This window comes from Nocardia sp. NPDC050713 (assembly GCF_040654315.1).
Lineage (GTDB): Bacteria > Actinomycetota > Actinomycetes > Mycobacteriales > Mycobacteriaceae > Nocardia.
In genome coordinates, this window is record NZ_JBFAHS010000017.1 from 56,748 (window position 1) to 114,418 (window position 57,671).

Sequence of the window (57,671 nt, forward strand, 5' to 3'; positions counted from 1 at the left end):
CGGCTGGACACCGCTCTCCGACATGGCTGCTCAGCCGAGGACCGTCGAAACGCGGGCAAGCGCAGCGAGGTATTGCCCGCAGCGCGAACCATGTTCCGCGTGCTGGGTGAGCACCAGCACCGCGCGCTCGCGGTCCATGGCGATCGAAGGACTGGCGCAGTCACAGTATTCGATCTCCCACTGCGCCAACCGGTTCATCAGCGACGACATATTCGGCCTCCCCTGCGACGGTTGGAGCACACCGGCGCCGGACCGGCCGCCCGAGCCCTACGACCTCCGGTGCGGCCGGTTCACGTATCCGAGACGAGGTAAGGAATCGCCTGCGGTCCGACGCCGGGTGCATTCATAGAATCGCCTCCCGTTCACAAGCGAACTACCAACAGATTTGGCACTCTTTGTTCAGCGGGGAGACACAGAATGGAACCGTGAGCGTGATGACCCAAGATTCAGCGAGCATTGGTGAGCGCGTCCGCGCAACTCGCAAACTCAAGGGGTGGACCCAGGGCCGCCTGGCGCGCGAGGCCAGCGTGTCGATCAGTCTCGTGCGCGCGGTGGAACAGGGGAGGTCGCCCGCGTCACCCGCCTTCGTGGCCGCGACCGCTCGAGCCCTTGGAGAGGGTGTCGCCGATCTCCTGGACCAGCCTTACCCGCGGACAAGCCGGGACGAGCAGAACGTCCACGCTGGAATAACCCACGTCCGACGCGAACTCGCCACCTACCGCATTCCGCCCGAGGACGTTCCGCCACGGCCGATCCAGGATCTGGCCGCGGAAGTCGCGCGGGCGTCGCAGCTCAGACATTCGGTGAAGCTCGGAGATCTGAGTGGTTTACTGCCGGGTCTCCTGCACGACCTGCGTGTTGCGTGGTACTCGACGGATGGTCCCGAACAGGAGCGGATCTTCGGCCTGCTCGCCGAGGCGTACGCAGCGACTTCACAGGTGGCCTACAAGCTCGGCTATATCGACCTCGCCTCGCTGGCTGTCGACCGGTACGAATGGGCAGCAGCACAATCCGGTGACCAACTGGCCGTGCTCGCGGGCGACTATCAGCGCGCTGGCGAGATGATCGGTACTGCCGACTGGAGTGGCGCGGAGCGGTTCCTCGAGTCGAGTCGCCGTCGCATCGAGAGCGACCTGCATCGCGAAGACCCCGCGACGCTGGCGATGTGGGGGAACCTGCACCTCAAGAGCGGCCTCGCCGCCGCGCGTGCCGGACGCCGCGACACCGCGGACGCGCACCTCGCCGAAGCGGCGGAGACAGCCGAGCGCCTCGGCCAGGATCGCGACGACTATCGACTGTGCTTCGGCCCCACCAACGTGGATATCTGGCGCGTCGGTCTGGCCGTCGAGATGATGGACGGCACCGAAGCCGTGAAGCGGTCGAAAGCGGTGAAGTTGCCGGAAGGGACACCGCGGGAGCGGGTTGGCCACCACTACATCGATCTGGCACGAGGGTTCCTGCTGCACGGAGACCGGCAAGGTGCGTTCAGCGCATTGCAGGTGGCGAAGCGAACCGCGCCTACGCAGACCCGGTACCACCCGATGGTGCACGAGACGATCCGCATGCTCGCTCGCCAAGAGGCGCGCGCGTCGGAAACCGTGCGCGGGTTCGCCGCCTGGTGCGGTATCACCAGTCTCGATTGACCGCCCAACAACCGACGTGCCGCACTGGACCGACGCGGACTCGTATCGCAGTCCTGGTGCGCGGCGGCCGATCGCGGCCCGCCCTTCGACAACGCTTCGCGTTGCTGCGAGCACTGCGCGAATCTCACGAAGGTTCGGAAGCACCTGTCCGGCTGACGATCAGCACCGTCTTGCCTTGCGCGTGACCTTCGGCGACGTGCGCGATCGCGGCGGGGGCTTCGCGCAGCGGGAACTCGCGTTCGATCGCCGGGCGCAGCTTGCCGTTCTCCACGAGTTCGGTCAGGTAGTCGAGGTCGGCGCGCCGCGGCTTCATCAGCAGCGGCCGTAAGGTCTGGCGGACGAAAAGGTTTGCCACCACGACCTTTCCGATCCAGAGCACCGGGCCGAGCCAGTCGCCACCTGGGGCTCCGGCCGAAGATACGAAGACTCCCTCGGGCGCGAGCACTTTGCGGTAGTCGGAGAGGCGGCGGTTGCCCGCGAGATCGAGCAGGACGTCGTAGCGTTCGCCATCCTCGACGAAATCGGCGCGGGTGTAGTCGATTACCCGATCGGCACCGAGTGCGCGCACGAACTCGACGTGGCGCGTACTGCACACCGCGGTCACCCGCGCACCCATCGCCTTGGCGATCTGCACCGCGGAACTGCCCACACCGCCGGACGCCCCGTTGATCAACACCGATTGCCCGGCGCGCAACCCGCCGACATCGCGCAGCCCCTGTAGGGCGGTCATGCCCGAATCCGGCACGGCGGCAGCCTGTTCGAAGCCGAGACCAGCGGGCATCGGCGCGAGCGTCGCCTCGTCGACGCAGACGTACTCGGCGAAGGCCCCGAAACCGGTTGCGCCGTAGACGAGATCACCGGCCCGGAACGACGTGACCGCGGACCCGATCGCGACGACCTCGCCCGCCAGATCGTGCCCGATCACCGGATCCTTCGGTTTGCGCACACCGAAACCCATCAGCCGGATCAGGTACGGCCTGCCGGTGAGCAGGTGCACATCACCCGACGCGACGGCGGCCGCCCGGACCCGAACCAGAACCTCGTGGGCGGCGGGAGTCGGCCTGGACACCTCCTCGACGCGCAGCACGTCGCTGGAACCGTAGCGCGGCGCGACGACCGCCGTCATGACGTCTCGCTCGGAGGCCGAGATCGACATTTGCGGATACCACCTTTACTTACACCGTAAGTTCGTTGGCTCGAACGCTACGCTTACGGCGTAAGTCCGTCAAGGAGTGCTGATGCCCAAACCCGCCGACCGCGCCCGGCTCACCCGCGAACTCGTGCTGCGCACCGCCATCCGCCTCGCCGACGAGCAGGGGCTCGACGCGCTGTCGATGCGCAAGCTGGCCCAGGCCCTCGGCGTGGAGGCGATGTCGCTGTACAACCACGTCGCGAACAAGGACGACCTGCTCGACGGGATCGTGGATCTGGTGGTCGCCGAGATGGCGGTGCCGGAAATCGGCGGGGACTGGAAGGCGGCGCTGCGCACCCGCGCCGTCTCCGCGCACGAGGCGCTACGCCGCCACCCCTGGGCGACCGGACTGATCGGCTCACGCGTGAACGTCGGACCGGCAATGCTGCGCTACATCGACGCCACGCTCGGCTGCCTACGCTCCGCGGGCTTCACCTACCAACAGGCGGACCGCGCCTGGAACGCCATGGACGGGTACATCTACGGATTCACCCTGCGCGAGTCGACCTTTCCACTCGACCCGTCCGAATACATCGCCGCGGCAACCCATTTCCTTCCACGCATCCCGAAAACGACACACCCCCACATGAACGCGCTCACCCACCTCGTCATCGACGGCGAGCACGACGGCATCGCGGACTTCGAGTTCGGCCTCGACCTGATCCTCGACGGGCTAGAGCGCCTGCTCGACGAGTAGCCCGTCAGTCGGTGCGGGCGGTGGCGGACGGGTTGGTGGCGTCGCGGATGATCCGCAACGCAGTGGTCAGGCCGTCGAGCTGGTCCGGTGTGAGTAGTCCGGTGAACCAGCGCTGTACTGCGTCGAGGTAGTCCGGCAGCACCTGTTCGAGTCGGCGCGCTCCGGCGTCGGTCAGCACCGCGTGGGCGCTGCGGCGGTCGGCCGGGTCGAGGACGCGCTCGACCAATCCCGCCGAGGCCAGCCGATCGACGAGGCGGGTGACGCCGCTGGTCGACAGCGAGGTCTGCGTCGCGAGGTCCGTCATGCGCAGCCGCCGCCGCGGGGACCGGCTCAATCGCAGTAGGGCGTTCATGTCCAAGCCGGAGAGGCCGTTCGCCTTCCAGGTCGGCTCCATCTTGGCGACCAGGCCCTCGTGCGCCTCGTACATCAGGCCCATCGCGGTGAGACGCGGATCGTCGAAGAGGTCCATGATGCGAACCTACCGCACATTGTTGACGCGCGGATAGTTGACATGAGGAATATGTCGGAGTAGATCTATGCATACGCAATATTCCTCACGTCAAACACTTGGAGGGCTCATGTCACCGCAAACCACCTGGATCGCAGGCTTCCGTTCGGCCGTGATCAGCCCCTACGAGCAGATCAAGCTCACCGAACCGCACGAGTTCGCCGATCAGACGCTGCGCCAGGTACTGCACCTCGCGGGCGGCGGCGAACAGATCCGCGTTCATCTGACCAACCGCTACGGGCAGACGCCGCTCGTCGTCGGCGCGGCCAGGGTCGCACTGCGCAAAACCGCCGACCAGATCGTCCCGGAGACCGACCGCGCACTTCGCTTCGACGGCGCGGAGCGAGTGACCGTACCCGCGGGCGGCGAGCTGATCAGCGATCCGATCGACCTCGCGGTCGATGCGGGCGACGACCTGCTGCTGAGCCTCTACCTCCCCGAACCGACAGGGCTCGCCAGTTTTTCGCACATGCCCGCCGAAATCGCCTACGTCGCAACGGGTGACCACGCCGGCAGTATCGAAATGCCTGAGTCGCAGGTGATCCCCGCTAGGTTCTTCGTGACCGGCGTCGATGTCCTCGCATCGGCCGAGACCGAAATCGCGGTCGCTTTCGGTGATTCCTGGTTCGAGGGCTTCGGCAGCACGATCGGCGCCAATCGCCGCTCGGTGGACGCGCTCAACGACCGTCTGTCACGCGGCTGGGTGGTGAACCAGGGCATCGGCGGAAACCGCCTGCTCACCGCGGAGATCGGGGAACGCGGCATGGACCGGTTCGAGCGCGACGCCCGCGACGTCCCCGGCGTGCGCCACGTCCTGGTCCACTTCGGCATCAACGATCTGATCCTCGGCGGCCTGGGCGATCAGCCACCCGCCACCGCAGCGGAACTCATCGAGGGCTTCACCGAACTGGCCCGCCGCGCGCACGCCGCCGGGCTCACCATCCACGTCGGCACCATCGGCCCGTACGCCGGCTGCGTCTACGAAGGCCCGACCGTCTTCGAGACCCTGGACACCCGGCGCGAGGTGAACGAATGGCTGCGCGGGACGGACATTTTCGACTCGGTGTTCGACGTGGACCGCGCCGTCGCCGATCCGGAGCGACCGGACTACATTCGGCCCGAGTTCGACAGCGGTGACGGCATGCACCTCAACGACGCGGGCGCGCGGGCGATGGCCGAGGCCGTCGACCTCACTGCCGTATTCGGGTGATGACCACGGCGGCAACGGGATTCAGCGCGGCGCCAAACCGCGCAGCACGATCTCGACGCCGCCGTAGAACTCGTCGTCGATGGACATCGTCCGCGCCTGTCCCGCGGTCTGCACCAGCAGCGGGAATTCATCGGTGGACAGCGCGGCGATGGTCGCGGTGCCCGGGCCCGCGATCGAGGCGTAGTGCTCGCTCTGCAGGAAGCCGAGCAGAAAGCCGACCACCGTGCGCTGCGCGATCACCCGCTCGGAACCGGTGAAGCCCGCGTCGGTGAGCACGGTCAGCATGGCCTCCATCCAGTGCAGCGACGCCGCCGAGGACTGGCGGTGCCGCAGGATCAGCGGGACCGCGGCGGGATGGTCCGCGACGGCGGCGCGCATCCGCGTCAGCAGGACCGTCGCCCTGGCTCGCCAATCGGGACCCTCCGGCGGCGCGGTCTCCATGGCGCTCAGCACCCGATCCACCACCAGGACCTCCAGCTGATCCCGATCGGCGACATAGCGATACAGGCCCATGGTGGCGATGCGCAGTTCCTTCGCGATCGCCCGCATGGTCAGTCCGTCGAGCCCGTCGCGGTCGATGACGGCGAGGGCGGCGGTCCCGAGATCGTCGGTGGTCAGCGAACGAGGACGTGGCATGGGTTGACAGCGTACAAGGTACGCGCATACTGGTCGTAGGCGTACGTCGTACACCTACAAAGGAGAGACCATGTCATTGCCGACTTCCATCGCCGCCCGAAACTTGCGGACCGTCACCGGCGTCGAGGTGCCGGTCCCGGATCCCGATTGCCTCGTCCACCTGCAATTCCGCCGCTTCGCGGGCTGTCCCGTGTGCAACATGCACCTGCGTTCGATCGTGGTCCGCCAGCACGAGATCACCGCCGCGAACATCCGCGAGGTGATCGTCTTCCACTCGCACGCGGACGAACTGCGCAAGTACACCGACGAACTGCCCCTCGACGTGATCGCCGACCCGGATCGGGTGCTGTACCGCGAGTTCGGCGTCGAATCGTCGCCGCGCGCGCTGCTCGATCCGCGCGGCTGGCCCGCCATCGCCCGCGCCGTCGCGCACGACCTGCGCGCCGCATCGCGCCGCGACCGCCCCGCTCCCCCGTCCCGGCCCGACGGCGGCCCGCTCGGCCTGCCCGCGGATTTCCTCATCGCCCCCGACGGCCGCGTCCTGGCTTCCAAGCACGGCACGCACGTCTACGACCAGTGGTCGGTCGACGAACTGCTGGCGCTGGCGCCCTCGAGGCAGCTTCGATGAGCCCGCTCATCCGGCCGCGTGCGCCGGGCGCCACACGGCGAGATCCGGTCCCGGCCCGGTCTCCTCGGCCCCGACTCGCCGGAGCGGGCGCGCTGCTGTCCGGCGGACTGCTCGCTGGCGCGTTCGGATACGGAGCGGTCAACGTGCTCTACGCCTTTCGTGAGGTTCCGCTCGATGTCCGCTTCACCTTCCACACCGCGCTGATGCAGGTCAACGGATTCGTCATGCAGTCGCTGATGGGGCTGACCATCGTGAGCTGCGCGGTGCTCGCCGTGCGCGCTTCCGGCAGGCAGCGATGGACTGCCGGAGCCGCTGCGGCGCTGGCCTTCTCGTCCTTCTTGATCACGCGCTTCGGCAATGTGCCGATCAACCAGCACATCAAGCGCTGGGCGATCGAGGGGCCACCCGCCGACTACGCCGAGATGCTCGGCCGTTGGGAGGCATTCCATTTCGCCCGCACCGGCTGCGCGCTGCTGGCCTTCGCGCTGATCGTCCTGCTCACCATCCCGCATTTCACCGAGAAGGGAACACGCCCATGATGACCATCGAATTGTTCGTCTCCCCAGGCGTTCTCGATGCCGAGCGGAAACAGGCGCTCGCCGAACGCATCCTGCACGCGCTGACCACCGAGGAAAGCGCGCCGGACGCGGTACTGGACAAGGCCCGCGAACTCACCCACGTGCTCGTCCGGGAGCCGGAAGTGTGGGCCACCGGCGGCCCCGCCGCACCGCGCTACCTCGTCCGCCTCACCGTCCCCGGTGCGTGGAGCAACAACCCGCAATTCGCCGACCACGTCGTGCCGATGATCACCGGGGCGATCGCCGCGACCGAGCCCGACCCGGATCGCCTCACCCGCGAACCGCACTGCGTCGTCCAAATCGTCGGCCTACGCGAACGCGGCCTCGCCACCCTCGGCCGCACCCTCACCAGCACCGAACTCACCGAACTGCTGACCGACGACTACCGCAACTCCGGCGAAACCCGCGAAGCGCCGGAAGGTTTCGTCATCGACCCGGTCTGCGGCATGACCGTCGAACTGGCCACCGCCGACCTGACCCTGACCCACAACGGCACCGGCTACGCCTTCTGCGCCCCCGCCTGCCGCAAACTCTTCGCCGAAGAACACGCCATCTCCGCATGACCCCCAACCGCCTCGACGGCCGCCGCCGAAGAACCGGCGGCGGGCCTCGGCTCGGTTCGTGGGCGCAGGCCTCGGATTCGCGAGCGCTGCCGTCTCGTCGCAGCGCCGCCCGCCGAGATCCCGCACCCGAAGAGCAACCCTTCGGGTTCGAATTCCTTGGTGCGCTTCACTTTACGTGCAACCAATCTATTGCGACCGATTGGTCAAATATGCGAGACTGCGAGCCGCAACAGCAACTACAGAATTGAACAAAGGATTCACCATGTCGTTCACCAAGCTGCTCGGCGCAGGCGTCGCCGCACTGGCTTTCGGCGCAGTCCTCACCGCAGGTCCGGCGCTCGCGGAGCCGATCACCCCCGCCCCGGTGGTCGCGCCCGGCGAGCCCGCCCCCGGCGGAGTGTCGTCGGGCAGCGCCGTCCTCGACCCGATCCTGCGCCTCCTGCGCTGCGGCTCCGCCTACAGCTGCGCCTAGGATCCCGGCACGTAGACCGGTCGACGGCACGGGCGGGATCGGGCCCGTCCGTGCCACGCGGCGCTCATAACGTGGCGCCCCAACCGGACCCAGGAGCTGCCGTGCTCGACCGCACCGCCCTCCGTGAGATCGGATTCACGGCAAGAGCGCGGCGGGATCGAGGGTGAATTCGAAAGGCGTTCGCACGGTGATCTTCTCACCGGCGGGGATCCGATGCGTCGGCTCGTAGCTGCGATCGCCGCCGAGGGAGTGGACGAACGCCACCGGCAACGACTCGCCCGGCAGTTGTCCTTTGAAAGCGTTCAGCTCGAAGCGCCAATAGTTCGGAATGCCCGCCTCGGCGTACAGGACCGGCTTCACCATGCGGTCCTGCAACGTGGTCGATTTGGAGACCACTTCGACGGCGAGCTGAACCTGCTCGACGGGAATCCCCCGACCGTCCCAGTCGATCGGGCCGGTGACCACGATCAAATCAGGGATGGGCTCGTCCTCGCCGACCAGGACCCCAACGCCGGGCAGCACCTCGAAGCCGTCCGGCTTGGCATCCTCGAGCGCACGATCGAGCCGCTTGATCAACCGCTGATCGCGCAGCCTCGGAGGCGCGCTTACAACGAGCTGACCGTTCAGTACCTCATACCGAAGCCCGTTCTCAGGCATGCGGTCGAGATCGGCAACCGTCCAACCGTCGGAGCCCCGACCCGGCATCGCCATGAATCACCTCCACCCCGCCGGTAAACCCCTCCGTAGAAATCGACGTTTCCCAGTCCAGCACAGATGAGACGGACGTTGTCATCCCGCACCGTCGGCCGGGGCTCCCGGGTGCAACGAACGAAGGCCGCCACCGATCCCTCGGCGGCGGCCTTCGTGGTCGAACAACCTACTCCGCGACGATGATTTGGATTTCCTCGTCGGCGGCGTCGGTGGGTTCGCCCGGGATGACGAACCAGTGGGTGACTTCGCCGTCGGCGAGGTCGTCGGCGAGGTCGTCGGCCGTGGGGAGCACGGAGAGTGCGCCCGCGGTGGCCGTGGCGAGGAACTCCCAGAGGGCGGCGCGGCCCGCGGCGGCGGTGGTGAACGTCGTCGACTCGTAGTCGATGTCGTTCTCGTCGCGAATCCGCTCGCCCAGGTCGAGCGCCACGGTCTGGCTCAGCGCGACCGGCGCGCCGTCGACCAGCTCCACGAAGGCCGGGTGCTCCTCGCCGAGCGGGCGGACCCGATCGGCGTAGGACACCGGATGCCCTGCGGCCGCGGCCAGTTCGGTCTGGACCTGCGGATCGCTCGGCACCAGCCAGTTCACCGCGTCCGCGCCGTCCGGCGCCGAGCCGATACCGAAACCGGCTCCGGCCGCGGCGATCTCGTCCGCGCCGAGGCCCGAGGCGAACAGACAGGCGGCGCCCGCCTTCTGCACGGCCCAGCCGGCGACCACCGCGTCGACACCGCGCGGCAGCGCCACCGCGACGACGTCGCCCGGACCAGCGCCCCGAGCGATCAGCACCCGGGCCAGCTGCGAGGAACGCCGATCCAGCACGTGGTAGGCGATCTCGTCGCCGTCGGCGAGCAGCGCGGGCGCCTGCGGATCCGCCTCGACGACCTCGGCGAGCACCTTGGCCACGGTCCGCGCGCCGACCCGGTTCGCGGACTCCGGCGCCGCGGCCGCCGAAGCGACGTGGGACTCGGCGAGCAGCCGGGCCCGTTCCTCGCTGTCCAGGATGTCGATGTCGCCGACCAGCCCCGACGGATCGCCGAGCAGCGACTCCAGCACCCGGACCAACCGGGTGGACAGCGTCTGCACCTCCTCGGCGGTGAACCGGCTGAGCAGGTATTCGAAGCTGATCTCCAGGATCGACTCGGCCGCCACCTTCAGCGACAGCGGGTAGTGCGTCGTGTTGCTGACGTCCACCCCGGTCACCGACATGCCGTCGATCGAGCTAGCCGCCGCGATCGCCTCGCGGTCGATCGGATAGGACTCGAACACGTACAGCGTGTCGAACTGCGACCCGGCGCCCGCGGCCCGCTGGATGTCGGCGAGGCCGACGTAGTGGTGATCCAGCAGATCCGCCTGCTCGCGCTGCAACTGCCGCAGCTGCTCCTCGATGGTGGCGCGATCATCGATGCGCACCCGGACGGGCAGCGTGTTGATGAACAGGCCGACCATCGATTCGACGCCGGGCAGCTCCGCGGGCCTGCCCGACACCGTGGCGCCGAAGGCCACGTCCGAGCGACCGGTGAGCCTGCCGAGCAGGATGCCCCAGGCCGCCGACACCAGGGTGTTCACCGTGATGCCGAGCTCCGCGCAGTGCTTGGTGAGCCTGCGGGTGCGGTCGGCGTCCAGGTGGGTCACCAGTTCGCCGGTCCGGTAGTCCTCGGCCGAACGCGCCTGGGGGGCGAGCTCGGTCGGATCGTCGAGACCGTCGAACGCGCGCGACCAGGTCCGCAGCGAGGCGTCCAGGTCGCGGCCCGCCAGCCACTCCAGGAACGTCCGGTAGGACGCGACCTCCGGCAGCGCCGAGGCGTCGCCGTGCAGTGCGTACAGCACGAGCAGGTCCTGCATCAGCAGCGGCATCGACCAGCCGTCCAGCAGCACGTGGTGGGTGCTGATGACGAGGTGCCAGTGGTCGGCGGCGGTGCGGTACAGGCTGTAGCGCACCAGCGGCGGCGCGGCCATGTCGAACCGCTGCGCCAGGTCCTCGGCCAGCCGCTTCCGCAGTTCCGCGTCCCGCTCGCCCTCGGGCGCCCCGGTGAGATCCACTGTGCGCCAAGGCACCTCGACCCGGTCCATCGCGATCTGCACGGACTGCCCTGCGGCGTCGGTGACGAACGCGGTGCGCAGGTTCGGGTAGCGGTCCAGCAGCGCCTGCGCCGAGGCGCGCAGCCGCTCGGTGTCCACCTCGCCGGTGAGCTCGATGACGGCCTGCATGTTGTAGACGTCCACGGTGGTCGTGGTCATCTGCGCGTGGAAGAGCAGGCCGGACTGCAGCGGCGTGAGCGGCCAGACCTCGGTGAGGCCGGGATAGGTCCGCTCCCACAGCTCGATGTCGGCCTGGTCGACCCGCACCAGTGGCATGTCGGACGGCGTGTGGCCGCCCGCGCCGGGCCGACGCACGTGCGCGGCCAGCGCGGTCAGCGCGGACACCCAGAGCTCACCGAGTTCGCCGACGCGCTCGGCCGTGAGCAGGCCGGTCGGGAAGGCGAACGACGCCACCAGCTCCGGACCGCCCGCACCGTCGAGCACCATCGCGTCGATGTCGAGCGCCGCGTCCGCGGGCCGGTCGTCGTCGGCGACGGTGGTGATCTCGGCGGGCAGCGAACCCAGGAAGCGGAAGCCGACCTGCGCGGCGTCGGCCAGTCCGAGCAGATCGTGGCCGCGTCCGTGATCGGGCACGGCGAGCAGCTGCTCCTTGACCGATTTCACGATGCGGCCCAAGGCGTTTCCGCCAGCGAAGGCCTCGTCGAGGTCGGCGCCGTCGAGGTCGATCCGCACCGGGTGGGCGAGGTCGAACCAGCCGAGCGTGCGCGCCAGCTCCGCGCCACGGGCGGCGCGTGCGGCGCGGCCGTCGCCCGCGTGGCGGATCAGCGCGGCGGCGCCGTGCTGTTCGCCGCGCCAGCGCACCAGCGCCATGGCCAGCGCCGCGAGCAGGCCGTCGGCCGCAGCGCCGTGGTAGCGGGCGGGCACCGTGCTCAATACCGCCTCGGTGACCTCGGCGGGCACGGTGACCCGCACCCGGTCCACGGTGGCCGCGGTGTCGGTCGCCGGGTCGAGCGCCCGCGCGCCGACCAGCGGCTCGGTGGTCGCCGAGATCTCCTGCCAGAAAGCCAGTTCCGACTCGTGCGCGGCGGCGTCGTCGGCGGCCACACTGTGCGCCCAGCGCCGCAGCGTGGTGCCGGTGGCGGGCAGCTCGAGCGGCGCGTCGACGCCGAGCTGCTCGGCCGCGGTGGTCAGCTCGCCGAGCAGGACCCGCCAGGACCGCGCGTCCACCGTGAAACGGTGTGCCACGACCAGCAATTCGTCGGGGCGGTTGTCGGCGAAGGTGAACAGCACGAACTGCGCCATCACACCCTGGGCCGGATCGAGTCGATCGACCGCCGCGGCGCGTTCGGCCGCGAGCAGGTCGGCCAGATCGACGTTCTTCTCGACCCGGACCTCGCTGACCAGCGGCTCCACCTCGACGCGATCGACGGCCTCGAACACCCAGCCGTCGCCGTCGGCGCGCAGCTTCGTGCGCAGCGCGTCGTGCCGGTCGAACAGGGCCTCGAGCGCGTCGAGCAGCGTGTACCAGTCGAGCGCGGTGGGCAGCGGCAGCAGCGCGGACTGCGCGTACCGCTGGAACGGCGCGCCACCGGCCAGCGCCGCCGCGACGGCGGGCGGCAGCGGCATCTCGCCGACACCGCCGCCGGGCAGTTCGGCGGGCTGCTCCCGCTCGGCCTGCGTGGCGGTCGCGATGGCCGCCAGCGCGGCGACGCTGCGCTGGTCGAACACGTCGCGCACGCTGAACTCGACGCCGAGCGCCTTGGCCCGCGAGACCAGCTGGATCGACAGGATGCTGTTACCGCCGAGCGCGAAGAAGTCGTCGTCGGCGCCGATGAGTTCGACGTCGAGGACGTCGCCGAACACGCCCGCCACGATCTGCTCGGCCGGGGTCACCGGCGCGCGGAACGCCGCCTTCTCGAAGGTCGGCTGCGGCAGCGCGTTGCGGTCCAGCTTGCCGTTCGCGTTGAGCGGCAAGGCGTCCAGCGCCATGAAGGCGCTCGGCACCATGTAGGACGGCAGCTCCGCGGACAGCGCGGACTGCAACTTGCGCTTGTCCAGTTCGCCGGTCTCCGGGTCGATTCCGGCCGCCGACGGCACGACGTAGGCGACGAGCCGATCGCCGAGGCCGGGATCGTTGTGCGCCAGCACCGCCGCGGCGGCGATGGCGTCCTGCCGCAGCAGCGCGGCCTCGATCTCGCCGAGTTCGATGCGGAAACCGCGGATCTTCACCTGGAAGTCGGTGCGGCCCCGGTACTCCAGCTCGCCGTCGGCGTTCCAGGCGACCAGGTCACCGGTGCGGTACATCCGCGCGCCCGGCTCGCCGAACGGGTTCGCGACGAACCGTTCCGCGGAGAGATCCGGACGGGCGAAGTAGCCGCGCGCCAATTGCGCACCGGCCAAGTACAACTCGCCGGAGACGCCGACCGGAACCGGCCGCAGGCGCGAATCCAGCACGTAGACCTGGCTGTTCCACTCCGGCGCGCCGATCGACACCGAGAACTCGTCGGCATCGGTGACGGCGTGGTTGGTGATCGACACCGCCGCCTCGGTCGGACCGTAGAGGTTGAACAGCCCGGCCGCGTTGCCGCGCCGGAACTTCTGCGCGGTCGCCGCGGGCAGCGCCTCACCGATGGCGAGGATGCGCCGCAGCGAATGCGGCATGCGCCCCTCGGATTCGGTGAGCAGCGCGTCGAGCATCGACGGAACCACATGCAACGTGGTCACACCCGTCGAACGCATCAGCTCGTTCAGGTACGCCGGGTCGCGGTGCCCGTCGGCGGTGGAGATCACCAAGCGACCACCACTGACCGCCGCGGACCAGAACTCCCACACCGACAGGTCGAACGTCGCCGCCGTCTTCAGCAGCACCACGTTCTCGCTGTCGAGACCGAATTCGTCCGACTTCCACAACAACTGGTTCACGATCGCCGCGTGCGGCACCGCCACACCCTTGGGCTGACCCGTCGAACCCGACGTGAAGATCACATACGCCGTATTCGCCGCAACCAGAACACCATTGCGCTCGGTCGCCGCGATCGGCGCGTCCGAGTAGCCGGACAGGTCCACCTCGTCGATCGCGACGGTCCGCGCCGCCTCGGTCTCGAACGCGTCCCGAGCCGTGGTCAGCACGCACACCGGAGCGGCCGTGCCGAGGATGTAGTCCACACGATCCACCGGCTGGTCCGGATCGATCGGCACGTACGCCGCACCGGCCTTGGCCACCGCGTACATCGCGATCACCAGATCCGCCGACCGGCGAATGGCCAACGCCACCCGATCCTCCGGACCCACACCACGACCGATCAGGTACCGCGCCAACCGGTTCACCCGAGCGTCCAGCTCGGCGTAGGTCAGCTGGGTCCGCTCGCCGGAAGCCGTGTCGGCGACCAGCGCGACCGTCCCCGGTGCGGCCTGGGCCACCGCGGCGTCGAGCAGCGACACCAGCGTGGCGTCGGTGTCCACAAGTCGCGCGGTGTCGTTCCACTTGCCGAGGATCCGCTCGGTCTCCGTCTCGGCGAGCAGGTCGATCTCGCCGACCGGAACCGTCACGTCCGCGATCACCGCGTCCAGCACCCGCACGAACCGGTCCGCGAAGCCCTGCACCGTGGCCTCGTCGAACAGGTCGGTGGCGTAACCGAATTCGGTGATGATCTCGGCCGGGGTGCCGTCGTCGGCGTACCGGTCGTAGAGCGTCACGTGCAGGTCGGTCTTGGCCAGCTGCGAGTTGAAGTTGACCGCGCTCACCTGGAGCCCGGGCAGCGTCAACGTGGTCTCGGCCAGGTTCTGGAAGGACAGGCCGATCTGGAACAGCGGGTTGCGCGCGGTGGAGCGCTCCGGGTTCAGCACCTCGACGAGGCGCTCGAACGGAACGTCGGCGTTGGCGAAGGCTTCCAGGTCGCGTTCGCGCACGTCGGCGAGCAGGTCGGCGAACCGGTCGCCCGGCCGCACGCCCGTGCGGAACACCAGCGTGTTGACGAACATGCCGATCAGGTCGTCGAGCTCGCGCTCACCGCGACCCGCGATCGGCGTGCCGACCGCGATGTCCTCGGTGCCGGAGAGCCGCGCCAGCAGCACCGCCAGCGCCGCGTGCACGACCATGAACAGCGAGGCGTTGTTGGCGCGCGCCAATTCGGCCAGTTCGGCGTGCCGCTGCGGCGAGAGTTCGAAACGCAGCGCCTTGCCGTGGAACGACTGCGCGGGCGGGCGCGGCCGGTCGGCGGGCAGCTCGAGCTGATCGGGCAGCCCGGCCAGCGCCTGCTTCCAGTAGGCGACCTGGCGTGCGGCCACCGACTCCGGATCGTCCTCGGAGCCGAGCACCGCGCGCTGCCACAGCGCGTAGTCGGCGTACTGCACCGGCAGCGGCGTCCACTGCGGTGCGTCGCCCGCGACCCTGGCGACGTAGGCCGCCATCAGGTCGCGCGCGAGCGGACCCATCGACGCGCCGTCCGCCGACACGTGATGCACGACGAACGCGATCACGTGCTCCTGCTCGGAGATGCGGAACAGCGCGACAGCCAGCGGCACCTCGGTGGTGACGTCGAAGGTGGTCATGGCGAACGCGATGACCCGCCCGATCAGCTCCGACTCGTCGATCTGGACCGGGTCCAGCTGCGGCAGGTTCACCGGCAGGATCACCTGGTGCGGCCCGTCCGCCGAGCTCGGGTAGGTGGTGCGCAGCACCTCGTGGCGGGCGAACACGTCGCCGATCGCCTGCTCCAGCGCCCGCACGTCGAGCGCGCCGGAGAGCCGGACGGCCAGCGGGATGTTGTCCACCGCCGAAGTGGCCGTGTCGAACTGGTTGAGGAACCAGTACCGAGCCTGCGCGGGCGAGAGCGGAATCCGCTCGGGCCGCTCGGCGGCGGTCAGTTCCGGACGCGTCCGGCCGGAGCCCGCGATGCGCTCGACCCGGGTCGCCAGCGCGGCCACGGTGGACGCCTCGAACAGGTCGCGCACCGCGAGCTGGGTGTCCAGCGCCGCGCCGAGACGCGCGGTCACCTGGGTGGCGACCAGCGAGTTGCCGCCCAGCTCGAAGAAGTCGTCGTCCAAGCCGACCCGCGCGACGCCGAGCACGTCGCCGAAGGTGTTCGCCACGATCTCCTCGATCGGCGTCGAGGGGGCGCGGAAGGCCTTGACCTCGAACACCGGCGCGGGCAGCGCCTTGCGATCCAGCTTGCCGGAGGCGTTCAGCGGGAACTCGTCGAGCACCACGAACGCCGAGGGCACCATGTACGCGGGCAGCTCGCCGCCCAGCTGGGAACGCACGGACTCGACGTCGATCGCCTGACCGTTGTCCGCGATGACGTAGCCGACCAGCTGGTCGCCGAGGCGCTCGTCCGAGCGCACGACCACGACCGCCTGGGCGATCGCATCCAGCGCGGTGAGCGCGGCCTCGATCTCGCCGAGCTCGATGCGCAGACCGCGCAGCTTCACCTGGAAGTCGGTGCGGCCCAGGTATTCCAGCTCGCCCTTCTTAGTCCAGGTGACCAAGTCACCGGTGCGGTACATCCGCTCGCCGTCGGCGAACGGGTTGGCCACGAAGCGATCCGAGGTCAGGTCCGGCCGCGCCACGTAACCGCGCGCCAGCTGGACACCGGCCAGATACAGCTCGCCCGCGACGCCGACGGGAACCGGGTGCAGGCGCGAATCCAGCACGTACACCTGGGTGTTGAACACCGGGGCGCCGATCGGCACCGACACCACGTCGTCCTCGGTGACCTCGTGATAGGTCACGTCGACCGCGGCCTCGGTGGGGCCGTACAGGTTGTGCAGACGGGCGCCGGTCAGCTCCTGGAGACGCTGCGCCGTCACCGCGGGCAGCGCCTCGCCGGAGGCGAAGACGTTGCGCAGGCTGGTGCACTCGTCCGCGCGCTCCTCGGCGACGAACACCGACATCATCGACGGCACGAAGTGCGCCGTGGTGACCCGCTCGCGCTTGATGACCTCGACCAGGTAGCCCGGATCGCGGTGGCCGTCCGGCTTGGCGACCACCAGTCGCGCGCCGATCTGCAAGGGCCAGAAGAACTCCCACACCGACACGTCGAACGTCGCGGGGGTCTTCTGCAGCACCACGTCGGTGCCGTCCAGCCCGTACTCGGACTGCATCCACACCAGGCGGTTGACGATCGCGTCGTGCGTGACGCCGACACCCTTCGGACGACCCGTCGAACCCGACGTGAAGATCACGTAGGCGGTGTTCGACGGACGCAGCGGCGCGCGGCGCGCGGCGTCCGACACGGGCGCGTCGTCGTAGGCCGACACGTCGAGCGTGTCGATCTCCAGCGCGGCGACCGAGCCGGAGTCGAAGCCGTCCCGCGAGGTGGTCAGCACGCACACCGGGTCGGCCAGGTCGAGCACGTAGTGGGTGCGCTCGGCCGGGTGATCCGGATCCAGCGGCACGTACGCACCGCCCGCGACGCTCACCGCGTACATGCCGACGACCAGGTCGAGCGAGCGGCGCATGCCGAGCGCGACCAGCGTGTCCGGTCCGACGCCCGAGGCGATCAGATGCCGCGCCAAACGATGCACGCGAGAAGCGAACTCGGCATAGGAGAGACTCGTCCCCTCGAACGTCAACGCGATCGCGTCCGGCGTCCGCGCCGCCTGCGCCTCGAACATCGACACCAGGGTCGCGTCCGTGTCGACACGGTGCGCCGTGTCGTTCCACGTCCGCACGACGGTGGCGCGCTCGCTCGCGTCGAGCAGCTCGACGTCGCCGAGCACCACGGCCGGGTCCGCGACCACAGCGTCCAGCATCCGGACGAGACGCTCGGCGAACGAGGCCACCGTCGCGCCGTCGAACATGTCGGTGGCGTAGGCGATCTCGGCCTTCATGCCCTCGGCGGCGGAGCCGGTGAAGTTCAGGTGCAGATCGAACTTCGCGGTCACCACGTCCAGCGGCACGCCCGAGACCTCGAGGCCGGGCAGCTCGAAGGTGGTCTCGCCGGTGTTCTGGAACGAGAGCATCACCTGGAACAGCGGGTGCCGTGCCTGCGAACGCGCCGGGTTCAGCAGCTCGACGAGCCGCTCGAAGGGCAGGTCCGCGTGCCCGAACGCGGCGAGGTCGGTTTCCCTTGTCCTCGTGAGCAGTTCGGCGAACGGCTGGGCCGGGTCGACGGCGCTGCGCAGCACGAGCGTGTTGACGAACATGCCGATGGCGTCGTCGAGCACGGCCTCGCCGCGGCCCGCGACCACGGTGCCGATGGCGATGTCGTCGCTGCCGGACAGGCGTCCGAGCAGCGCCGCGAACGCCGCGTGCACCACCATGAACAAGCTCGCGCCGTGCTCGCGCGCCAGCGCCTCGGAGGCCTGTGCCAGCTCGGCGGAGAGCTCGAACTCGTAGACCCCGCCGCGGTTGGACGCGACGGCCGGACGCTTGCGGTCCGACGGCAGGTCGAGCTGGTCGGGCAGACCGGCCAGGTTCTGCGACCAGTAGGCGACCTGCGCCGCGATCAGCGAGTCCGGATCGTCCTCGGAGCCGAGCGTCTCGCGCTGCCACAGCGCGTAGTCGGCGTACTGCACCGGCAGCGGCGCCCAGCCGGGCGCCTCGCCGCGCGAGCGCGCCGCGTAGGCGACCATTACGTCGCGGGCCAGCGGGCCGACCGACCAGCCGTCACCCGAGACGTGGTGCACCACGAAGACCAGCACATGCGTGTCCGGCTGGGAGCCGTCCATCGAACCGGCGATACGGAACAGCGCGGCGCGCACCGGCACGGCGGCGGTGACGTCGAATCCGGTGAGCACCAGCTCGCTGATGCGCTCCTGAATCTCGGTCTCCGACACCACGATCGGGGTCAGGTCCAGGTTCTCCTGGCCCGCGGGCAGCACGACCTGCACGCCCTGGCCGTCGGCGGTTTCCGGGTACACGGTGCGCAGCACCTCGTGCCGGTCGACCACGTCGGCGACCGCCCTGCGCAGCGCGTCGGTGTCCAGTGCGCCGGTGAGCCGGACCGCGAGCGGGATGTTGTTGACCGCGGTCTGGTTGTCGAAGCGGTTGAGGAACCACATCCGCTGCTGCGCGAGCGACAGCGGGATCTGTTCCGGACGCGGACCGGCGACCAATTCGCGCCTGCGCCCGCTGCCCGCCTTCGCCGCGGTGCGCGCGGCGAGCGCGGCCACGGTGGGCGCCTCGAACAGCTCGCGCACGGCGAGGTCGGCGTCGACCGCCTCGTTGATCCGCGCGACGACGCGGGTCGCCAGCAGCGAGTTGCCGCCGAGGGCGAAGAAGTCGTCGTCCAGACCGACTTCCTCGACGCCGAGCAGCTCGGCGAACACCGTGGCGACGGCCTGCTCGATCGGCGTGCTCGGTGCGCGGAACGTCGCGGTGCTGACGAACTCCGGCTCCGGCAACGCGCGCCGGTCCAGCTTGCCGTTCGGGGTGAGCGGCAGGGTGTCGAGCACCACGATGGCGTCCGGAACCATGTACGCGGTCAGGAACTCCGCGACCGCCTCGCGCAGCGCGACCGGGTCGACCGCGGCGCCGGTCTCGGGCACCACGTAACCGACGAGGCGGTCGCCCGCGTGCTCGTCGGCGCGGACCATGACCACGGCTTGACGCACGCCTTCGCAGCGGACCAGCGCCGACTCGATCTCGCCGAGCTCGATGCGGAAGCCGCGCAGTTGCACCTGCTGGTCGCTGCGGCCCGCGTATTCGAGGTTGGCCGCGTCGCCGGTGCCGAACCAGCGACCGACGTCACCGGAGCGGTACATCCGGGAACCGGGCTCCCCGAAGGGGTTCGCCACGAAACGGGTCGCGGCCAGGCCCGGCCTGCCGAGGTACCCGCGCGCCAGCTGCGCGCCGGTCACGTAGATCTCGCCCGCGACGCCGACCGGCGCGGGGGCCAGGCGGTTGTCGAGCACGAAGGCGCTCAGGCCGGGCAGGGCGCGGCCGATGACGCTGGCCGGGTTGTCGACGTCCTGGTCGTCCAGGGCCAGGAACGACACGTGCACCGTGGTCTCGGTGATGCCGTACATGTTCACCAGGCGCGGCGCGTCCGCCGGATGGCGTTCGTACCAGCGACGCAGCTGGCGCAGGTCGAGCGCCTCACCGCCGAAGATGACGTGGCGCAGCGCGAATTCACCGTTGTCGTCGGCGGCGCTCGCCGCCCGGTCGGCCTCCACCAGCTGGTAGAACGCCGACGGCGTCTGGTTCAGCACGGTGACCCGGTCGCGAACCAGCAACTCGCGGAACAGCTCCGGCGAACGCGAGGTCAGGTAGTCGACGACGACCACCGAACCGCCGTAGGCCAGCGCGCACCACAGTTCCCACACCGAGAAGTCGAAGGCGAACGAGTGGAACAGCGTCCACACGTCGGACTCGTCGAAGCCGAACAGCGGCTGGGTGTTCGCGAACAGCTCCACCGCGTTGCGGTGCGAGACGCCGACGCCCTTGGGCACACCGGTCGAACCGGAGGTGTAGATGACGTAGGCGAGGTTGTCCTGGCGCAGCGGCCGGACGCGGTCGGCATCGGTGACCGGCGCGTCGGACTCGTCCGCGGTCCGCTCGACCAGCAGCAGCGGAAGATCGCCAGCCGGAACGGCTTCCGCGTCCGCGGCGGTGGTCAGCACGCACACCGGCGCCGCGTCGGCGAGGGTGAACTCGAGCCGCTGCACCGGGTAGGTGGTGTCGATCGGCACGTAGGCCGCGCCGGTCAGCAGCACCGCGTACAGCGCGATCGGCAGTTCCTCGGTGCGCGAAACAGCCACCGCCACCTTGGATTCCGGCCCGACGCCGAGCCCGATGAGCGCACGCGCGATCCGGTTGGCCCGGCGCTCGAACTCGCCGAAGGAGACCGCGGTCTCGCCGAAGCGAATCGCCGGTGCGTCCGGACGACGCCGCGCCTGCGCGCCGATCAGGTCGACCAGCGTGGCCGCGGGCGCCTCGACGCCCTCGGTGTTCCATTCGCGCAGGACCAGTTCGCGCTCACCGTCGGCGAGCAGGTCGATATCGCCGACCACCACGCTCGCGTCCGCCGAGACCGCGCCGAGGACGCGCAGCAGGCGATCCGCGAAACCGCGGACCGTGCTCGCGTCGAAAAGGTCGGTCGCGAAGCTGAATTCGGCCGACATACCCTGCGGTCCGCCGTCCGCGCCGAGCTTCTCCTCCAGCGTCAACTGGAGGTCGAACTTGGCCAGCGGCACGGCCATGTCCACGCCCGACACCGTCAGGCCCGGCAGTTCCAGCGCGGTCGGCGCGGTGTTCTGGAAGGTCAGCGCGACCTGGAACAGCGGGTGCCTGCCCGGCGAACGCACCGGGTCGAGCACCTCGACCAGGCGCTCGAACGGCACGTCGGCGTGACCGAAGGCGTCCACGTCGACCCGCCGCACGGTGCGCAGCAGTTCCTCGAACGCGACGCCGGGCTCGATCTCGGTGCGCAGCACGAGCGTGTTGACGAACATGCCGATCAGATCGTCGAGCGCGCGCTCACCGCGGCCCGCGATCGGGGTGCCGATGGCGATGTCCGACGTGCTGGAAAGGCGCGCGAGCAGCACCGCGAGCGCGGCGTGCACGACCATGAACAGCGTCGAATTGTGCTGCTGGGCCAGCGCGCGCAGGGCCGCGTGCACCTCGGGGTCCACGGTGAAGGCCACCGTGTCGCCGCGGTTGGAGGCGGTCGCGGGCCGCGGGCGATCGGCGGGCAGATCCAATTGCTCGACCAGCCCGGCCAATTCGTTCTTCCAGAACTCGATCTGACCGGAGATCAGCGAGTCCGGGTCGTCCTCGGCGCCGAGCACTGCGCGCTGCCACAGCGCGTAGTCGGCGTACTGCACGTCGAGCGGACGCCACGCGGGCTCGTCGCCGTCGACGCGCGCGCTGTAGGCGATCATCACGTCCCTGGTCAGCGGCCCCATGGAGAAGCCGTCTGCCGAGATGTGGTGCACCACCAGCGCGAGCACGTGCTCGGTGGGGCTGATCTCGAACAGGCTGGCGCGGAACGGCACCTCGGCGGTGACGTCGAAGGCGGTCAGCACGACCTCGGCAAGACGCTGCGGCAGTTCGGCTTCGGTGATGTCGATCGGCGAGAGATCCGGGATCACCTGCGCGGTCGGCACGATCTGCTGGTAGCCGACGCCACCGACCTCGGGGTAGTACGTGCGCAGCGACTCGTGCCTGGCCAGCACGTCAGCGACCGCGACCTGCAGAGCCTGCCGGTCGAGCAGACCGGACAGCCGCACGGCGGCCGGGATGTTGTCGGCCGCGGCGGCCGCGGAGTGTTCGCCGCCGCCGCCCATGTTGAACCGGTTGAGGAACCACATGCGCTGCTGGGCCAGCGAGAGCGGCACCCGCTCGGGCCGCCGCTGCGCGACCAGCGCCGCACGCGCGCCCGCGCCCGCCTTCGACTCGGTCCGCGCCGCCAGCGCCGCCACGGTCGAGGCTTCGAACAGCTCGCGCACGCCGAGTTCGGTCTCCAGCGCCACGGACAGCCGCGCCGCCACTTGGGTGGCGCTGAGCGAGTTGCCGCCGAGCGCGAAGAAGTCGTCGTCCAGGCCGACCCGATCGAGGCCGAGCACGTCGGCGAAGGTGCGCGCGACGATCTCCTCCACCGGCGTGGTCGGCGCGCGGAACACCGCGGCCTCGAACACCGGCGCGGGCAGCGCCTTGCGGTCCAGCTTGCCGGAGGCGTTGAGCGGGAACTCGTCGAGCACCACGACCAGCGCGGGCACCATGTAGGCGGGCAGCTGCCTGCCGAGGTCCTCGCGCACCACGTCGCCGTCGACGCGCGCGTTCGGCGCGGCCACGACGTAGGCCACCAGCTGATCGCCGGTGCGCTGGTCGCCGCGCACCACGACCACCGACTGCGCGATCTCGTCCAGCGCGGTGAGCGCCTGCTCGATCTCGCCGAGCTCGATGCGCAGACCGCGCAGCTTCACCTGGAAGTCGGTGCGGCCGAAGTACTCCAGCTCGCCGTCGGCAGTCCAGGCCACCAGGTCACCGGTACGGTACATGCGCTGTCCGTCGGCGAACGGGTTGGCCACGAAGCGATCCGCGGTCAGGTCCGGCCGGGCCACATAGCCGCGCGCCAGCTGGGTACCCGCGAGATACAGCTCACCCGCGACACCCACCGGAGCGGGCCGCAGCCGCGAATCCAGCACGTACACCTGGGTGTTGAACACCGGGGCGCCGATCGGCACGGTGTCGGTGTCGGCCTCGGTCACCCGGTGATAGGTCACGTCGACCGCGGCCTCGGTCGGGCCGTACAGGTTGTGCAGTTCCGCGCCGGTCAGCTCGCGCAGGCGGTGCGCGGGCTTGGGCGGCAGCGCCTCACCGGAGGCGAACACCATGCGCAGCGTGTCGCAGCGGGCCGCGGCCGCGTCGGCCACGAACACCGCGAGCATGGACGGCACGAAGTGGGTGACGGTGACCCGCTCGGTCGCGATGACCTCGGCCAGGTAGGCCGGGTCGCGGTGGCCGTCCGGCTTGGCGACGACCAACCGCGCGCCGATCTGCAAGGGCCAGAAGAACTCCCACACCGACACGTCGAAGGTGGCGGGCGTCTTCTGCAGGACCGCGTCGGACTCGGTGAGCCCGTACTCGGACTGCATCCACACCAGGCGGTTGACGATCGCCGCGTGCGAGACAGCGACACCCTTCGGGCGGCCGGTCGAGCCGGACGTGAAGATCACGTACGCGGTGTTCGACGGACGCAGCGGCGCCCGACGCTCGGCGTCGGTCACCGGCGCCTCGGACACACCGGACAGGTCGAGCAGATCGATGCGCACCTGCGCGGTGTCGATCTCCAGGTCGCTGCCCGAGGTCAGCACACACACCGGATCGGCCGTGGCCAGAATGTATTCCGTGCGCTCGGCCGGGTGATCCGGGTCGAGCGGCACGTACGCGCCGCCTGCGACGGTGACGGCGTACATGCCGACGACCAGGTCGATCGAGCGCCGCATGCCGAGCGCCACCGAGGACTCCGGGCCGACGCCGCGTTCGATGAGCCAGCGCGCCAGGCGGTAGACCCGGCCAGCGAACTCGGCGTAGGACAGACTCGTCCCCTCGAAGGTCACCGCGGTCGCGTTGGGCGTCTCGGCCAGCTGCGCCTCGAACTTCGACACCAGCGTCGCCGCCGCGTCGACCTCGTGCGCGGTCTCGTTCCAGCCGGACACCACGAGCTCGCGCTCGGCGGTGTCGAGCAGCTCGATATCACCAACGGCCACACCGGAATCGGCGGTGATCGCGGACAGCACGCGGACCAGGCGGTCGGCGATGCGGCGCACGGTCTGCTCGTCGAACAGGTCGCGCAGGTAGCCCGCGCGGATGCGCAGGCGCGAATCCAGCTGGGCGATCAGCGTCAGCGGGTAGTGCGTCGCGTCGGCGGCCTCCAGGTCGGCCACGGCCATGCCGTCGATGTCGGCGGCTTGGGAGCGCAGGCCTTCGGCGTCCACCGGGTAGGACTCGAACACGACCAGGGTGTCGAACAGGCCGCCGACGCCCGCGGCGGACTGGATGTCGGCCAGTCCGATGTAGTGGTGGTCGAGCAGGTCGGCCTGCTCGCCCTGGGTGCGGGTCAGCAGTTCGCGCGCGGACTCCGCGGGATCGAAGCGCACCCGCACCGGGACGGTGTTGATGAACAGACCCACCATGGATTCCACGCCGGACAGCTGCGCCGGGCGGCCGGAGACGGTGGTGCCGAACAGCACGTCCTCCGAGCCGGTCGTGCGGCCGACCAGGATGCCCCAGGCCACCTGCAGCACCGTGTTCGGGGTGACGCCCAGCGAGCTCGCCAGCGCGGTCAGGCGCGCGGTCGCGGCCTCGTCGAGGTCGAACAGGTACTCGCCGGAGAGCGCGGTGATCTCCCGGCCCGCGTCGGGGCGCGCGAGCAGCGTCGGCTCGCTCACCCCGCGCAGCGCCGTCGACCAGGCGGCCAGCGAGGCCGAATGATCTTGGCGCGCGGTCCATTCCAGGAAGTGCCGGTAGGAGCGCACCGCGGGCAGCGCGCTGGCGTCGGCGTGCACCGCGTAGAGCACGATCAGGTCGCGCATCAGCAGCGGCATCGACCAGCCGTCGAGCAGAATGTGGTGGTTGGACACCACGAACTGCCAACGATCCTGCGCGACCTGGATCAGCGTGAAACGGATCAGCGGCGGCGCGGTGAGGTCGAACCGCTGCATGCGGTCGGCCTCGATCAGGTCGGCGGCCGAACCGGTTTCGGTCCGGTCGTGCTCGGCCCAGGCGACGCGCACGCTGTCGAGCACCACCTGCACCGGGTTGCCGTCGGCGTCGCTGACGAACGCGGTGCGCAGGTTCTCGTAACGGTCGACCAGTGCCTGCGCGGCCGCCCGCAACCGGGCCGCGTCGACGCGGCCGGTGAGGGTGAGCACGGCCTGCGCGGTGTAGACGTCCACCGAGCTGGCGGCGAGGCGGGCGTGGAAGAGCAGACCCGCCTGCAGCGCCGAGAGCGGCCACACGTCGGCCAGCGCCGGGAAGCGCCGCTCCCAGCCCTCGATGTCGCGCTGGCTCGCGCGAACCAGGGCGAAGTCGGACGGGGTGTGCCCGCCCGCCTCGGCCGAATTGGCGTGCCGGGCAACCGCGTCCAGTGCGGTGGTCCACAGCTCGGCGAACTCGCGCACCTCGGCGGCGTCGAGCAGCGTCGACGGGTAGCCGATGTTCGCGGTCAGCTTGTCGCCGACCACGATCGCGTTGACGTCCAGCGGGGCCATCGCGGGCATGTCGGCGTCGTAGGCGCCGCCGAGCGCGCCGAGTTCCGGCGCGGGAGTCCAGCCGAAGCCGCGCAGGGCCTCGGGCACGTCGCTGTCGGAGACGCGGCCCAGGTAGTTGAAGCTGACCTGGCCGGGCAGCTGCGCGGGCAGCTCCGCGGCGGTGCGCCGGTTGAGGTAGCGCAGCAGGCCGTAGCCGATGCCCTTGTCCGGCACCGCGAGCAGCTGCTCCTTGACCGCCTTCACGGCCTTGGACAGCGCGGGACCGCCCGCGAGGGCGGCGTCCACGTCGACGCCGGTCAGGTCCAGCCGCACCGGGAAGATGGCGGTGAACCAGCCGACGGTGCGGGACAGATCGGCGCCGGGGACGACGTCTTCCTCGCGGCCGTGGCCTTCCAGGCGGATCAGCAGCGCGTCGTCGGTGCGCGCGCCCGCCCGGCTGGCCCGCCACTTCGCGGTCGCCAGCGCGAGCGCGGTGAGCAGACCGTCGTTCACGCCGCCGTGGAACAGCGCGGGCACCGTGGTGAGCAGTGCCTTGGTGGTCTCGGCGGAGACCACGACCTGAACCTTCTCGATCGCGCCGGAGACGTCCACCGCGGGATCCATCGGACGCGCGGTCAGCAGCGGATCGGGGGTGTCGGTCACAGCCCGCCAGTAGTCGAGTTCGCCGACCCGCGAAGCGCTTTCGGCCTCGCGCTCCAGCGCGTGCGCCCAGGCCCGCATCGACGTCGCCGGAGCCACCAGCTCGGGCTGCTGCCCGGCGGTGAGCTGGCCCCAGGCGGCGACGAAGTCCGGCACCAGGATGCGCCACGAGACGCCGTCGACCACCAGGTGATGGGCGACCACGATCAGGCGGCCCATCCGGCCGCCTTGCGCGGGATCGAGCCAGACGAACCGCACCACGACACCGGCCGCCGGATCCAGTCGGTCAAGCGCGGAATCCAGTGCGGCGGAAGCGATGTCGAGCAGTTCGGCATCGGTGGCCGCGGCCGGGAACTCGACGCGCTCGATCAGCGCGTCCACGTCCACGGCGCCGGGCTCGGCGGTCCGCACCACCCAGTCGTCGCCCTCGCGGGAGAGCCGGGCGCGCAGCATGTCGTGCCGGTCGATCACCGCGCCGACGGTCGTCGCGATGCCCGCGCGGTCGATGCCGAGCGGCAGCTCCAGCGCGAGGGTCTGGTTGAACCGGCCGAAGGAGCCCGGGCGCTCGGCCATGAACCGCACCACCGGGGTGAGCGGCATGTCACCGACGCCGCCGCCGGGCAGTTCGGCGAGCGCGGCGACGGCGGGCGCCGAAGCGTCGGCTGTCTCGGCGACCGCGGCCAAGCCCGCGACGGTCTTCTGCTCGAAGACGTGCCGCGGCGTGAACACCACGCCGCGCGCCTTCGCCCGCGAGACCAGCTGGATCGAGACGATGCTGTCGCCGCCGAGCGCGAAGAACGAGTCGTCGACGCCGACCCGCTGCACGCCGAGCACCTCGGCGAACACCTCGGCGATGATCTGCTCGACCGGCGTGCGGGCGGCGCGGAACACCACCTCGGTCGCGAACACCGGCTCCGGCAGCGCCTTGCGGTCCAGCTTGCCGACCGGGGTCAGCGGCACCCGGTCGATCACCATGATCGAGGAGGGCACCATGTAGGCGGGAAGCCGGTCCTCGACGTGCGCGGTGAGCGCCGCGACATCGATGGAATGTCCTTGCGCCGCAACCACGTACGACACAAGCGACACCGCGCCCGCGGCGTTCTTGTGGCCGACGGTGACCGCGAAGTCGACGGTCTCGTGCGCCGCGAGCGCGGCGTCGATCTCGCCGAGCTCGATGCGGAACCCGCGGACCTTCACCTGGAAGTCGGAACGACCGACGTACTCGACCTCGCCGGTGCGCGTCCAGCGGACCACGTCACCGGTGCGGTACATGCGCTCGCCGTCGACGTACGGGTTGGCCACGAAACGTTCGGCCGTCAGGCCGGGGCGGGCATGGTAGCCGCGCGCCAGCTGGACGCCCGACAGATACAGCTCACCCGCGACACCCACCGGAACGGGCCTGAGCTGGGCGTCCAGGATCAGCGACCGCATGCCCCGGATCGGTCCGCCGATGGTCACTGTCTCGCCGACCACCAGCGGATCGCTGATGTTGGTCATGATGGTGGTCTCGGTCGGGCCGTAGCCGTTGTGGAACGCGCGCAGCGCGCCGCCCTCGCCGAGCGGCACGGCCCACTTCGCGACCAGCTCCGGCGGGCAGGCCTCGCCGCCCGCGACCAGCACACGCAGCGTGTCCAGGCCGCTCGGGTCGAAGGTGGCCAGCGCGGCCGGGGTGATGAACGCGTGCGTGACCCGCTCGCCGCGAATCAGCTCGGACAGCTCCTCGCCGCCGTACACGCCCGGCGGCACCACGACCAGCGCGCCGCCCGCGCCCACCGCGAGCAACAGCTCGAGGATCGAGGCGTCGAAGCTGGGCGAGGCGAAATGCAGTGCGCGCGAATCGGAGTCGAGGCCGTAGCGCTCGATCTGCTCGGCGCTGAAGTTGGCCAGACCCGCGTGCGTCACCACGACGCCCTTGGGCACACCGGTGGAACCGGAGGTGTAGATGACGTAGGCCGGGTGCTCCGGACGCACCGGGCGGACCCGGTCGGCGTCGGTGATCGGACCGCCGTCGAAGCCGTCCAGCGCGAGGTCCTCGAGCACCAGCCAGCGCGCCGACTCGGGCAGACCTTCCCGCACCGCGGTGACCGTGATGCCAAGGGGGGAACCGGAATCGGTGACCATGTGCGCGATGCGCTCGGCCGGATAGTTCGGGTCCACCGGCACGAACGCGGCGCCGGTCTTGGACACCGCCCACGCGGCGAACACCGAATCCGCCGAACGCGGAACGCCGACCGCGACCAGGTCTTCCGCGCCGATGCCTTCGGCGATCAGCAAGCGGGCCAAGCGATTCGAGCGTTCGTCGAGTTCGGCGTAGGAGAGAGTTGTCCCCTGGAACACGACCGCGGGCCCGTCCGGGTCGTGCGCGGCGGCCTCGGCGAGCAGCTCGGGCAGCGTGCGCGGCGGCACCGCGGGTGCGCCGGTGCGCGCGACCAGATCGGCCAGTTCGGCCGCGTCGAGCACGTCGACGGCGCCGACCGTGACGGCCGGATCGGCCGCGACGGCGGTGAGCACGCGCACCCAGCGGTCCACGATCTCCCGCGCGGTCGATTCGTCGAACAGCTCGGTGGCGTAGGTCAGCGCGAGCGTCATGCCCGCGACGCCGTTACCGGCCACCGCATCGTTCTCCGACAGCGTGAACTGTAGGTCGAAGCGCGCCACGTTCTCTTCGAGATCGAGCGCGGAGACCGAAAGACCCGGCAGTTCCAACGCGGTCCGGTCCAGGTTCTGGAAGGCCAGCATCACCTGGAACAGCGGGTTGCGCGACTGCGAACGCTCCGGCGCGAGCAGCTCGACGAGGCGCTCGAACGGCACGTCGGCATTGCCGTAGGCGTCCAGGTCGGTCTTGCGGACGCGGTCGAGCAGTTCGGTGAACGATTCGCCGTTGTCGATGCCGGTGCGCAGCACCAGCGTGTTGACGAACATGCCGACGAGGTCGTCGAGCGCCTGTTCGCCACGGCCCGCGATCGGCGTGCCGACCGCGATGTCGTCGCCGCCGGACAGGCGCGCGAGCAGCACGGCGAGCGCGCTGTGCATGACCATGAACAGCGAAGCGCCGCTGGCGCGGGCGATCTCGTCGAGCGCCGCGATCAGCTCACCGCGAAGCTCGTGATGCAGCGTCGCGCCGCGATGCGAGGCGATCGCCGGACGCGGGCGGTCGGTCGGCAGCGCCAGCTCGTCCGGCACGCCGTCGAGGGCGCGCTGCCAGTACGCCACCTGGCGGGCCAGCAGCGAATCCGCGTCGTCCTCGGAACCGAGGACCTCGCGCTGCCAGACCGCGAAATCGGCGTACTGCACCGCGAGCGGCGACCAGCCGGGCGCGCTGTCCTGGGTGCGAGCCGTGTAGGCCAGCATGACGTCGCGGGTCAGCGGGCCCATGGAGAAGCCGTCGGCGGCGATGTGGTGCACGACGACGACGAGCACGTGCTCGTCCGGTCCCGCGGCGTACAGCCTGGTGCGCAGCGGAACTTGTTCGGCCACGTCGAATCCCGCGGTGACGAACTCGGTCACCGCGCCGAGCAGCTCGGCCTGCGGCACCGCGACCGGGTGCAGGTCGAGCGCGATCTCCTCGGCCGGGACGATCACCTGCACCGGCGTGCCGCCGTGCTCGGGGTAGCGCGTGCGCAGCGATTCGTGCCTGCGCACCACGTCGGCCACCGCGAGCCGCAGCGCCTCGACGTCGAGCGCGCCGGACATCCGGATCGCGATCGGCAGGTTGTAGGCGGCCGAGGAGGTGTCGTACTTGTTCAGGAACCACATGCGCTGCTGCGCGTAGGACAGCGGCACCAGTTCGCCGGCGGCGCGCTTGCGCGCGACCAGCGGGGCGCGGCCGTCGCCACCGGTATGCGATTCCACCCGTGCGGCAAGGGCTTCCACGGTGGAGGCCTCGAACAGCGTGCGCACCGGCACCGAAGTGCCGAGCGCCGCGCCGATCCGGGACACCACCCTGGTCGCGATGAGCGAGTTGCCGCCGAGATCGAAGAAGTCGTCGTCCACGCCGACGCGAGGCAGGTCGAGCACCTCGGCGAACACGGCGGCCACCGTCTCCTGCACCGGCGTCACCGGAGCGCGGAAAGCCCTGGCCTTGGCGGCTGGCGCGGGCAGCGCACGGCGGTCCAGCTTGCCGTTGACGGTCAGCGGGATCCATTCCAGGCGCACCATGGCCGCGGGCACCATGTAGGCGGGCAGCCGCTCGGCCGCGCCGGAACGCACCGCGTCCAGGTCGGGGACGACATCGGGTTCGGCGACGACGTAAGCCACGATGCGCTGATCACCGGGCTGGTCCTCGCGCACGATGACCGCGGACTGGGCGATCCCGGGCTGTTCGAGGATGGCGGCTTCGATCTCGCCGAGCTCGATGCGGAAACCACGCACCTTCACCTGATCGTCGGCCCGACCCAAGTACTCGAGTTCACCGAAGCGGTTCCAGCGCGCGAGGTCGCCGGAGCGGTACAGGCGCGAACCCGCATCGCCCGGGGTCGCCAGCGGGTTGGCCACGAAACGAGCAGCGGTCAGATCGGGGCGGCCGAGGTAGCCGCGCGCCAACTGCGGTCCGGCGACATACATTTCGCCAGCGACACCGACCGGCACGGGACGCAGCCGGTTGTCGAGCACGTACACGTTCAGGCCCGCGATCGCGCGACCCACGATGCTGCCGGAGGCCGCGTCGATCGTCGCCGCGTCCAGGGCACGGAAGGACACGTGCACCGTGGTCTCGGTGATGCCGTACATGTTGACCAGCAACGGAGCGGAATCACCGTGGCGGGCAACCCAATCCGACAGACGACGCAGCTCCAGTGCTTCACCGCCGAACACCACGTAGCGCAGCGACAGCGGCGCGGCATCCGAGGCGGCATTGCGGTCGGCTTCGGCCAATTGGTAGAAGGCCGAGGGCGTCTGGTTGAGGACGGTCACGCGCTCGTCGCGCAACAGCTCCAGGAACTGCTCCGGAGACCGCGAGGTGAAGTAGTCGACAACGACCACCGTGCCGCCGAACAGCAGCGGACCCCACAACTCCCACACCGAGAAGTCGAACGCATACGAGTGGAACAACGTCCACACATCGTCCGGACCGAAACCGAAATCACGATCGGTGTTCGCGAACAACCGCACCACGTTCCGATGCGCGACCGCCACACCCTTCGGACGGCCGGTGGAGCCGGAGGTGTAGATCACGTAGGCGACATGGTCCGGGGTCAGCGCGGCGCGGCGATCGGCGTCGGTGATCGGCGCGTCGTCGGCGTCGACCACATTGCCGGTCTCCACCGCGAACCCGTCCAGCACCACCGAGGGCAGACCCGCCGGGATCTCGACCTCGACCGTGGAATCCAGCACCACACTGGTCGGACGCGAATCCGCCAGCACGTAGGCGATACGGTCGGCCGGATAGGTCGGGTCCACCGGCACGTAACCCGCACCGGTCTTCACGACCGCGAGCAGCGCGACGACCAGATCCAACGACCGCGGCAGGATCACCGCGACCAGCGACTCCGGCCCAGCGCCGTCGTCGATCAGCCTGCGCGCCAACACATTCGCGCGCTTGTCCAGCTCGGCGTAGCTCAACGAGTCCGCGCCGAACCGCGCCGCGACCCGGTGCGGATGCGCGGCGACCATCTGATCGAACAACTCGACCAGCGTCACACCCGGCTCGGCGAACCGGCCCACACCGGCATCCGAGCCCGCCGACACCCAACGCTGCGAGACATCCAGCCGCTCGGCCTCGCCCAGCAGATCGATGTCACCGACGACCACCGCCGGGTCCTCGGCCACACCGCGCAGGATGCGCACCAGACGATCGGCGAACGAGGCGACCGTCTCCGGGTCGAACAACTCGCTCGCGTAGTTCCACGACATCGCCAGCCCACCGTCGCGGCCCTCGCCCACGGTCAGCTGCACGTCGAATTTCGCGGTGCCCGCGTCGAACTCGACGACATCCAGGTCCAAGCCGGGCAGCGCGACGGTGCCCATGTCGGCGGCCGAGGCCGCCTCGAAGGTCAACGCCACCTGGAACAGCGGGTGGTGCGCCTGCGAACGCGCCGGGCTCAGTACGTCCACCAACCGCTCGAACGGCACGTCGGCGTTGGCGAAGGCCGCCAGATCCGTGCGCCGCACCTGCTCGAGCAGATCGCTGAACTTTCCGCCCAGGTCGATCTCGTTGCGCAACACCAGCGTGTTGACGAACATGCCGACCAAGTCGTCCAGGGCACGCTCGCCGCGACCGGCGATCGGGGTGCCGATCGCGATATCGGTGCTGTTGGACAGCCGTGCCGCCCAAGTCGCCAATGCGGCGTGCACGACCATGAACAACGTCACGCCGTGCGCGCGCGCCACATCCTCGAGCGCGCGGTGCAGCTCGGCGTCCACCGAGAAGGCGTGCAGCCCACCGGTGTTCGACGCGATTTCCGGGCGCGGCCGATCCGCGGGCAACTCGATCTGATCCGGCAGATCGCGCAGCTGCTCGGTCCAGTAGGCGATCTGCTTGGCCGCCACCGACTCCGCGTCGTCCTCGGAGCCGAGGACCTCGCGCTGCCACAGCGCGTAGTCGGCGTACTGCACGTCGAGCGGCGCCCAGCCGGGCGCTTCCCCGCCGGCGCGCTCGGTGTAGGCCACCACCACGTCACGCAGCAGCGGACGCAGCGAGAAGCCGTCGGCGCTGATGTGGTGCATGACCAGCACCACGACATGGCTGCGTTCATCGACTGTGAGCAGGTAGGCCCGGAACGGGATCTCGCTGGTCACGTCGAAGTGCACGCTCGCCAGTTCGACAATGCGCGAAGGCAGTTCGGTGCTCGGCACCCACTCCGCGGACAGGTCGAAGCGCACCTCGTCGGCGGGCACGACGCGCTGGTAGCCCGCGCCCTCCACCTCCGGGTAGATGGTGCGCAGCGCCTCGTGGCGGGCGATCACGTCGCGGATCGCGGCCTGCAGCGCGACGGCGTCGAGCTTCCCGGTCAACCGGATGGCGACCGGGATGTTGTTCACCGCGGTGCGGTTGTCGAAGCGGTTGAGGAACCACATCCGCTGCTGTGCGAGCGAGAGCGGCACCAGCTCCGGCCTTGGCTGCGCGACCAGCGGCGCCTTCGCGCCCGTACCGGTGGCCGATTCCACCTTGGCGGCCAGCGCGGCGACGGTGGACGCCTCGAACAGGGTGCGCAGCGGGATCTGGGTGTCCAGCGCCTCGCCGAGCCGGGCCGCCACCTGGGTGGCGACCAGCGAGTTGCCGCCGAGACCGAAGAAGTCGTCGTCCAGGCCGACGCGTTCGATGCCGAGCACGTCGGCGAACGCGCTGGCCACGATCTGCTGCACCGGGGTGACCGGCGCCTGGAAGACCTTGGCCTCGAACGTCGGCTCCGGCAGCGCCTTGCGGTCCAGCTTGCCCGAGGTGTTCAGCGGGAACGCGTCGAGCACCACGAAGGCGGCGGGCACCATGTAGGCGGGCAGCTGCGTGGCGAGCGCGGACTTGACGCGCTCGATGTCGATGGCCGTGCCCGGCTTGGCGATGAGGTAGGCCACCAGCTGATCGCCGGTGCGCTCGTCGGTGCGCACCACCACGACCGACTGCGAGACCTCGTCCAGCGCGGTCAGCGCGCCCTCGATCTCGCCGAGCTCGATGCGCAGACCGCGCAGCTTCACCTGGAAGTCGGTGCGGCCCAAGTACTCCAGCTCACCGGCGGGCGTCCAGGCCACCAAGTCGCCGGTGCGGTACATGCGCACGCCGTTGCCGAACGGGTCGGCGACGAAGCGCTCGGTGGTCAGGTCGGGGCGGGTGACGTAGCCGTACGCCAGCTGCGCGCCCGCCAGGTACAGCTCGCCGGGGACGCCGACCGGAACCGGCCGCAGGCGCGAATCCAGCACGTACACCTGGGTGTTGAACACCGGGGCGCCGATCGGCACCGTGACGGTGTCGGCGTCGGTGACCTCGTGGAAGGTCACCTCGACGCCGGCCTCGGTCGGGCCGTACAGGTTGTGCAGGCGCGCGCCGGTCAGCTCGCGCAGGCGCTGCGCGGTGACCGAGGGCAGGCCCTCGCCGGAGGCGAAGACGTTGCGCAGACCGGTGCATTCGGCCGCGCGCGGCTCGACGACGAACAGCGACATCATCGACGGCACGAAGTGCGCCGTGGTGATCTGCTCCTCGATGATCAGCTGGGCGAGGTAGGCCGGGTCGCGGTGGCCGTCCGGCTTGGCGATCACCAAGCGGGCGCCGACCTGCAAGGGCCAGAAGAACTCCCACACCGACACGTCGAACGTGGCCGGGGTCTTCTGCAGGACCACGTCGTCGGCGGCGAGGCCGTACTGCGCGTGACCCCACACCAGGCGGTTGATGATCGCGGCGTGCGAGACCGCGACACCCTTCGGGCGACCGGTCGAACCCGACGTGAAGATCACGTACGCGGTATTGCCGGTGCGCAGCGGCCGGTGCCGGTCCGCGTCGGTGAGCGGCTCGTCGGAGTACGCCGACAGATCCAGCTCGTCGATGCGCACCTGGCGCGCGAGCGCGACACCGAGGTCCGCGCCGGAGGTCAGCACGCAGACGGGGCGCGCCGTGTCGAGGATGTGCTCGATGCGCTCGGTCGGGTTGTCCGGGTCCAGCGGCACGTACGCGCCACCGGCCGCGGACACCGCGTACATGCCGACAAGCAGGTCGAGCGAGCGGCGCATACCAAGGGCCACATACGATTCCGGGCCGACGCCGTTCTGCTTGAGCCAGCGCGCAAGCCGGTGCACCCGGCTCGCGAACTCGGCGTAGGACAGACTCGTCCCCTCGAACGTGAGCGCGGTCGCGTCCGGGGTGCGCGCGACCTGCGCCTCGAACAGCGCGACCAGCGTCGCGGCGTCGTCGTCGCCCACCGGCGAGGCCAGTGCCGCGTCCACCGCGAATTCGGTGTCGTTCCACTGCTTCAGCACCAGCGCGCGCTCGGCGGCGTCGAGCAGCTCGATGTCGCCGATCGCGGTGGACGGCGCTGCGGCGATTCCGCGCAGCACGCGAAGGAAGCGAGCGCCGAAGGAATCCGCGAAGGCGGAATCGAAAAGGTCGGTGGCGTAGACGAGTTCGGCGTCCATCTCGGACTCGCCGTCCGGGATCTCGCTCAGCGTGAGCTGCATGTCGAACTTGGCCGTCGGCTGATCGATGCCCAGTTCGGACACGGTCAGGCCCGGCAGCTCCAGCGAGGTGCGGCCGATGTTCTGGAACGTGAGCATCACCTGGAACAGCGGATGCCGCGCCTGCGAACGGGCCGGGTTGAGCACCTCGACCAGCCGCTCGAACGGCACGTCCGCGTGCGCGAACGCCTGCAGGTCGCGCTCGCGGACCTGGGCGAGCAGGTCGGTGAACGAGGCGGTGGTGTCGATCTGGGTGCGCAGCACCAGGGTGTTGACGAACATGCCGACGAGGTCGTCGAGCGCCTGCTCGCCGCGGCCCGCCACCGGGATGCCGATGGCGATGTCGTCGGCGCCGGACAGGCGCGAGAGCAGCGTCGCGAAGGCGCTGTGCACCACCATGAACAGCGTGGTGCCGTGCGTGTGCGCGACCCGGTTCAGCTCGTCGATCAGCTCGCCGGGCACCCGGAAGCGGTGCGTACCGGCCTGATAGGAGGCCACGGTCGGGCGCGGCTTGCCGGGCAGGCGCAACTCGTCGGGCAGATCGGCGAGCGCCGTACGCCAGTAGTCGAGCTGCTCGGAGATGAGCGAGGTGGGATCGTCCTCGTCGCCGAGGGTTTCGTGCTGCCAGAGCGCGAAATCGACGTACTGGACGGCCAGCGGCGGCCAGCCCGGTTCGGAGTTCGACGTGCGCGCCACGTAGGCGGTCATCAGGTCGCGCACCAGCGGCCGCATGGAGAAGCCGTCGGCGGCGATGTGGTGCACCACGACCGCGAGCACGTAATCGCGCTCGCCCAGTTCGTAGATGCGCAGCCGCACCGGCGGCTCGGCGGTGACGTCGAAGCCGCGGTTGACGAATTCGTAGAGCGCGCCGTACATCTCGGTCTGGTCGACCTCGACGACGTCCAGCTCCGGAATGGCGCGGATGGACGGAAGCACCCGCTGGTACGGGACGCCCTCGTGCGACGGGTAGACGGTGCGCAGCGACTCGTGCCGCGCGATCACGTCGCCGAGCGCGCCGCGCAGCGCGCTCAGATCGAGCAGACCGCGCAGCCGGACGGCGGCCGGGATGTTGTAGGTGCCCGCCGCCGCGCCCGGCTCGGTGCCGAGATCGAAGCGGTTGAGGAACCACATCCGCTGCTGCGCCAGCGACAGCGGCGGGTGCTCGGGACGGGTCCGCGCGCTGAGCGCTTGGCGCACACCGGTTCCCGCGTGCGATTCGACGCGGGCCGCCAGTGCGGCGACCGTGGGCGCCTCGAACAGCGTGCGCACGCCGACCTCGGCGTCCAGCGCCTTGCTCAGCCGGGCCGCGACCTGGGTCGCGACCAGCGAGTTGCCGCCGAGTTCGAAGAAGTCGTCGTCCACGCCGACGCGGTCGACGCCGAGCAGGTCGGCGAAGATGTCCGCGACGATCTCCTCGATCGGGGTGGACGGCGCGCGGAAGCTCTTGGCCTCGAAGACCGGCGCGGGCAGCGCCTTACGGTCCAGCTTGCCGCTGGCGTTGAGCGGGAAGGCGTCCAGCACGACCAGCGCCGCGGGCACCATGTACCCGGGCAGCGCCGCGGCGAGGCCGGACTTGACCGCAGTGCTGTCCACGACGGAATCCGGTTCGGCGACAACGTAACCCACCAGCTGATCACCGGCGTGCGGATCGGTGCGCACCACGACCACCGACTGTGCGACACCCGGCTGCGCCAGCAGCGCCGCCTCGATCTCGCCCAGCTCGATACGCAGACCACGCAGCTTCACCTGGAAGTCGGTGCGGCCCAGATACTCCAGCTCGCCCTGCTTGGTCCAGGCGACCAAGTCACCCGTGCGGTACATACGCGAACCAGCGGCGCCGTAAGGGTTGGCGACGAAGCGATCCGAGGTCAGGTCGCTGCGGCTCAGGTAGCCCAACGCCAGCTGATCGCCCGCCAGATACAGCTCACCCGCGACACCCGGCGCCACCGGGTGCAAACGCGAATCCAGCACGAAAACCCTGGTGTTCCACACCGGACGGCCGATCGGCACCGACACCACGTCGGCGTCCACGACCTCGTGGTAGGTCACGTCGACCGCGGCCTCGGTCGGGCCGTACAGGTTGTGCAGACGCGCACCGGTCAGCTCACGCAGACGCTGCGCGGTCGGCGCGGGCAGCGCCTCACCGGAGGCGAACACCTGACGCAGGCGCGGCGCGGGCACGGTCGCGGCGTCGCCGTTCTCGTTGCCCAGCGTGGAGACGAACACCGACAGCATCGACGGCACGAAATGCGCCGTGGTGATGCCCTGTTCGGCGATGATCTGCGCGAGGTACACCGGGTCGCGGTGGCCGTCCGGCTTCGCGACGACCAGGCGAGCGCCGGTCTGCAAGGGCCAGAAGAACTCCCACACCGACACGTCGAAGGTGGCGGGAGTCTTCTGCAGCACGGCGTCGTCGGCGCCGATCGGGTACTCGTGCTGCATCCACAGCAGGCGGTTCACGATCGCGGCATGGCTGACCGCCACGCCCTTCGGCCGACCGGTCGAACCGGAGGTGAAGATGACGTAGGCGGTGTTGCCCGGACGCAGCGGGCGCACCCGCTCGGCGTCGGTGATCGGCGCACCGGAGGTCTGCGCCGAGCTCGGCAGGTCCTCGACGTATCGGGCGTCGACCGCGCCGTCGGTGACGAACCCGTCGCGGCGGGTGGTCAGCAGCAGGCTGGGCCGCGCGGTGTCGAGGATGTGACCGATGCGGTCGGCGGGCTGATCGGGGTCCAGCGGCACGTAGGCCGCGCCCGTCTGCAGCACCGCGTACATGGCGACGACCAGCTCGGTCGAACGCCGCATGGCAAGCGCCACCAGCGATTCCGGGCCGACGCCGGAGGCGATCAGCTCCCTGGCGATGCGGTTGGCGCGCTCCTGGAGCTCGCGATAGGTGAGCTGTTCGTCCTCGTAGACCAGCGCCATGGCGTCCGGGCTCGCCGCCGCCTGCGCGTCGAACAGCGAGACCAGCGTCTCGGTGGGCACCGCGTGGTCAGTGTCGTTCCAGTCGACGAGCACCTGCGCGTGCTCCTCGGGCGCGAGCAGATCGATGTCGCCGATCGGCACGTCCGGGTTCGCGATGACGGCCGCCAGGATGCGGTCCAGGCGACGCGCGAAGGCGGCCACCGTCGACTCGTCGAAAAGGTCGAGCGCGTAGGAGAATTCGGCCGACATGCCCGCGGCCTCGCCCAGCTCGTCCTGGGTCTCCTGCAGGGTCAGCTGCAGGTCGAACTTGGCCAGGCGGGCGTCGTAGTCGATGCCGTTGACCGAGAGGCCCGGCAGCTGCAGGGTGGCCTGCTTGGTGTTCTGGAAGGCCAGCATCACTTGGAACAGTGGGTGCCGCGCCTGCGAGCGGGCGGGGTTGAGCACCTCGACCAGCCGCTCGAACGGCACGTCGGAATGCGCGAACGCCTGCAGGTCGGTTTCCCTGGCCCGGTCGAGCAGTTCGGCGAAGGTGCCCGCGCCATCCACCTCGGTGCGCAGCACGAGGGTGTTGACGAACATGCCGATCAGGTCGTCGAGGGCGGCCTCACCGCGACCCGCGACCGGCGTGCCGATGGCGATGTCGGAGGTGCCGCTGGCCCGCGCGAGCAGCACCGCGAGGGCGCTGTGCATGACCATGAACAGCGAGGCGTTGTAGCGGCGGCCCAATTCCACAAGGGCGCGCTGGGTTTCGCCGGAGATCACGAACGCGTAGGTGCCGCCCTGGTAGGAGGCGACCGCGGGACGCGGATGATCGGACGGCAGCACCAACTCGTCGGGCAGGTCGGCGAGTTCGCGCGTCCAGTAGCTGATCTGGCTGGAGATCAGCGAACGCGGGTCGTCCTCGGAGCCCAGGATCTCGCGCTGCCAGAGCGCGTAATCGGCGTACTGGACCGGCAATTCGGCCCAGGTCGGCGCCTCCCACGTGGTGCGCGCCGCGTACGCGACGATGACGTCGCGCGACAGCGGCCCCATCGACCAGCCGTCGGCGGAGATGTGGTGCACCACCATGCCGAGCACGTACTCGGTCTCGCTGATCTCGAAAAGCCGTGCGTGCAGCGGTACTTCGCTGGTCACGTCGAAGGCCATGGTGGCCAGGTCGATCAGGTGCTCGAGCAGGGTCTCCTCGGTCACCCGGTACGGGGTGAGGTCCGGCACGATCTGCGCCGCGTCGAGGACCACCTGCACCGGGCCGCTCCCGGTCTCCGGGAAGACGGTGCGCAGCGACTCGTGCCGGTCGATCACGTCGATGACCGCGACCTGCAGCGCGGCCACGTCCAGCTCACCGGAGAGACGGATGGCAACCGGAATGTTGTTGACCGCCGAGGAGGTGTCGAAGCGGTTCAGGAACCACATGCGCTGCTGAGCGAGCGACAGCGGCACCTCTTCGGGCCGCTCGCGCGCGACCAGCGCCTTGCGCGCGCCGTCGCCCGCCTGCGATTCCACGCGGGCGGCGAGTGCGGCGACGGTGGGCGCCTCGAAGAGCATGCGCACCGGGACGCGGGTGTCCAGTGCGATGCCGACACGGGAGGCGACCTGGGTAGCGATCAGCGAGTTGCCGCCGAGGTCGAAGAAGTCGTCGTCGACGCCGACGCGGGGCAGGTCGAGCACATCGGCGAAGACCTGGGCGACGATCTCCTCGATCGGCGTTGCAGGAGCGCGGAATTCGCGCACCTCGAACACCGGCGCGGGCAGCGCGCGGCGGTCCAGCTTGCCGTTGACGGTCAGCGGGATCGCGTCGAGCGCCATGAACGCCGAGGGCACCATGTAGGCGGGCAGCCGGTCCGAGGCGGCGCGGCGGACGTCGTCGAGGTCGAGCTCGATACCGGGTTCGGCGACGACATAGGCGACGATGCGCTGGCCGCCGGGCTGGTCCTCGCGCACGATGACCGCGGACTGGGCGATACCGGGCTGTTCGAGGACGGCGGCTTCGATCTCGCCGAGTTCGATGCGGAAACCACGCACCTTCACCTGGTCGTCGGCGCGACCCAGGTACTCGAGTTCACCGAAGCGGTTCCAGCGCGCGAGGTCGCCGGAGCGGTACAGGCGCGAGCCCGCGCTGGCGGCATCGGCGAGGGGGTTGGCCACGAAGCGGGTCGTGGTGAGGTCGGGGCGGCCGAGGTAGCCGCGCGCCAATTGCGGTCCGGCGACGTACATTTCGCCGACCACGCCGACCGGGACCGGCTGGAGCCGGTTGTCCAGGACGTAGACGCTCAGGCCGGAGATGGCGCGACCGACGATGCTGCCGGAGGCGGCCTCGATGGTCGCGGCGTCCAGCGCACGGTAGGACACGTGCACCGTGGTCTCGGTGATGCCGTACATGTTGACCAGCACCGGTGAGGAATCGCCATGCCGGGCGACCCAATCCGACAAACGACGCAGCTCGAGGGCTTCACCGCCGAAGACCACGTAGCGCAGCGACAGCGGCGGCGCGGCGGGTCCCGCGGCACGGTCGGCCTCGGCGAGCTGGTAGAACGCCGAGGGCGTCTGGTTGAGGACGGTCACGCGCTCGTCGCGCAGCAGTTCCAGGAACTGCTCCGGAGACCGCGAGGTGAAGTAGTCGACAACGACCACCGTGCCGCCGAACAGCAGCGGACCCCACAACTCCCACACCGAGAAGTCGAACGCATACGAGTGGAACAACGTCCACACATCATCCGGACCGAAACCGAAATCACGATCGGTATTCGCGAACAACCGCACCACGTTCCGATGCGCGACCGCCACACCCTTCGGACGGCCCGTCGAACCCGACGTGTAGATCACGTAGGCGACGTTGTCGGGGTTCAGCGGCGCGGAGCGGTCCGCGTCGGTGATCGGCGTATCGGCGAAACCGTGTGCGGCGGTGGCGAATTCGTCCAGGACCACGGTGGGCAGGTCGTCCGGAACGGCCACGTCCACCGAGGCGTCGATGACGACGCTGGTCGGACGCGAATCCGCGAGCACGTAGGCGATACGGTCGGCCGGATAGGTCGGGTCGACCGGCACGTAACCCGCACCGGTCTTCACCACGGCGAGCAGCGCGACGACGAGTTCGATCGAGCGCGGCAGGATCACCGCGACCAGCGACTCCGGGCCCGCGCCGTCGGCGATCAGCCTGCGCGCCAAGACATTCGCGCGCTTGTCGAGCTCGGCGTAGGTCAGCGACTCCGCGCCGAACCGCGCGGCGACGTGCTCGGGGTAGGCGGCGACCGCCTGGTCGAACAGCGCGACCAGGGTGGTTTCGGGGTCGGCGAAACGCCCGGTGCCGCCGTCCGTGCCGGAGGACACCCAGTCGCGCGACACCGCGAGCCGCTCGTCGGCGGCGAGAACATCGATTTCGCCGACGACGACCGCCGGATCGGCGACGACGCTGCGCAGGATGCGCACGAAGCGCTCGGCGAAGGAGGCCACCGTCTCGGTGTCGAACATGTCGGTGGCGAACTGCACCGCCGCCGTCATGCCCTCGGGCTCGCCGTTGCCGCCGCGCTCCTCGGTGATGGTCCACTGCAGGTCGAACTTGGCGATGTCGACCTCGAGCTCGGTGGCGGTCACCGAAAGCCCGGGTAGTTCGAGCGCGCCGTGCGCCATCTCCTGGAAGGAGAGCATCACCTGGAACAGCGGGTGCCGCGCCTGCGAGCGAGTCGGGTTGAGCACATCGACGAGCCGCTCGAACGGCACGTCGGCGTAGGCGAACGCCGCGAGGTCGGTTTCCCTTGTGCGGGCGAGGAAGTCGGCGAAGGACACGCCGCTGTCCACGTCGGAGCGCAGCACCAGCGTGTTGACGAACATGCCGATCAGGTCGTCGAGCGCCTGCTCGCCGCGGCCCGCGATCGGGGTGCCGATCGCGATGTCGCTGGTGCCCGACAGGCGACCGAGCAGCACCGCGAGCGAGGCGTGCACGACCATGAAGAGGCTGACGCCCTGCGCGCGCGCCAATCCCGCAAGGGCGGTGTGCAATTCGGCGTCGATGTCGAAGCGCACCGTGCTGCCGCGGAAGCTCTGCACGGGCGGACGCGGCCGGTCGGTGGGCAGGTCCAGCTGGTCGGGAAGACCGCCGAGCTGGCGTCGCCAGTAGGCGATCTCACGGGCAGCCATCGAACCCGGATCGGCTTCCGAGCCGAGCAGTTCGCGTTGCCAGATGCTGTAGTCCTGGTACTGCACCGGCAGCGGCGACCACGCGGGCGCCTCACCGGCGGCCCGCGCCAGATACGCGGTGGCCACGTCCCGCGAAAGCGGGCCGAAGGAGAAACCGTCGGCCGCGATGTGATGCACCACGAACGCGACAGCGTGATCGGGCGTTCCGTTGGTCGACCCGCCGGTCACCTGGTAGATCCGCACCCGGATCGGCAGCTCGCGCGCCACGTCGAAGCCCGTGCTGGCGAATTCGGTGAGCACACCGGACAACTCGGATTCGTCGATGGCCTGCACCGAGATCGCCAAGTTGATCTCGTCGTCCGGCACGACCTGCTGGTAGCCGCCGTCACCGGACTCCGGGAACACGGTGCGCAGCGACTCCTGCCGCGCCATCACATCGTTGAGCGCCGCCTCGAGCGCCGGGATGTCGACATGTCCGCGCAACCGCACCACGAACGGCAAGTTGTAAGTCGGCGCCGACGGATCGAACTGGTTGATGAACCACATCCGCTGCTGCGCCAACGACAGCGGCACGCGGGCGGGCAGCTGCTGAGCCACCAGCGGCGGACGCGAACCCTCGCCCGGCCCCGCGGTCTCCGCGCGCGCGGCAAGACCGGCCACCGTCGGCGTCTCGAACAACGCGCGCACCCCGAGCTGGATGCCGAACGCCGCACCGATCCGCGACACCACCTGGGTCGCGACCAGCGAGTTACCACCCAGATCGAAGAAGTTGTCGTCGATACCGATCTGCTGCTGGCTCAGCACATCGGCGAAGATCCCGGCCACGATCTGCTCGGCCTGCGTGCGCGGCGCGCGATAACCGGCGTCCGCGGCGAACACCGGCTCCGGCAACGCCTTTCGATCCAGCTTGCCGGAAGTGTTGAGCGGGAACGCCTCCAACACCATCACCGACGCGGGCACCATGTAGCTGGGCAACTGCTCGGAGGCGAAGCGCGTCAGCTCCGCCGGATCGATCGAATGACCCGGCGCGGGAACCACATACGCCACCAACTGCTGACCGGTCGCGGTATCGACCACCAGCACCGCGGACTGGCTCACCGCCGGGTGCGCCAGCGTCACCGTCTCGATCTCGCCGAGCTCGATCCGCTGACCGCGGAACTTCACCTGGAAGTCGGTACGACCGATGTACTCCAACGTGCCCGCGGGGCTCCACCGCACTAGGTCGCCGGTGCGGTACATGCGCTCACCGTTCGTGCCGAACGGGTTGGCCACGAAGCGATCCGAGGTCAGGTCGGGGCGACCGCGATAACCGCGGGCCAGCTGACGCCCGCCCAGGTACAACTCACCGGGGGCGCCGATCGCGGCCGGACGCAACCGCGAATCCAGCACGTAGACCTCGACGTTCCACTCCGGGATGCCGATCGGCACCGTCACCGTGTCGGCGGCGGTGGCCTCCCAGTAGGTCACCGAGACCGCGGCCTCGGTGGGTCCGTACAGGTTGTGCAGGCCAGCGGAGGTGATCGCGCGGAAGCCCGCGGCGGTCTCCGGCGGCAGCGCCTCGCCGATCACGAACACCGCGCGCAGCGTCGCGCACTGCTCGGCGGTGGCGTGCGCGACGAACACCGTCAGCATCGAAGGCACGAAGTCGGTGACCGTCACGCCGTGGCGCTGGATCATCTGCGCCACGTACAACGGGTCGCGGTGCCCGTCCGGGGCGGCGACGACCAGCTTCGCGCCGACCATCAACGGCAGGAAGTAGCCCCACAGCGACACGTCGAAGGTGGTCGCGGTCTTCTGCAAGTAGACGTCGGCGGCGGTGAGCCGGTACTCGTCCAGCATCCACAGCTGCTGGTTGACGATCGCGTGATGGGTGACCGCCACACCCTTCGGGCGACCCGTGGAACCCGAGGTGTAGATGACGTAGGCGGTGTTGGCCGGGCGCAGCGGCGCCAACCGGTCCGCGTCGGTGACCGGCGCGTCGGAGAACTCCGACACATCCAGGGTGTCGATCTCGACTCGCCGCACCGTTTCCGGCAGTTCCAGGTCGTCGTGCGAGAGCGTCAGCACGCACACCGGATCGGCGGATTCGAGGATGTAGGCGGTGCGATCGGCCGGATGATCCGGATCGATCGGCACATACGCGCCACCGGCCTTGAGCACCGCGTGCATGCCGATGACCAGCTCCAGCGAACGCCGCATACCCAAAGCCACCAGCGACTCCGGGCCCACGCCGTCGGCGATGAGGAACCGCGCCAGCCGGTTGACCCGCGCGCCGAACTCGGCGTAGGTCAGCGTTTCACCCTCGAAATCGAGGGCGATGTTGTCCGGAGTCAGCGGGATCTGGGCGTCCAGCAACGCCGCCAAGGTGGTCTCGGGAACGTCCTGTTCGGCGTCGTTCCACTCCACCAGCGTGGTCTCGCGCTCGGCTTCGGTGGTGACCGGCAGCTCCCAGACGCGCGCGTCGGCGTCGGCGGCCAGGAACCGGTCGAAGAACTCCAGGAACCGGCCGTGGTGGGCGCGCGCCTCGTCGGCGGTGTAGAGATTCGGGTTGGTCTCGAAGTCGATGTGCGAGCTGGTGCCCGACTGATAGAAATTGACGCCCAGGTCGTCGATGCTGCCGGTGGACAGCACGTGCATCCGACCGGCCATCGGGCCGAGCATCATCTCGCTGGTGAACAGCATGATGTTGACCCACGGGCCGAAGAACTGCGTGGCCACCATGCCGTCACCGGCCGCGTCGCGACGGATGTCCTCGTGCCGGTAGCGCTGGTGCCGCAGCGCGCCGGACACCTCGATCTGCACCGACTTCAGCAACTCGGCGACGGTCGTGTCGTGCCCGACGCGCAGCCGCAGCGGCACGATGTTGGAGGCCACACCGCCGGAACGACGCATGGTCGCGGTGGTGCGCGCGGTCACCGGCAGGCTGAGGATCACGTCCTCGGCGCCGGTCAGCTGGGCGAGGTAGGTCGCGAAACCGGCGATGAGCAGACCGGCGGGCGAGTTGTCGTGACGGGCGACGGCCTCGGCGAGCAGCGCGTCCTGATCCGGCGACAGCGCGGCGCTGGAGATCCCGTTGACCGGCGCGGGCGGGGCCGAACGACCGGCCAGACTGGAGCCCTCTTCGAGCCCGGCGACCCGCTCGGCCCAGTGCTGCTTGTCGGCCTGGAAGCGGGAGCTGTCGCGGTAGGCGATCTCCGACTCGTAGAGCGTCTTCAGGTCGGCGGCCTTGGCCGGTTTCGGCTCTTCGCCGTTGACCGCGGCCGTGTAGTGCGCGGCGATCCGGGACATGAAGGTGATCGCGCCGAAGCCGTCGAGCACGATGTGGTGCGCGCGCGAATACCAGAACCAGCGCTTGTCCTCGAGCCGCAGGGCGGCGGCGCGGACCAGGCGGTCGCCGACGATGTTCAGCGGGCGGCTGTACTCGGCGCGCATCCACTCGGCGGCCGCGGCCTCCGGGTCCTCGGCATCGCGCAGGTCGACGTACTCCAGCGTGGCGTCCTGCGTGGGGTCGACGGTCTGGAACGGCTGACCGTCGAGCTCGACGACCTTCAGGAAGCCGGAGCCGAGCTCCAGCGCGGCCTCGCGGCTGGCCCGCTCCAGCGCGGCGAGATCGAGCTCACCCCGCAGGTCGACATATTGTGCGATATTGATCGGCACCTGCGGATCGACGTGCTGGGCATACCAGATGCCCAGCTGTGCGGGCGACAGCGGGAAGAATTCGCCACCAGCTTCGCCGTTCCCGCCGAAATCCAGCCGGTCCAACCGTAACCTCGCTTCCGGAACACCACGCAAGCGCTCCCCGACGACACCCGGACAGGACGCACACCTTTCACAGCGTGGCGCCTGCGTCCCCGGGTTCAGTTCTCGTATCAATCAAGCTAAAAAAGTTCACTGGCACTATCTGTCCAGTGGGCCGATCTTGTTACATGGGACCGACCACTACCCACCGACCGGCCGAGCCGGGACATTTGTCGCTGATCACCGGAACAATCTACCCGCGCCTACCCTCAGCGACCAACCAAGATCCATAGCGGTGGAACATCACCGCTGGCAGGGCGTTCGGGTCGAGTTTGCTGAATTCGGTGTAGCGGTTCTCACAGCGAGATGGCTCACGCCACGAGACGCGGTCCGCCGGAGGGTCGTTCCGCCGCCCCGTCCGGACCCACCTGTCGCGCAGTCCGCTTCGGCGTCGCCACCAGCGCCGACGGGGCCCTAGCTACTTTTCGTTGGAACCGATGCCGACCCGGCCGCGTCTAGTTGGTTGTCGGTATGTTCTAGGCCCAGCACGGTCGGGGCGGAGTAGCGGAGGGGTCGGGCGTGGGCATCGAGATTCCGGAGCCGTTGCAGTGGGCTGCGAAATATGTTGTGGGGGCGGGGGATTGGCCCGAGGGTGATGAGACCGCGATGCGTCGGGTGGAGTCGGCGTGGTCGGGTTTGGCGGAGACGTTGCGGGGGTTGGATTCCGAGGCGACCCATGTGGTGAAGGCCGCGATCTCGGCGTTGGATGGTGAGACCGGGGCGGCGTTGTCGTCGCATTGGGAGAAGTTGGGTGGGGGCGCGGGGGCGTTCGATGGGCTGATCAAGCATGTGGAGACGTTGGCTGATCAGATCGGGGATGGTGCTGCTGATATCGAGCACACCAAGTTGGTGATCATCGCGTCGTTGGTGATCTTCGCGGTGGAGATGGCCGCGGCGTTGGCGGCGATGGCGACGGGGGTGGGTGCGCCCGCGGGTGCGGCGGCGGGCGCGGCGGCGCGGGCGGCGACGCAGGTGGCGATCCGGGTGGCGATCAAGCAGCTGGTCAAGCGGATCATCTCGAAGGCGGCGATGAAGGCGGCGGGGCGGGCTGCGTTGCGTGGGGCGTGGGAGGCGGTGTTGGAGGAGGCCTTCCTGGATGTGGGGTTGAAGTTGGCGCAGGTGGCGGCGGATCGGCGGGATCCGTTGTCGAAGGAGGAGTGGGTCGAGTCGGGCAAGACGTTGTTGACCGCGGGGGTGGCGGGGGCGACGGAGGGGTTGTTGGGTGGGTCGGGTGGTCCGGGGCGGGGTGGGAATCCGTTGTCGGAGGGGTTGAAGGAGGCGGGGAAGGAGACGTTGACGGGGTTGGCGGGGGAAGTCGCGGCGGCGGCGACGGATGCGGCGTTGAACGATAAGCCGTTCGATTTGGGGGAGGTGTTCACGACCGAGACGTTGACCTCGTCGTTGGCCGGGGGTGTGCAGTCGGGGATCGAGTCGGCGGGGGATCGTGGGGGTGATGAGGGGGCCGGGGATCCCGGTGATCAGGGGGATCGGGACCAGCAAGACGATCCTGGGCAGGATCAGCAGGACGATCCCGGGCACAGCCAGGATGAAAGTCGGCAGGGCGATCAGGGTCAGCAGAACCAGAATCAGCAGGGTGATCCGGGACGGGATCAGCAGGATCCGGGGCGGACGCAGCCGTCGGGGACGCAGAACGATCCTGGTCAGCAGACCCAGCCCGCGGGTGATCAGCAGTCACAGCCCTCGCAGCAGCAGTCGACGCAGCCCTCGGGTCAGCAGTCGCAGTCGACGGATCAGTCGACCCAGCCGACGGGCCAGTCGACCCAGCCAACGGGCCAACAGTCACAGCCGTCGGAACAGCCCACGCAGCCGACGCAACCCTCGGACCAGCAGAATCAGCCATCCGGCCAACAGAGCCAGCCGTCGGACCAGTCGAGCCAGCCCTCCGGCCAGCAAAACCAGCAACCAGACCAGCCCACGGACCAGTCGAGCCATCCATCCGGCCAACAGAACCAGCCGTCGAGCCAGCCCACTCAGCCGTCTGGACAACCGTCGCAGCCGGATCAGCAGAGTCAGCCGTCTGATCAGCAATCCTCGGACCGACCCGGCCAGCCGTCGGGCCAACAAACGCAGCCCTCGGAACAGCCGACCGGGCAACAGCCACAGCCCTCCGGCCAGCAGGCGCAGCCCTCCGCCCAACAGCCGCAGCCGCCCGCCCAGTCGAGCGACCCCACGCATCCGTCGACAGGTCAGCCGACCCAGCCCGGTCAGAACACCCAGCAAGACCAGTCTTCGAGCACCGAGCCGACCCGGTCCCAGCGCAACGACTCGCCACCGACCACGCCGAGCCCTGGCTCGACAACTGATATCCCGACCGGCAGCGACCCATCAGCTCAACGTCCCGCCCCGGACACCTCCGATCAGTCCGGCCGCGAGAACAACCCCACATCGAACACCCCGCCCGGTTCGGTCCCTACGCAACCGACCACGCCGTCCTCGCCGAGCAACCCCACCATCCCGACCTCCGGTATCCCAGGAACGACTCCTTCCCAGGAACCGTCCCGCCCGGCGGACGACCGCACCCCGTCTACACCGTCGACTCCTGAGAACGGCACTCCGTCTACACCGTCGACTCCGGGAACCACGACCCCGTCGAACCCCGCTACGACACCGTCCACCCCGACCGCGTCGAACCCGGGACCATCGAACCCGGACAGCGCGACAACATCGTCGACCACTCCGCCGGGCACCACCGGCACTCCCGCCTCGGGCCCTCCGACCACCCCTGCGCCCACCGCGCCCGCTAACAGCACCCCCGCAACGAATCCCACCGGGCCGACGACGACCAGCCCCACCACGTCGAATCCGACCGCCCCCGTATCGACGGACACCAGCACCGCCTCCGCAACGGCGACAGCCACTCCGTCAGCACCCGCGTTCCCGGCCTCCTCACCCACCGACACCGCGCGCCCCACCGGCGACAGCGCCCCCGCATCCACCCAGGCGGGCACGGGGGCCACCCCTGCTCCGAACACGCCCACCACCGGCACTCCCGCCTCCAGCACGCCGACCACCGCACAGCCCGGAACCACCCCGAACCAACCGGCGGCAACCACCCCGAGCACCGGTCCGCAAAATCAGCCGACCCAGCGCCCCGGCACCGCACCAAACCCCGCATCCCCCAATCAATCTCCGGCAGACACCCGAACTCCCGGTACTCCGGCAACTTCCGCGAACACTGCCCAGCGCCCCGGCACCGCACCAAACCCGGCAGCCCCCACCCCATCTTCGGCAGACACGGGAACTCCCGGCACGCCGCCAACGCCCACGAATGCTGGCCAACCCACCGGAACCACCCCGAACACTGCCACCGAGGCCGCACCGACCCAGCGCCCGAACACGCCCGCGAGCCACGGCATCGAGCCTTCCACCGCTCCCCGCCCGAGCACGCCCACGAACACTCAGCCCTCCACCAACTCGCCCTCGAACACCCCCGACTCCGGCGAACCGACACAGCCGCGTCCGAACGACGAATCCCCGGCGAACCAGACTCCCGCGCAACAGAAGCCAAACCCGCTCGGCCCCGCCAACCGCCCCGGCTTCGACCCCGCGAACCACAAATTCATCGCCCACTACAACGACGGCCGTCCCATCCCCCGCGACCCCTTCTACGCGGGCCAATACAACCCGCACATCGGCCGCTATCAACCCACCGAAGCCGAAATCCGCGCCGAACGCGAACAGCTCCAGAACAACTCGAACAGCCCGGACACCACGACGACCAACACCGCGTCATCCGGCTCAACCTCCGACACCCCAACGCATCCCGGCAACAGCGCCTATCCGGTCCAGCCGCAGCCCAACGCGACCACACCGACCAGCACACCTGCCGATCCGGGCCGCCCGCAGACGCCACTCCCCAACGTCCGCGCACCGGAATCGTCTCCCCCGCAACAGGGTCAACCGCACACCCGCGCGACCCCGCAAAACACCAACCTGCACAACACACCCCACCGCCCCGGTCCGCAGCCGCCCCACACGACTCCGCAGTACGCCGACCCCCGCAACACACCTAACCACCCCGCATCTCAGAACGCCGATCCAAGCGACATACCGAATCGCACCACCACCCCCGACCCTCGCGAGACGGCGGACTTCACCCGTCAACCGAATACGAACTCCCCCACCAACCCCGACACCTACCAGCGCTCCTACCAGGAATGGCGCGAACTGTTCGAGCAACACGAATACAATCCCCACTCGAACCCCTGGAATACCGAAACCAGCCCGACTCAACGGCCATACCCCAACACCCCGACTCATTCCAACCAACAGCACCAAACCACTGACCCCGCCCGGATCCCCACGCAACCGTCGACGTCGAGTCACGCCAACACCCCGATCAACCCGACGAGCATCCCTTCCCTGCAGACGGACGAACCAGCGGCGCTTCCGACCGCCCCCGCCTCTCAAAACCGAACACCGGGCGACATCGCCGACCGCATCGGGAGAACTCAACCGGGCCCTCACGGCACACCGCACACGGCAGCCGATCAGACCGATACCGGTGAACCGTTACACGATCTACCGACCCAGCCACTCCCCGTGGTTCCGGCGACACAGTTGAGCCCTCGGTTGCAACGCTACTTCGATCTGGGGCAGAACACGCCAGCTGGTCGATCGTATTATGAAGAGTCCGACACGGAAATGCGAGAATATGCTCACTGGGTCATCCCGGCCGTTGGATTCTATACGGTGGACATGCACGGAGACCCGAGTGCTGTAGGGATTGGCGACGACGAGCTCTCGCCCGCAGACCTTGCCGCCCTAATTCGAGCTGATCCGCGTTGGCGCAACCAGCCGATCCGGTTGCTCTCCTGCGAAACAGGACAGGGTGAAAACCCCTTTGCCCAGCACCTCGCCAACGAGCTGGGCGTGCAAGTATGGGCGCCCAATGAGATCGCATGGACAGGCGAGGACGGACACATTGTGGTCGCGACCGAAGTCTGGGACCCGGTCCTGGGCGAGAATCAGGCCAAGGAACCGCCGGATGGTCATTGGGTACTGTTCGAACCACAGGATAAATAGGCAAGGAGGATATATTGGTGAAGATCGCGCGCCTGTTCGACGATATCGACCCATCGGGTACGCCGATAATCGAGTCCCGCCGGAAAATTACGGACTCGGCAACCAAGGAGAGGATTCTCGGCTTCCTGCGTGGTGGAGCGGTCATTCTCGCAGCAAACGGAAAATCGGTCGACATGATCGACGCAACCAACGGGAAAGTTGTACCGCGCGTATACAAGACCGACGGCGCATGGATATGGACTGCCGCTGCCCGATACTATCTCGAAAAATATGACATCGCTCCGGAGGACGAGTTCCTGCTTTACATCGCGTCGCATGGATATCAGGCATCGACGCCGGATCCTGATATGCGCCATCAGGCGTATGTCGAGTTGACAAATAGATCGAAATAAGCAGCCACGTCATTGTGGCCCTCACCACGGCGTTCGACTGGTCGCGCGATCCAGGTGACTTCGCCGGTCGGACGCGCGGCCCGGACGGTCTTCCGGAGGAGTTCCTGTTCCACGTGCGGGATGCGGGCTACCGGCCGCCCCGGACGGAGAAACTATGTGGGGTGACCTCTAGTAGTTGACAACAGCGCATCGGCAGCCGACGAAATCCGGCGAACTTTCGATGCGGTGACGTCTGCGGGCCTCCGATCGGAGATGACCCGAGGCGCTACCGATGCAGAGATCGATTCGATGGCGGCCGCCCAGGGCGTGGCTACGGTCCCGGAGGCGGTCCGCGAGATCATGAGATTGCTCGGCAAAAAGGCCCCAGCATGGTTCTCTGGCACGACATTCGGCGTCGACGCCGTGAACTCCGCGGTCAAGAGAAAAGCTATGGAATGCCTCGAGGAAGCCGAATCGCACGAGATGCAGGATCCCGAGCATCTACTTGTAGTCGCCGAAGGGAAATCCTACAGTTACCTCGTTATCGACGGCACTGATCTCGCGCACCCAGACCCGCCGTTGTGGCTGCTCGACGAGTCCGGAAGAATTGAGAAGCGGTGGGATTCCGTAACCTCCTGGTTCGCCCTCCGTGGTGAAGGCGTGATCGAGCGCAAACGCAAGCTTGCCGACCGACGAGCCAAGGGCCGTCCGGACACCCGGAGAGAGGCCTACTTTCGTTGGGGCACTTCCAAACCCGAAGCTTCTGAGAGTTAACGACCTTCGGAAACAGGAAAGAACCGACTGAGTTCCAGCCATCCCGACGGCGTCGAGTGGAGATCGAACATACCAGCGATAGGGTCCTAATCGCGATCAAACTTCCGAATCAGCAATTAGTTAGCAAACGAGGGGGACGAATGCCCAGTTTGAACACCGTCGGGATCTACCGGGAGATGTACCGGAATCCGAAAAATGAGTTGCCGTCGCTACGAGATGCTCAGGCGACGCAACCGCTCACCGATCGGCACGCGATCCTGGAGTACATGCGTTCAGCACCACCGGTTTTCGACGTACTGGAGGACGTCACCGACCTGCTCGACGGCAGTACAGCGATTCCGGGCGGGCCTTCGTTGATCTCGGATGGACGGTGGATTTGGCGGGTGGATTCGATCCACTACCTAGCGACCTACCGATTGAACTTTCCGGAGGAATTCCTGTACCACGTACGGGATGCGAGCTATCAGCCGCCGACCACGGTACCGGACAGCGACGAGTTCGATACCGACGTGCTGTCCTACTTCTGACCCCCAGCAACTCCCCCGCCCCGCCGAGATCGTTCGCCCTTGCCACAGACGTTTCCTAAGCCTCACAGAGGCGACGGCTTTGTGAGGCGTAGGAAAGCTGTGTGCCGATCCGACGCTTCAACCCCTCGTCGACGCACGACCGAACCGAGGGACGGGCGCCGCGGGGCTCCGCCGGGCGATCGCTGAGCCGCCGAATCTCAGCGACGGCCCCATCCGCCCTCCGGTACCGAGTGCCGGTCGCGCCCCGGGTCGTAGAGATGGGAACCGGTGCACGACAGAGCCGGTGTCAGGGCGCGGCCGACGAGGATGACGGCCGCTTGCCGCAGCTCGGCGGCTTCGACCTGGTCGGCGATGTCGGCGAGGGTGCCGCGGAGGACTAGCTGTTCGGGCTGGCTGGCCCGGTAGACGACCGCGACGGGGCAGTCAGGTCCGTAGTCGGCGGTGAGTTCGGCTGCCAACGTGCGGATGCGGGTGATGGCCAGGTGCAGGACGAGGGTCGCGCGGGTGTGGGCGAAGTTGGCCAGCGCTTCGGATTCCGGCATGGCGGTGGAACGGGCTTGGGTGCGGGTGAGCACGACCGACTGGACGAGTTCGGGGACGGTCAGTTCCGTGCCGAGCAAGGCGGCCGCGGCGGCGTAGGCGGGGACGCCAGGGGTGACGTCCCAGGGGATGCCGTGGGCGTCGAGGCGGCGGGTCTGTTCGGTGAGCGCCGAGTAGAGGGACGGGTCGCCGGAGCAGAGCCGCGCCACGTCGCGGCCGGATTCGTGGGCGCGTACCAGGTGGGCGGTGATCTGGTCGATGTCGAGGCGCTGGGTGTCGATCAGTTCGGTGTCGGGCGCGCAGTGGGCCAGCACCTCGGGGTCCAGGTAGGTGCCCGCGTAGAGGCAGACCGGGGAGGTGCGCAGGAGGGTGACCGCTCGCACGGTCAGCAGGTCCGCGGCGCCCGGCCCGGCCCCGATGAAGTGCACGGTCATGCGGGTCAGTGTATGTGGGCGAAGTCCGGCCATAGTCCGCGCACGGCCGGAGTGAAGGCGGAGCTTCCTGCAGCAGCGTGACCCTGTCTCAGCGGCCTCGTGAGGTCGTAGGCCAACCAGCTCGAGTCCAGCGGCGGGATGTTCCAGCGCTCGTCGGTCGCCGCGCAGGCCGATCAGCAAGCTGACCGAACCACACGGCGGTTCGCTCCCCTGCCGCAATAAGCCGCCGCGTCTGATCAGAGGTTTAAGGCGCCAGCCCCCGCGATCAGGCGGTCGCGTCGAAGTGCGCGATCACCTTGGTCGGCCGCAGCCGAACCACCAGTTCCCCGGGCACTCCATTGCGCTTCCCGAACTCCTCGGCCCGATCTTCACCCATGTACCGCCCACCGAGCGCCGTCGCGGTGCGCAGCAACTCGTCCGGATCCTCGGACATCGTGACCACGCCCTGAATCTGAACCGACGCGTACGGCGGCTCCTCCAGATCGACGCACAGCGCGACCCGCCCATCGCGCGTGAAGGCCCGGCCCTTGGCGGTCTCCTTCCCGGTGTTGAACACGATCTCCTCGCCCTCGACGAGGAACCACACCGGCGTGACGATCGGACGCCCGTCCGCCGCCACGAAGGCGACCTTGCCCGTCCGCGTGCCGTGCTCGAGAAATTCGCGCACCTTGGGATCCGACAGAGAGGTCATGCGCACACCCTAACGGGCGCTGCCCGGCGAAGTCCGTCGTCAGCCTGCGCATGGCCGGAGGCGGAGGTACATCTTGGCCCAATGACGACCGACACATACGAGTACAAGAGCGAGTACGCCCGGCGGTACTACGCGCTCGGAAGGCCGAGGGCGAGGCACGCGGAGAGGCACGGGCACTGCTGACAATGCTCCGCGCCCGACGCAGCCGAATCCCGATCGAAACCGAAGTCCGCCTGCGCGGGTGCGCTGACGCGGATCTGCTGAACAGCTGGGTCGAACGGGCTGCCACCGCGAAAACCATCGACGAGATGCTCGGCTGATTGTGGCTTCCGGCCGGTTCTTGGAAGCAGTTCCCTACCCGTCCTCCCCCAACAACATCCCCTTCTGCTCCCACACCCGCTCCCGGATCGCATCGACCACCGCCGCGACCTCCGGCCTGCGCAACGTCTCCGTCCGCGTCACCAACCAGTACGCCAACTGCACCGAAACCTCGTCTCGCAGAACCCGCACCAGATCGTCGTGGCGGTCGGCCATGAAGCAGGGCAGTAGCCCGAGCCCCGCCGCCGCGCGCGTCGCCTCGACGTGCACGAAAACGTTTGTGGATGAGATGGATTCGCGCATGGAAGGGGCGAAGCTGGAGGCCAGGTCGAGGTCGTCGACTTGGAGCATGGAGTCGATGAAGTAGACCAGCGGGTACCGCGCGAGATCCTCGATGCCTGCGGGGATTCCGTTCTCGCGCAAATATTGTCGCGAGCCGTACAAACCCAGCCGATAGTCGGCGAGCCGAATCGCCTTGGCGCGGTGTACCTGCGGCTCGCCGACGACGACCTCGATGTCCAGCCCGGACCGCTGCTGGGAAGCGCGACGGGTGGCCGTCACGATCTCGACGGCGATCTTCGGATGCCTGCGTTGCACCTGCGCCACCGCGGGCGCAGCGAGGTAGGCGCTGAATCCGTCGGTGGCCGAGAGGCGCACGACTCCCTCGAGCGTCCGGTTACCGGCCGGGTCGGCGGCCAGCGACTTGACTGCCGATTCGACGGCTTCGGCGGCGGCCAGCGCGTCGCGGCCGAGGTCGGTGAGTTCCCAGCCGCCGGTCACCCGGGTCAGCACGCGCCCGCCGAGCGTTTCCTCGAGCGCGGCGATGCGGCGGGAGATGGTGGTGTGGTTGATGCCGAGTTCGTCGGCGGCGGACACGAAGCGACCGGATCGGCCCACCGCGAGCAGCACCAGCAGGTCGTCGGCGCTGGGACGGCGGCCGAATCCGGGGGAAGCCGGACTCATATCTGCATCTTTGCAGATTGGTCGTGCACATCTGGGCATTGCCACCGACAGAGATCTGCACGAATACTCGTTCCAGCCACAACGTGTGTGCCGCATCACAGATGAGGGGTGATGTGGCTCCCGTCATGAAGGAGAGTTCGATGAGCGTGCGCGAAATCGCGACGGACAGCGATCCCAGTCCGACACCCACCGGTCTACGGCGGGTCGTCTCCGCTTCGATGGCGGGCACGGTCGTCGAATGGTACGAGTTCTTCCTCTACGGCACGGCCGCCACGCTGGTGTTCAGCAAGGTGTTCTTCGCCAAGGGGACCAGCGATCTGGACGCGATTCTCGCCGCGTTCGTCACCTACGCGGTCGGCTTCGCGGCGCGACCGCTCGGCGGCATCGTCTTCGGACACTTCGGCGATCGCTACGGACGCAAGAAGCTGCTGCAATTCAGCCTGCTGCTGGTCGGCAGCGCGACGTTCCTGATGGGCTGCCTGCCAACCTTCGGGCAGATCGGCTACTGGGCGCCCGCACTGCTGGTGACCCTCCGTTTCATCCAAGGCTTCGCGGTGGGTGGCGAATGGGGCGGCGCGGTGCTGCTCGTCGCCGAACACAGTCCCAGCCGCAGTCGCGGTTTCTGGGCGAGCTGGCCGCAGGCGGGTGTGCCCGCGGGCAATCTGCTGGCCACGGTCGTGCTGCTCGCGCTGACCTCGACACTTTCGGACGCCGCGTTCCTGTCCTGGGGCTGGCGGGTCGCGTTCTGGCTGTCGGCGGTGGTCGTGCTGGTCGGCTACTACATCCGCACCAAGGTCACCGACGCGCCGATCTTCCTGGAGGCGCAGCGCGAGGCCGAACAGCTCGAGGCGACCTCGTTCAGCGTAGTCGAGGTGCTGAAGCGTTATCCCCGAGGCGTTTTCACCGCGATGGGCCTGCGCTTCGGCGAGAACATCATGTACTACCTGGTGGTCACGTTCTCCATCACGTACCTGAAGGTGCACGTCGGTGCGGACACGAAGACCATCCTGTGGTGGCTGCTGGCGGCGCACGCGGTGCACTTCGCGGCGATCCCGCTGGCCGGGCACCTGTCCGACCGATTCGGCAGGCGGCCGGTGTATCTCGTCGGCGCGCTCACCGCGGGCACCTGGGGTTTCTTCGCCTTTCCGATGATGGACAGCGGAAGCCACCTGGTCATCATGTCGGCGATCATCGTCGGGCTGGTCTTTCACGCGCTGATGTACGCGGCCCAGCCCGCGATCATGGCGGAGATGTTCCCCACCCGGATGCGCTATTCCGGTGTGTCCCTCGGCTATCAGGTCACCTCCATCGTGGCGGGCTCGCTCGCGCCGATCATCGCGGTCCGGCTGCTCGACAGCTTCGGCTCGTCGGTGCCGATCGCCTGGTACCTGGCGGGCGCCGCGGCCGTCACAGTGGTGGCCGTGCTCTTCGCCAGGGAGACAAGCGGTCTCGACCTGCAGGCGGTCGACCGGGCCGACGCCGAGGTGACCGCTCGATGACCGACCTACTCGGACGGCGCGCCCTGGTCACCGGCGGCGCGAGCGGCATCGGCGCGGCCTGCGCGCGCGAGCTCGCGGCCCGCGGCGCGGAGGTCACCGTGGCCGACATCGACGGCGACGGCGCCCAGAAGCTGGCCAACGAGATCGGCGGAAAGCCGTGGCAGGTCGACCTTCTCGACGTCGCCGCGCTCGAAGACCTGCGCCTCGAGGCGGACGTGCTGGTGAACAACGCCGGAATCCAGCGCATCCATCCGATCGAGGACTTCCCGCCCGCGCAGTTCCGCGACATCCTCACCCTGATGGTCGAAGCGCCGTTCCTGCTCATCCGCGCGGCGCTGCCGCACATGTACCGCAACGGATTCGGGCGCATCGTCAACATCTC

General features: G+C 69.2%; 22 protein-coding genes (1 of these 22 only partly in view). 13 read left to right on the forward strand and 9 right to left on the reverse strand.

What is annotated here, in order from left to right; all coding sequences use genetic code 11:
- Positions 1-30: 30 nt before the first annotated feature.
- Positions 31-210: a hypothetical protein gene (locus AB0H49_RS27525; protein ID WP_357255592.1), complete on the reverse strand. Its 180-nt coding sequence runs from the start codon at positions 208-210 to the stop codon at positions 31-33.
- Positions 211-434: 224 nt separating this feature from the next.
- On the opposite strand from AB0H49_RS27525, the gene AB0H49_RS27530 reads away from it, so the two are divergent.
- The gene (locus AB0H49_RS27530) at positions 435-1,643 is read left to right on the forward strand and encodes a helix-turn-helix transcriptional regulator (RefSeq protein WP_357255593.1); all 1,209 of its coding nucleotides are present in this window, start codon (positions 435-437) and stop codon (positions 1,641-1,643) included.
- 124 nt (positions 1,644-1,767) lie between these two features.
- On the opposite strand, the gene AB0H49_RS27535 is transcribed toward AB0H49_RS27530, so the two are convergent.
- Complete coding sequence (locus tag AB0H49_RS27535; protein ID WP_357255595.1) at positions 1,768-2,799, reverse strand: NAD(P)-dependent alcohol dehydrogenase; 1,032 nt, start codon at positions 2,797-2,799, stop codon at positions 1,768-1,770.
- Between the two features lie 82 nt (positions 2,800-2,881).
- On the opposite strand from AB0H49_RS27535, the gene AB0H49_RS27540 reads away from it, so the two are divergent.
- Positions 2,882-3,532 (forward strand): TetR/AcrR family transcriptional regulator C-terminal domain-containing protein, encoded by a 651-nt coding sequence (locus AB0H49_RS27540; protein ID WP_357255597.1) that lies wholly within the window; start codon positions 2,882-2,884, stop codon positions 3,530-3,532.
- Positions 3,533-3,536: 4 nt separating this feature from the next.
- Here the strand turns inward: AB0H49_RS27540 and AB0H49_RS27545 are convergent, their stop codons facing one another.
- Positions 3,537-4,001 carry a MarR family transcriptional regulator gene (locus AB0H49_RS27545; RefSeq protein ID WP_355002163.1) on the reverse strand — a complete coding sequence of 155 codons (465 nt, stop codon included), beginning with the start codon at positions 3,999-4,001 and terminating at the stop codon, positions 3,537-3,539.
- Positions 4,002-4,110: 109 nt separating this feature from the next.
- Between AB0H49_RS27545 and AB0H49_RS27550 the strand changes: the two genes are divergently transcribed.
- A complete protein-coding gene (locus AB0H49_RS27550; RefSeq protein ID WP_357255598.1) occupies positions 4,111-5,250 on the forward strand; it encodes a GDSL-type esterase/lipase family protein in 1,140 nt (379 codons plus the stop codon).
- Between the two features lie 21 nt (positions 5,251-5,271).
- Here AB0H49_RS27550 and AB0H49_RS27555 read toward each other — a convergent pair whose 3' ends face one another.
- On the reverse strand, positions 5,272-5,886 hold the full coding sequence (locus tag AB0H49_RS27555) for a TetR/AcrR family transcriptional regulator C-terminal domain-containing protein (protein ID WP_355002165.1): 615 nt from the start codon (positions 5,884-5,886) through the stop codon (positions 5,272-5,274).
- A gap of 70 nt (positions 5,887-5,956) precedes the next feature.
- On the opposite strand from AB0H49_RS27555, the gene AB0H49_RS27560 reads away from it, so the two are divergent.
- The 4 genes from AB0H49_RS27560 to AB0H49_RS27575 all read left to right on the forward strand — a co-directional run bounded on the left by AB0H49_RS27560 (position 5,957) and on the right by AB0H49_RS27575 (position 8,127).
- Positions 5,957-6,514 (forward strand): peroxiredoxin-like family protein, encoded by a 558-nt coding sequence (locus AB0H49_RS27560; protein ID WP_357255600.1) that lies wholly within the window; start codon positions 5,957-5,959, stop codon positions 6,512-6,514.
- On the forward strand, positions 6,511-7,053 hold the full coding sequence (locus AB0H49_RS27565) for a DUF1772 domain-containing protein (RefSeq protein WP_357255602.1): 543 nt from the start codon (positions 6,511-6,513) through the stop codon (positions 7,051-7,053). The genes AB0H49_RS27560 and AB0H49_RS27565 overlap by 4 nt, the downstream gene beginning before the upstream one ends.
- Entirely contained in the window at positions 7,050-7,655 is a 606-nt protein-coding gene (locus tag AB0H49_RS27570) for an ATPase (RefSeq protein ID WP_357255604.1), read from the forward strand. The genes AB0H49_RS27565 and AB0H49_RS27570 overlap by 4 nt, the downstream gene beginning before the upstream one ends.
- Before the next feature lie 262 nt (positions 7,656-7,917).
- Positions 7,918-8,127, forward strand: a complete 210-nt coding sequence (locus AB0H49_RS27575) for a hypothetical protein (protein ID WP_355002169.1) — start codon at positions 7,918-7,920, stop codon at positions 8,125-8,127.
- A 135-nt stretch (positions 8,128-8,262) separates the two neighbouring features.
- Here the strand turns inward: AB0H49_RS27575 and AB0H49_RS27580 are convergent, their stop codons facing one another.
- Together AB0H49_RS27580 and AB0H49_RS27585 are read right to left on the reverse strand one after the other, a co-directional pair.
- Positions 8,263-8,838, reverse strand: a complete 576-nt coding sequence (locus AB0H49_RS27580) for a Uma2 family endonuclease (protein ID WP_357255606.1) — start codon at positions 8,836-8,838, stop codon at positions 8,263-8,265.
- A gap of 166 nt (positions 8,839-9,004) precedes the next feature.
- Entirely contained in the window at positions 9,005-46,090 is a 37,086-nt protein-coding gene (locus AB0H49_RS27585) for a non-ribosomal peptide synthase/polyketide synthase (RefSeq protein ID WP_357255608.1), read from the reverse strand.
- 555 nt (positions 46,091-46,645) lie between these two features.
- On the opposite strand from AB0H49_RS27585, the gene AB0H49_RS27590 reads away from it, so the two are divergent.
- The 4 genes from AB0H49_RS27590 (at position 46,646) to AB0H49_RS27605 (ending at position 52,844) form a co-directional block, all read left to right on the forward strand.
- Positions 46,646-51,172 (forward strand): hypothetical protein, encoded by a 4,527-nt coding sequence (locus AB0H49_RS27590; RefSeq protein WP_357255610.1) that lies wholly within the window; start codon positions 46,646-46,648, stop codon positions 51,170-51,172.
- Between the two features lie 17 nt (positions 51,173-51,189).
- Positions 51,190-51,564 carry a hypothetical protein gene (locus AB0H49_RS27595; protein ID WP_357255612.1) on the forward strand — a complete coding sequence of 125 codons (375 nt, stop codon included), beginning with the start codon at positions 51,190-51,192 and terminating at the stop codon, positions 51,562-51,564.
- A 288-nt stretch (positions 51,565-51,852) separates the two neighbouring features.
- Positions 51,853-52,317: a hypothetical protein gene (locus AB0H49_RS27600; protein WP_357255613.1), complete on the forward strand. Its 465-nt coding sequence runs from the start codon at positions 51,853-51,855 to the stop codon at positions 52,315-52,317.
- Between the two features lie 140 nt (positions 52,318-52,457).
- Positions 52,458-52,844: a hypothetical protein gene (locus AB0H49_RS27605; RefSeq protein ID WP_357255615.1), complete on the forward strand. Its 387-nt coding sequence runs from the start codon at positions 52,458-52,460 to the stop codon at positions 52,842-52,844.
- A gap of 197 nt (positions 52,845-53,041) precedes the next feature.
- Here AB0H49_RS27605 and cobM read toward each other — a convergent pair whose 3' ends face one another.
- The 3 genes from cobM to AB0H49_RS27620 all read right to left on the reverse strand — a co-directional run bounded on the left by cobM (position 53,042) and on the right by AB0H49_RS27620 (position 55,790).
- Complete coding sequence (gene cobM / locus AB0H49_RS27610; protein ID WP_357255617.1) at positions 53,042-53,818, reverse strand: precorrin-4 C(11)-methyltransferase; 777 nt, start codon at positions 53,816-53,818, stop codon at positions 53,042-53,044.
- Positions 53,819-54,083: 265 nt separating this feature from the next.
- Entirely contained in the window at positions 54,084-54,509 is a 426-nt protein-coding gene (locus AB0H49_RS27615; RefSeq protein ID WP_355002179.1) for a PPOX class F420-dependent oxidoreductase, read from the reverse strand.
- Between the two features lie 354 nt (positions 54,510-54,863).
- Complete coding sequence (locus tag AB0H49_RS27620) at positions 54,864-55,790, reverse strand: LysR family transcriptional regulator (protein WP_357255620.1); 927 nt, start codon at positions 55,788-55,790, stop codon at positions 54,864-54,866.
- A 140-nt stretch (positions 55,791-55,930) separates the two neighbouring features.
- Here AB0H49_RS27620 and AB0H49_RS27625 point away from each other — a divergent pair, with 140 nt between their 5' ends.
- Together AB0H49_RS27625 and AB0H49_RS27630 are read left to right on the forward strand one after the other, a co-directional pair.
- On the forward strand, positions 55,931-57,289 hold the full coding sequence (locus tag AB0H49_RS27625) for an MFS transporter (RefSeq protein ID WP_355002181.1): 1,359 nt from the start codon (positions 55,931-55,933) through the stop codon (positions 57,287-57,289).
- Positions 57,286-57,671, forward strand: partial view of a 3-hydroxybutyrate dehydrogenase gene (locus AB0H49_RS27630; RefSeq protein WP_357255622.1) — the 5' portion only. The gene runs 361 nt beyond the window's last position; the window shows 386 of its 747 coding nt (coding positions 1-386); it begins with the start codon at positions 57,286-57,288; its stop codon lies beyond the right edge, outside the window. Before AB0H49_RS27625 ends, AB0H49_RS27630 begins: the two co-directional genes overlap by 4 nt.

Coding starts and splice junctions, on each gene's coding strand:
- AB0H49_RS27600 (WP_357255613.1), top strand. CDS start 51,853: ATGGCGGCCGCCCAGGGCGTGGCTACGGTCCCGGAGGCGGTCCGCGAG.
- AB0H49_RS27615 (WP_355002179.1), bottom strand. CDS start 54,509: ATGACCTCTCTGTCGGATCCCAAGGTGCGCGAATTTCTCGAGCACGGC.
- AB0H49_RS27550 (WP_357255598.1), top strand. CDS start 4,111: ATGTCACCGCAAACCACCTGGATCGCAGGCTTCCGTTCGGCCGTGATC.
- AB0H49_RS27535 (WP_357255595.1), bottom strand. CDS start 2,799: ATGTCGATCTCGGCCTCCGAGCGAGACGTCATGACGGCGGTCGTCGCG.
- AB0H49_RS27530 (WP_357255593.1), top strand. CDS start 435: ATGACCCAAGATTCAGCGAGCATTGGTGAGCGCGTCCGCGCAACTCGC.
- AB0H49_RS27525 (WP_357255592.1), bottom strand. CDS start 210: ATGTCGTCGCTGATGAACCGGTTGGCGCAGTGGGAGATCGAATACTGT.
- AB0H49_RS27555 (WP_355002165.1), bottom strand. CDS start 5,886: ATGCCACGTCCTCGTTCGCTGACCACCGACGATCTCGGGACCGCCGCC.
- AB0H49_RS27580 (WP_357255606.1), bottom strand. CDS start 8,838: ATGGCGATGCCGGGTCGGGGCTCCGACGGTTGGACGGTTGCCGATCTC.
- AB0H49_RS27570 (WP_357255604.1), top strand. CDS start 7,050: ATGATGACCATCGAATTGTTCGTCTCCCCAGGCGTTCTCGATGCCGAG.
- AB0H49_RS27575 (WP_355002169.1), top strand. CDS start 7,918: ATGTCGTTCACCAAGCTGCTCGGCGCAGGCGTCGCCGCACTGGCTTTC.
- AB0H49_RS27545 (WP_355002163.1), bottom strand. CDS start 4,001: ATGGACCTCTTCGACGATCCGCGTCTCACCGCGATGGGCCTGATGTAC.
- AB0H49_RS27625 (WP_355002181.1), top strand. CDS start 55,931: ATGAGCGTGCGCGAAATCGCGACGGACAGCGATCCCAGTCCGACACCC.
- AB0H49_RS27565 (WP_357255602.1), top strand. CDS start 6,511: ATGAGCCCGCTCATCCGGCCGCGTGCGCCGGGCGCCACACGGCGAGAT.
- AB0H49_RS27560 (WP_357255600.1), top strand. CDS start 5,957: ATGTCATTGCCGACTTCCATCGCCGCCCGAAACTTGCGGACCGTCACC.
- AB0H49_RS27605 (WP_357255615.1), top strand. CDS start 52,458: ATGCCCAGTTTGAACACCGTCGGGATCTACCGGGAGATGTACCGGAAT.
- AB0H49_RS27620 (WP_357255620.1), bottom strand. CDS start 55,790: ATGAGTCCGGCTTCCCCCGGATTCGGCCGCCGTCCCAGCGCCGACGAC.
- AB0H49_RS27540 (WP_357255597.1), top strand. CDS start 2,882: ATGCCCAAACCCGCCGACCGCGCCCGGCTCACCCGCGAACTCGTGCTG.
- cobM (WP_357255617.1), bottom strand. CDS start 53,818: ATGACCGTGCACTTCATCGGGGCCGGGCCGGGCGCCGCGGACCTGCTG.